This is a genomic window from Ruegeria sp. CDSA141 (assembly GCF_059612005.1).
The window spans coordinates 453,053-497,751 of sequence record NZ_JBXWPT010000002.1 but is presented as its reverse complement, the minus strand read 5'-3'; the positions used below and the strand labels follow the sequence as shown (position 1 = coordinate 497,751).

General features: G+C 55.6%; 47 protein-coding genes and 1 tRNA gene (1 of these 48 cut by a window edge). 31 read left to right on the top strand and 17 right to left on the bottom strand.

The window, feature by feature from the left end; all coding sequences use genetic code 11:
* Positions 1-284 precede the first annotated feature (284 nt).
* From AC2FLP_RS06425 to AC2FLP_RS06415, 3 genes are read right to left on the bottom strand one after another with little or no spacing between them, the layout of a single operon-like run.
* A complete protein-coding gene (locus tag AC2FLP_RS06425) occupies positions 285-1,448 on the bottom strand; it encodes an HD domain-containing protein (protein ID WP_496682291.1) in 1,164 nt (387 codons plus the stop codon).
* A complete protein-coding gene (locus tag AC2FLP_RS06420; RefSeq protein WP_117868922.1) occupies positions 1,445-1,690 on the bottom strand; it encodes a hypothetical protein in 246 nt (81 codons plus the stop codon). Before AC2FLP_RS06420 ends, AC2FLP_RS06425 begins: the two co-directional genes overlap by 4 nt.
* Positions 1,690-2,343 (bottom strand): alpha/beta hydrolase, encoded by a 654-nt coding sequence (locus tag AC2FLP_RS06415; protein WP_117872752.1) that lies wholly within the window; start codon positions 2,341-2,343, stop codon positions 1,690-1,692. Before AC2FLP_RS06415 ends, AC2FLP_RS06420 begins: the two co-directional genes overlap by 1 nt.
* 182 nt (positions 2,344-2,525) lie before the next feature.
* Here AC2FLP_RS06415 and iscR point away from each other — a divergent pair, with 182 nt between their 5' ends.
* The 10 genes from iscR to AC2FLP_RS06365 all read left to right on the top strand — a co-directional run bounded on the left by iscR (position 2,526) and on the right by AC2FLP_RS06365 (position 10,332).
* Positions 2,526-2,984: a Fe-S cluster assembly transcriptional regulator IscR gene (iscR, locus tag AC2FLP_RS06410; protein WP_117868923.1), complete on the top strand. Its 459-nt coding sequence runs from the start codon at positions 2,526-2,528 to the stop codon at positions 2,982-2,984.
* Between the two features lie 50 nt (positions 2,985-3,034).
* Positions 3,035-4,078, top strand: a complete 1,044-nt coding sequence (locus tag AC2FLP_RS06405) for a cysteine desulfurase family protein (protein WP_496682287.1) — start codon at positions 3,035-3,037, stop codon at positions 4,076-4,078.
* Positions 4,079-4,096: 18 nt separating this feature from the next.
* On the top strand, positions 4,097-5,617 hold the full coding sequence (sufB, locus tag AC2FLP_RS06400; protein WP_117868925.1) for a Fe-S cluster assembly protein SufB: 1,521 nt from the start codon (positions 4,097-4,099) through the stop codon (positions 5,615-5,617).
* Positions 5,617-5,820 carry a hypothetical protein gene (locus AC2FLP_RS06395; RefSeq protein ID WP_117868926.1) on the top strand — a complete coding sequence of 68 codons (204 nt, stop codon included), beginning with the start codon at positions 5,617-5,619 and terminating at the stop codon, positions 5,818-5,820. Before sufB ends, AC2FLP_RS06395 begins: the two co-directional genes overlap by 1 nt.
* Before the next feature lie 49 nt (positions 5,821-5,869).
* Complete coding sequence (sufC, locus tag AC2FLP_RS06390; protein WP_117868927.1) at positions 5,870-6,625, top strand: Fe-S cluster assembly ATPase SufC; 756 nt, start codon at positions 5,870-5,872, stop codon at positions 6,623-6,625.
* Entirely contained in the window at positions 6,625-7,905 is a 1,281-nt protein-coding gene (locus tag AC2FLP_RS06385; protein WP_299636813.1) for a SufB/SufD family protein, read from the top strand. The genes sufC and AC2FLP_RS06385 overlap by 1 nt, the downstream gene beginning before the upstream one ends.
* A complete protein-coding gene (locus AC2FLP_RS06380; RefSeq protein ID WP_117868929.1) occupies positions 7,905-8,390 on the top strand; it encodes a YIP1 family protein in 486 nt (161 codons plus the stop codon). Before AC2FLP_RS06385 ends, AC2FLP_RS06380 begins: the two co-directional genes overlap by 1 nt.
* Complete coding sequence (locus AC2FLP_RS06375; protein ID WP_299636812.1) at positions 8,387-8,944, top strand: Yip1 family protein; 558 nt, start codon at positions 8,387-8,389, stop codon at positions 8,942-8,944. The genes AC2FLP_RS06380 and AC2FLP_RS06375 overlap by 4 nt, the downstream gene beginning before the upstream one ends.
* A gap of 13 nt (positions 8,945-8,957) precedes the next feature.
* Complete coding sequence (locus AC2FLP_RS06370) at positions 8,958-10,178, top strand: cysteine desulfurase (RefSeq protein ID WP_496682281.1); 1,221 nt, start codon at positions 8,958-8,960, stop codon at positions 10,176-10,178.
* 77 nt (positions 10,179-10,255) lie between these two features.
* A tRNA-Arg gene (locus AC2FLP_RS06365) sits at positions 10,256-10,332 on the top strand.
* 326 nt (positions 10,333-10,658) lie between these two features.
* On the opposite strand, the gene AC2FLP_RS06360 is transcribed toward AC2FLP_RS06365, so the two are convergent.
* On the bottom strand, positions 10,659-11,558 hold the full coding sequence (locus tag AC2FLP_RS06360; protein ID WP_496682278.1) for a LysR family transcriptional regulator: 900 nt from the start codon (positions 11,556-11,558) through the stop codon (positions 10,659-10,661).
* A gap of 102 nt (positions 11,559-11,660) precedes the next feature.
* Between AC2FLP_RS06360 and AC2FLP_RS06355 the strand changes: the two genes are divergently transcribed.
* Together AC2FLP_RS06355 and AC2FLP_RS06350 are read left to right on the top strand one after the other, a co-directional pair.
* On the top strand, positions 11,661-12,857 hold the full coding sequence (locus AC2FLP_RS06355; protein WP_496682276.1) for an NADH:flavin oxidoreductase/NADH oxidase family protein: 1,197 nt from the start codon (positions 11,661-11,663) through the stop codon (positions 12,855-12,857).
* Between the two features lie 439 nt (positions 12,858-13,296).
* Positions 13,297-13,626 (top strand): hypothetical protein, encoded by a 330-nt coding sequence (locus tag AC2FLP_RS06350; protein WP_496682274.1) that lies wholly within the window; start codon positions 13,297-13,299, stop codon positions 13,624-13,626.
* Positions 13,627-13,689: 63 nt separating this feature from the next.
* Here AC2FLP_RS06350 and mepK read toward each other — a convergent pair whose 3' ends face one another.
* Complete coding sequence (gene mepK / locus AC2FLP_RS06345) at positions 13,690-14,259, bottom strand: peptidoglycan L,D-endopeptidase MepK (RefSeq protein ID WP_117868936.1); 570 nt, start codon at positions 14,257-14,259, stop codon at positions 13,690-13,692.
* 351 nt (positions 14,260-14,610) lie between these two features.
* On the opposite strand from mepK, the gene AC2FLP_RS06340 reads away from it, so the two are divergent.
* From AC2FLP_RS06340 to AC2FLP_RS06325, 4 genes are read left to right on the top strand one after another with little or no spacing between them, the layout of a single operon-like run.
* Positions 14,611-16,218 (top strand): L,D-transpeptidase family protein, encoded by a 1,608-nt coding sequence (locus tag AC2FLP_RS06340; protein ID WP_496682271.1) that lies wholly within the window; start codon positions 14,611-14,613, stop codon positions 16,216-16,218.
* Between the two features lie 34 nt (positions 16,219-16,252).
* A complete protein-coding gene (lpxD, locus tag AC2FLP_RS06335; protein ID WP_496682270.1) occupies positions 16,253-17,344 on the top strand; it encodes a UDP-3-O-(3-hydroxymyristoyl)glucosamine N-acyltransferase in 1,092 nt (363 codons plus the stop codon).
* 32 nt (positions 17,345-17,376) lie between these two features.
* Positions 17,377-17,634, top strand: a complete 258-nt coding sequence (locus AC2FLP_RS06330; RefSeq protein ID WP_152458003.1) for an acyl carrier protein — start codon at positions 17,377-17,379, stop codon at positions 17,632-17,634.
* Positions 17,635-17,643: 9 nt separating this feature from the next.
* Positions 17,644-18,852, top strand: coding sequence for a beta-ketoacyl-[acyl-carrier-protein] synthase family protein (locus AC2FLP_RS06325; protein WP_117868940.1), 1,209 nt, complete (start codon positions 17,644-17,646; stop codon positions 18,850-18,852).
* A gap of 50 nt (positions 18,853-18,902) precedes the next feature.
* On the opposite strand, the gene AC2FLP_RS06320 is transcribed toward AC2FLP_RS06325, so the two are convergent.
* Positions 18,903-19,481 (bottom strand): invasion associated locus B family protein, encoded by a 579-nt coding sequence (locus AC2FLP_RS06320; RefSeq protein ID WP_117868941.1) that lies wholly within the window; start codon positions 19,479-19,481, stop codon positions 18,903-18,905.
* Between the two features lie 448 nt (positions 19,482-19,929).
* On the opposite strand from AC2FLP_RS06320, the gene AC2FLP_RS06315 reads away from it, so the two are divergent.
* Positions 19,930-21,477 (top strand): helicase HerA-like domain-containing protein, encoded by a 1,548-nt coding sequence (locus AC2FLP_RS06315; protein WP_496682266.1) that lies wholly within the window; start codon positions 19,930-19,932, stop codon positions 21,475-21,477.
* Positions 21,478-21,509: 32 nt separating this feature from the next.
* Here AC2FLP_RS06315 and AC2FLP_RS06310 read toward each other — a convergent pair whose 3' ends face one another.
* From AC2FLP_RS06310 to AC2FLP_RS06275, 8 genes are all read right to left on the bottom strand, one after another.
* The gene (locus tag AC2FLP_RS06310) at positions 21,510-21,764 is read right to left on the bottom strand and encodes a hypothetical protein (RefSeq protein ID WP_117868943.1); all 255 of its coding nucleotides are present in this window, start codon (positions 21,762-21,764) and stop codon (positions 21,510-21,512) included.
* 182 nt (positions 21,765-21,946) lie between these two features.
* Positions 21,947-23,260: a branched-chain amino acid ABC transporter permease gene (locus tag AC2FLP_RS06305; RefSeq protein WP_496682263.1), complete on the bottom strand. Its 1,314-nt coding sequence runs from the start codon at positions 23,258-23,260 to the stop codon at positions 21,947-21,949.
* Positions 23,257-24,267 (bottom strand): branched-chain amino acid ABC transporter permease, encoded by a 1,011-nt coding sequence (locus AC2FLP_RS06300; RefSeq protein ID WP_117868945.1) that lies wholly within the window; start codon positions 24,265-24,267, stop codon positions 23,257-23,259. The genes AC2FLP_RS06305 and AC2FLP_RS06300 overlap by 4 nt, the downstream gene beginning before the upstream one ends.
* A 209-nt stretch (positions 24,268-24,476) precedes the next feature.
* A complete protein-coding gene (locus AC2FLP_RS06295) occupies positions 24,477-24,806 on the bottom strand; it encodes a hypothetical protein (protein WP_299636797.1) in 330 nt (109 codons plus the stop codon).
* A 260-nt stretch (positions 24,807-25,066) separates the two neighbouring features.
* Entirely contained in the window at positions 25,067-25,618 is a 552-nt protein-coding gene (locus tag AC2FLP_RS06290) for a hypothetical protein (protein ID WP_496682260.1), read from the bottom strand.
* Between the two features lie 2 nt (positions 25,619-25,620).
* Positions 25,621-26,451 (bottom strand): ABC transporter ATP-binding protein, encoded by an 831-nt coding sequence (locus tag AC2FLP_RS06285; RefSeq protein WP_117868948.1) that lies wholly within the window; start codon positions 26,449-26,451, stop codon positions 25,621-25,623.
* Positions 26,448-27,236, bottom strand: coding sequence for an ABC transporter ATP-binding protein (locus tag AC2FLP_RS06280; protein WP_496682258.1), 789 nt, complete (start codon positions 27,234-27,236; stop codon positions 26,448-26,450). The genes AC2FLP_RS06285 and AC2FLP_RS06280 overlap by 4 nt, the downstream gene beginning before the upstream one ends.
* A 125-nt stretch (positions 27,237-27,361) precedes the next feature.
* The gene (locus tag AC2FLP_RS06275; RefSeq protein ID WP_496682256.1) at positions 27,362-28,543 is read right to left on the bottom strand and encodes an ABC transporter substrate-binding protein; all 1,182 of its coding nucleotides are present in this window, start codon (positions 28,541-28,543) and stop codon (positions 27,362-27,364) included.
* A 153-nt stretch (positions 28,544-28,696) separates the two neighbouring features.
* Here AC2FLP_RS06275 and AC2FLP_RS06270 point away from each other — a divergent pair, with 153 nt between their 5' ends.
* Complete coding sequence (locus AC2FLP_RS06270; protein WP_496682253.1) at positions 28,697-29,797, top strand: PQQ-dependent sugar dehydrogenase; 1,101 nt, start codon at positions 28,697-28,699, stop codon at positions 29,795-29,797.
* Positions 29,798-29,893: 96 nt separating this feature from the next.
* Positions 29,894-30,421, top strand: a complete 528-nt coding sequence (locus AC2FLP_RS06265; protein WP_496682251.1) for a GNAT family N-acetyltransferase — start codon at positions 29,894-29,896, stop codon at positions 30,419-30,421.
* Positions 30,422-30,430: 9 nt separating this feature from the next.
* Here AC2FLP_RS06265 and AC2FLP_RS06260 read toward each other — a convergent pair whose 3' ends face one another.
* A complete protein-coding gene (locus AC2FLP_RS06260) occupies positions 30,431-31,435 on the bottom strand; it encodes a GlxA family transcriptional regulator (protein ID WP_117868952.1) in 1,005 nt (334 codons plus the stop codon).
* A gap of 169 nt (positions 31,436-31,604) precedes the next feature.
* Between AC2FLP_RS06260 and AC2FLP_RS06255 the strand changes: the two genes are divergently transcribed.
* On the top strand, positions 31,605-32,975 hold the full coding sequence (locus AC2FLP_RS06255) for a class II 3-deoxy-7-phosphoheptulonate synthase (RefSeq protein WP_496682247.1): 1,371 nt from the start codon (positions 31,605-31,607) through the stop codon (positions 32,973-32,975).
* Between the two features lie 70 nt (positions 32,976-33,045).
* Here the strand turns inward: AC2FLP_RS06255 and AC2FLP_RS06250 are convergent, their stop codons facing one another.
* Positions 33,046-33,720 carry a PAS domain-containing protein gene (locus tag AC2FLP_RS06250; protein WP_496682244.1) on the bottom strand — a complete coding sequence of 225 codons (675 nt, stop codon included), beginning with the start codon at positions 33,718-33,720 and terminating at the stop codon, positions 33,046-33,048.
* 245 nt (positions 33,721-33,965) lie between these two features.
* Between AC2FLP_RS06250 and AC2FLP_RS06245 the strand changes: the two genes are divergently transcribed.
* The 11 genes from AC2FLP_RS06245 to AC2FLP_RS06195 all read left to right on the top strand — a co-directional run bounded on the left by AC2FLP_RS06245 (position 33,966) and on the right by AC2FLP_RS06195 (position 44,414).
* Positions 33,966-34,856, top strand: a complete 891-nt coding sequence (locus AC2FLP_RS06245; RefSeq protein ID WP_496682241.1) for a YicC/YloC family endoribonuclease — start codon at positions 33,966-33,968, stop codon at positions 34,854-34,856.
* A gap of 17 nt (positions 34,857-34,873) precedes the next feature.
* Complete coding sequence (gmk, locus tag AC2FLP_RS06240) at positions 34,874-35,515, top strand: guanylate kinase (RefSeq protein ID WP_117872756.1); 642 nt, start codon at positions 34,874-34,876, stop codon at positions 35,513-35,515.
* Complete coding sequence (locus AC2FLP_RS06235) at positions 35,512-36,036, top strand: gamma carbonic anhydrase family protein (protein WP_496682237.1); 525 nt, start codon at positions 35,512-35,514, stop codon at positions 36,034-36,036. The genes gmk and AC2FLP_RS06235 overlap by 4 nt, the downstream gene beginning before the upstream one ends.
* Positions 36,037-36,064: 28 nt before the next feature.
* Entirely contained in the window at positions 36,065-37,111 is a 1,047-nt protein-coding gene (locus tag AC2FLP_RS06230) for a PAS domain-containing sensor histidine kinase (protein WP_496682234.1), read from the top strand.
* Positions 37,112-37,294: 183 nt separating this feature from the next.
* On the top strand, positions 37,295-38,335 hold the full coding sequence (locus tag AC2FLP_RS06225; RefSeq protein ID WP_299897126.1) for a substrate-binding domain-containing protein: 1,041 nt from the start codon (positions 37,295-37,297) through the stop codon (positions 38,333-38,335).
* Between the two features lie 91 nt (positions 38,336-38,426).
* Positions 38,427-39,899 carry a phosphate ABC transporter permease subunit PstC gene (gene pstC, locus AC2FLP_RS06220; protein WP_117868957.1) on the top strand — a complete coding sequence of 491 codons (1,473 nt, stop codon included), beginning with the start codon at positions 38,427-38,429 and terminating at the stop codon, positions 39,897-39,899.
* Entirely contained in the window at positions 39,896-41,227 is a 1,332-nt protein-coding gene (gene pstA / locus AC2FLP_RS06215; protein WP_299897123.1) for a phosphate ABC transporter permease PstA, read from the top strand. Before pstC ends, pstA begins: the two co-directional genes overlap by 4 nt.
* An 11-nt stretch (positions 41,228-41,238) precedes the next feature.
* Positions 41,239-42,036 carry a phosphate ABC transporter ATP-binding protein PstB gene (gene pstB, locus AC2FLP_RS06210; RefSeq protein ID WP_117868959.1) on the top strand — a complete coding sequence of 266 codons (798 nt, stop codon included), beginning with the start codon at positions 41,239-41,241 and terminating at the stop codon, positions 42,034-42,036.
* Positions 42,037-42,052: 16 nt separating this feature from the next.
* Entirely contained in the window at positions 42,053-42,754 is a 702-nt protein-coding gene (gene phoU / locus AC2FLP_RS06205) for a phosphate signaling complex protein PhoU (protein WP_496682229.1), read from the top strand.
* A gap of 12 nt (positions 42,755-42,766) precedes the next feature.
* Positions 42,767-43,456, top strand: a complete 690-nt coding sequence (phoB, locus tag AC2FLP_RS06200) for a phosphate regulon transcriptional regulator PhoB (RefSeq protein WP_496682225.1) — start codon at positions 42,767-42,769, stop codon at positions 43,454-43,456.
* Positions 43,457-43,646: 190 nt separating this feature from the next.
* The gene (locus AC2FLP_RS06195) at positions 43,647-44,414 is read left to right on the top strand and encodes an SDR family oxidoreductase (RefSeq protein WP_496682222.1); all 768 of its coding nucleotides are present in this window, start codon (positions 43,647-43,649) and stop codon (positions 44,412-44,414) included.
* Here AC2FLP_RS06195 and AC2FLP_RS06190 read toward each other — a convergent pair.
* Positions 44,411-44,699, bottom strand: the end of a protein-coding gene (locus tag AC2FLP_RS06190; RefSeq protein ID WP_496682219.1) for an acyl-CoA thioesterase. Its footprint extends 581 nt past the window's final position; only the last 289 of its 870 coding nucleotides appear in the window; the start codon falls outside the window, past its right edge; its stop codon occupies positions 44,411-44,413. The two genes, AC2FLP_RS06195 and AC2FLP_RS06190, sit on opposite strands and share 4 nt — an antisense overlap.

Genomic DNA, 44,699 nt, shown 5'->3' with positions numbered 1-44,699 from the left:
GATACACCCCTGAAACTCAGGGGCTTGAATCACGCAGCCAAGTCGACCGCAACCAAATTAATAGGTCCAGAACCTAATGAGTATTGAGTGATGACGACATTTTCGAAATCCGTCATATTTGCTTCGGGTCTGATTGTGGTGATTGGGTGGCTTGCTGACGGGGGGTCCGTCGAAGTTGAAGCAGCCAACATGGTTCAACAGTTTGATGGTAGTAGTGTTTTTTAGCACCGCGCAGAACTAAGCAGGGAAAAAGGAGCCTTTCGGCTCCTTTTTTCCTTTGTTGTCTAGTGGTGAAGAGCCTCGCCGCTTTGGAAATACGCAGCCAGTTGCGGTTGCAGCCAATCCCAAAGCCGAGGAGACCCCGCTGCAATTGCAGGCTGAACTCGCGCCTCAAGCTGAGCATATGTTACCTTGTAATCGACCCATGACCCGCCACCGGTTTCCAGATTGGCGATAGGTGTCTGAAAACGGTCGACGGCTTTGGCGAACTTGGCGTCTGGGCTGTCTGCAGCTTCAAACTCTTGCCACAGCGTGGTGAAGCCCTTGCATTGAGTGTCAGGCAACAGGCCAAACAACCGCTTGGCCGCCGCTTGTTCCTTGGCAGCTTGCGCCGCGTGATCGACCTGCCCGTGGATCGGATTATCGCCGGCGTCGATTTCGACGATATCGTGCAGCAACAGCATCTGAATCACCCGATCAACACTGATCTTCTGAGGCGCGCTTTCAAACAGGACCCATGCGTAGAGCATGATGTGCCACGAGTGTTCCGCCGAGTTTTCAAAACGATCACCCGCCATCAGCCGCGAGGCGCGGAGAACGGATTTCAGCTGATCGGCTTCAGTCAGAAACGGCAACCGGGTCGTAAACGCATTGGCGCGCGTATCTGTGCCGGCCAGAAGGTTGATGGCATGCTCGTAGGCCAACGGAAAAACCTGTGCCAGATAGGCTGCACGGCCGCCTTCGAGATTTGAACGCGCTATGTCCACGTGGTCCGGATTGGGGTTAGGGGCACACAGAACCTGAAACAGTGGCTGACACCGGTCCAGTATCTTGGCAAACCGGGCGTCGGGGGACTGATCCTCCTCAAATTCACGCCAGAAAGCGTGGAGCGCATCAGCCTGATCCTTTGGCAAAAGCCCAAACAACTCCAAAGCTGCGGCTTGCTCAGCCTTGGCAACCGAAGCCCAATCTGTTTCAAGATGAATTGGGTGGTCGCCAACAACGATCTCAACCAGATCATGTATCAAAAGCATACGGATGACCCGATCAATCGAGACATCCGACCCCGCCAACGGGGCCATGACCAAGGCCCACAAGGCCAGATGCCAGCTGTGCTCCGCGGAATTCTCGGGCCTCGACTGGTCAAGCAGGACATTTGCCCGCTCGACCATTTTCAGTTCGTCAGCCCGTTTCAGAAATGCGATTTGCGCCGACAAACGGTCGGTCATTGTTTTTCGATGGCCTTCAGTTTGGCGCGATGCGCAGACAGGCGTTTGATTACAAACTGCCTGGCCTTCCGTTCAGCCAAACGAACACGAATTTCCGTAAGAAACGCTTCTTCCAGAGACTGAGATGCTGCCCCGAGCACTTCACCAACTTCGACAAAAAATCTGTCTTCGCCTGTCTCATCCATAACCTTCATCGTATCTTCGGCCAGTTTGGCCGCAAGAGATGTGATGGTGTCGGACATTAGCGGGTGTTCTCGGTCAGGCGCCGTTTCACATAGTCACTGACCTCGGTGATCATCGTGTCCATGTGTCGATCCTGAAAAAAGTGATCGGCCCCTTCCACCTCGGTGTGGGTGATGGTGATTCCCTTTTGCTCGTGCAGCTTGTTCACCAGCGAGGTTGTGTCAGCCGGAGGCGCCACCCTGTCAGCCGTGCCGTTGATGATCAGGCCGGAAGACGGGCAGGGGGCAAGGAACGAAAAGTCGTACATGTTTGCAGGGGGCGATACACTGATGAATCCCGTGATTTCAGGGCGGCGCATCAGCAGTTGCATACCGATCCAGGCACCGAACGAGAAACCTGCAACCCAGCAGTGCTTCGAATTGTTGTTCATCGATTGCAGGTAATCTAGCGCCGAGGCTGCATCGCTCAGCTCACCCACGCCCTGATCATATTCGCCCTGACTGCGACCGACACCACGGAAGTTAAAGCGCAACACGGTGAAGCCCATGTTGTAAAAGGCGTAGTGCAGATTATAGACCACCTTGTTGTTCATGGTCCCGCCGAATTGAGGATGCGGGTGAAGCACGATGGCGATCGGTGCGTCTTTTTCCTTTTGCGGGTGGTAGCGGCCTTCCAGGCGGCCTTCGGGTCCGGGAAAAATCACCTCGGGCATGTGTGCTTTGGTCCTGTCTTTTTCGTACAGATGCCCGGATATACTTGACGATAATCGTCGGGCACCTTAGAACGGTTCTAATTACATTGCATGGCGTTTTTTTTGCGCTGCCAATCGGAGATACGCACTGGCAGCGTCGGCGTCAATGATTTCGCGCAAATCCTGCTGAGAGGAGACATGGAATGAAGCTGTCGACAAAGGGGCGTTACGCAATGGTCGCTCTGGCGGATATAGCGCTTCATCCGACAGAAAGCTTGGTGACGCTTGGGGAAATCTCCGAGAGGCAGGACATCTCGTTACCGTATCTCGAGCAGCTCTTTGTCAAACTGCGTCGGGCGGACTTGGTGTCTTCCGTTCGCGGACCCGGTGGCGGGTACCGACTGGCTCGCCCTGCGTCTGAAATTCGCGTTGTCGAGATACTGGCGGCCGTAGACGAAACCGTTGATGCCCTGCAAAAAGGGGCAGGAGCGTCCGGAGCTTCATCCGGCAGTCGCGCGCAATCGTTGACCAATCGGCTTTGGGAAAGTCTCAGCGCACATGTCTATGTGTTCCTGCATCAAACCCGCTTGTCGGATGTGATCAAGAACGACCTCGCCCCGTGCCCGGCCGTTCCGAGCCTGTTTTCTGTTGTAGATGAATGAACTGAACAGGCGAGGTAAGAAATGAAGTCTGCCGGCAAAAAGATGTATCTATGAAACGTGTTTATCTGGATCACAACGCAACAACGCCGCTGCGTCCAGAAGCGAGGGACGCGATGATTGCGGCCATGGATGTCTGTGGCAACCCCTCGTCGGTTCATGCGGAAGGTCGTGCCGCCAAAGCTCTGATCGAACGTGCTCGGGCTCAGGTTGCATCGGCCTTTGGGGCGGATGGAGCGGATATTGTTTTTACATCTGGTTCAACCGAAGGTGCGGCGCTGACATTGTCGAGGCGCCAATTGCACGGCGCAGGGATTGAGCATGACGCGGTAAGAGCTTGGATCAAAGAGGATCTTTCGGTTTCTGAGTTCGGAGACGTGCAGGTGGCCGCACCTGAAATGTCGACATTGCAACTGGCAAACTCAGAGACAGGGATTGTTCAAACACTGCCGTCCGGTCTGGCCGTGACAGACGCCACACAGGCTTTTGGCAAGCTACCCGTCGCGTTCAACTGGATGAGTGCGCATATGGCCTTGGTTTCCGCCCATAAGCTGGGCGGCCCAAAGGGTGTCGGTGCCGTTGTGATAAAGCGAGGAACAGATCTGGCGGCGCAGATCAAGGGGGGCGGCCAGGAAATGGGCCGCAGGTCTGGGACCGAAAATGTCATTGGTATCGTGGGGTTCGGCGCGGCAGCTGAAGCTGCAGCACGGGATCTGGCCAATGGCGTTTGGGAGCAGGTCGAAGAATTTAGAAATATTCTAGAAAACGCTCTTGAGGCCGCTGTAAAATCACCTATTTTTGTCGGGAAAGGGCGGCGACGCCTGCCCAACACCCTGTGTTTTGCTGCGCCCGATTGGAAGGGTGAAACCCAGGTCATGCAGATGGACCTGTCGGGTTTTGCCGTCAGTGCGGGCTCTGCCTGTTCCAGTGGCAAGGTTCGTGCCAGCGCGGTGCTTACCGCAATGGGCTTTGACGAGGAGACAGCCAGCAGCGCAATCCGCGTGTCGCTGGGACCTCGGACAACGGAAGAAGATGTGCTGCGTTTCGCCGAGACGTGGCTTGAGAAAGAGAAAAAGCATCGCGCGCGAGCTGCGTGATCTGACGGAGGGTAAGTCATGGCCGCTTTGGACCAGACCCAGGTTAAAGAAGGTGTCGATCAGGAAACCGTTGATGCGGTGCGCGAGGCCGGAACCTACAAATACGGCTGGGACACTGACATTGAGATGGAGTACGCGCCGAAAGGTGTGAACCCGGACATCGTGCGTCTGATCTCGGAAAAGAATGAAGAACCGGAATGGATGACCGAATGGCGTCTGGCCGCGTTTGAACGCTGGACCAAGATGGAAGAACCAAACTGGGCCATGGTCACCTATCCCAAAATCGATTTTCAGAACCAGTATTACTATGCCCGTCCGAAATCGATGGAAGAGAAGCCAAAATCCTTGGATGAGGTCGACCCCAAGCTGTTGGCCACTTACGAAAAGCTGGGTATCCCGCTGAAAGAACAGATGATTTTGGCCGGTGTCGAAGGTGCTGAAGACGCCCCGGCTGAGGGCCGCAAGGTTGCTGTCGACGCGGTGTTTGATTCCGTTTCGGTTGGCACGACCTTTCAGGCCGAACTGAAAAAGGCCGGCGTGATCTTCTGTTCGATTTCAGAAGCGATCAAGGAACATCCTGAACTGGTCAAGAAGTATCTGGGCACTGTAGTTCCGGTGTCGGACAATTTTTATGCGACACTGAACTCGGCCGTGTTTTCGGATGGGTCATTCGTATACATCCCGCCAGGTGTTCGTTGTCCGATGGAGCTGAGCACATATTTCCGTATCAACGCGGAAAACACAGGCCAGTTCGAACGCACGCTGATCATCGCTGACAAAGGCTCTTACGTATCCTATCTGGAAGGCTGTACCGCACCTCAGCGCGACACCGCTCAGTTGCATGCAGCCGTGGTTGAAATCATTCTGGAAGAAGACGCCGAGGTAAAATACTCGACCGTTCAGAACTGGTTCCCCGGGGATGAGAACGGCAAGGGCGGCATCTACAACTTCGTGACCAAACGTGCCGACTGCCGTGGCGATCGATCCAAGGTGATGTGGACGCAGGTCGAAACGGGTTCGGCCGTGACATGGAAATACCCGTCGTGCATTCTGCGGGGCGAAGAAAGCCAAGGAGAGTTTTACTCGATCGCAATTGCCAACAATTACCAGCAGGCAGATACCGGCACCAAGATGGTTCATCTGGGCAAGAACACCAAGTCGCGCATCGTGTCCAAGGGCATCAGCGCGGGCAAGGCACAGAACACGTATCGCGGTCTGGTTTCGATGCATCCGAAAGCCAAGGACAGCCGGAACTATACCCAATGCGACAGCTTGCTTATTGGCGACAAATGCGGGGCACATACGGTTCCGTATATCGAGGTCAAGAATAACTCATCGCGGGTTGAGCATGAGGCGACGACATCCAAGGTGGATGACGATCAGCTGTTCTACTGTCGTCAGCGCGGCATGGACGAAGAAGAGGCCGTGGCCTTGGTGGTCAACGGCTTCTGCAAAGACGTTTTGCAAGCACTGCCGATGGAGTTCGCCATGGAAGCGCAGCAACTTGTGGCAATCTCGCTGGAAGGGTCGGTCGGCTGATGACGCGGGCGTCACGAAACGGCATCCGGAAAGAAGACGTGCTGACCTGGCTGGGGTACGCATTGCCGGTTCTTGGCGGTCTGCTTGGCATGGCTTACGTCAACATCAACCACATGGAATTCATCAACCCGGTTTGGGCGGTTGGCGGAGGGGCGATCCTGGGCTGGATCGCCGCGAGGTTGATCCGCAAGTTTCTGGGATAAGAAGGTTTCGGGGCCAGAGTGCCCCTTGCGATACGCAAAAGGATAAAAAATGCTGGAAATCAAGAATCTGCACGTAAAACTTGAAGAAGAAGACAAGCAGATCTTAAAGGGTGTGGACCTGACGGTTGAGGCCGGCAAGGTACACGCAATCATGGGGCCGAACGGGTCAGGCAAGTCAACACTCAGCTACGTGCTGTCGGGTCGCGACGGGTACGAAGTGACCGAGGGTTCTGCCACGCTGGACGGTAATGACCTACTGGAGATGGAACCGGAAGAACGTGCTGCGGCCGGCGTTTTCCTTGCGTTCCAGTACCCAGTCGAAATTCCGGGCGTGGGAAACATGACGTTCCTGCGCACCGCTGTGAATGCGCAACGCAAGGCGCGCGGTGAGGACGAACTGTCCGCTGCGGATTTCCTCAAGGAAGTGCGTGCCAAAGCCAAGACGCTGAAGATCGACGCGGATATGCTCAAGCGTCCGGTCAATGTTGGTTTCTCGGGTGGTGAAAAAAAGCGCAATGAAATCCTGCAGATGGCAATGCTGGAACCCAAGATGTGCATCATGGACGAAACCGACTCGGGTCTGGATGTGGACGCGATGAAACTCGTCGCTGAAGGCGTGAATGCGTTGCGCGATGAAAGTCGTGGGTTCCTGGTCATTACGCATTATCAGCGCCTGCTGGATCACATCAAACCTGACGTTGTTCACATCATGGCCGATGGCCGCATTGTCAAAACCGGTGGCCCCGATCTGGCGCTTGAGGTTGAAAACAACGGTTATGCCGACATTCTTGCCGAGGTGAACTGATGGCCTTGCCCGAAGTCAAACAATCCGCAACCGAGGCACGGCTGTCTGCTCTGACCATGCCTGACGCGGGATGTACCCGCGCCGCGCGCGAAGACGCGCTGGCCCGTGTTCTGGAAACCGGTCTGCCTGGGCGGCGTGACGAATACTGGAAGTACACTCAACCGGATACGCTGGTCTCACCAGACGCAAACCCGGCTGCGGTGTTTGCTGATGACGAGCCGTTGATGTTCAGCGAACTAGACCGGCTGAACATCGTCTTTGTGGACGGTGAATTCAGCGCCGAAGAGTCGGACGACCTATCGCTGGAAGGCGTGACCATTGATCGACTTGAGGACATCTGCTGCAAGGACATTCATTGGGCGAAAGACCTGTATGGCGTACTTGAAACGCGCGGTCAGTCCCCGGTCCAGCGCCCCTTGGCGGCACTGAATACGGCTTTTGCATCAGATGGCGTGGCGATTCACGTTACTGGCAAACCGTCCAAACCGATCAACCTGATCTATCGTCATGCGTCGCCGACCTCTGATGCGATCCTGCACCATATCGTTCGCGTGGAAAGCGACGCCGAGGCGACCATTCTGGAAACCGGCCCGGCGGCGTCACGCTTCAACAAATGCATGGAGATCGACATTGCCGACAAGGGCACGCTGCACCATGTGCGCGCGCAGGGCAGGGATCATGAGCGTCGCGCTGCGACCCATTTATTTACCCGACTGGGCACGGAGTCGGTCTACAAGTCCTTCACACTGACTGTGAATGGCGTGCTGACCCGCAATGAGCAGATTGTCGAGCTGACCGGCGATGACGCCATTGCGCATGTCGCAGGGGCATGCGTTGGTGATGGCGACTTCCACCATGATGACACGGTTTTCATCACCCATGACGCGGTGAATTGCGAAAGCCGCCAGGTTTTCAAGAAAGTGCTGCGCAACGGGGCGACCGGTGTGTTTCAGGGCAAGATCCTTGTGAAGGAAGGTGCCCAGAAGACTGACGGTTATCAGATCAGCCAATCGCTGCTTCTGGACGGTGACAGCCAGTTCCTCGCCAAGCCTGAACTTGAGATCTACGCCGATGATGTGGCGTGTTCGCACGGTTCAACCTCGGGTGCGATCGACGAAACCGCGCTGTTTTATCTGCGGTCCCGTGGTGTTCCGACCAAAGACGCGACCAACATGCTGACATTGGCTTTCCTGGCCGAAGCGGTGGATGAGATCGAAGACAGCGCTCTGGCGGAAGAGATCGTAAGCCGTCTGGAAGGGTGGCTGGCGCGTCGTAGTTGATGGCCGTTTCGTCAGACATACTGGCCACATACCGGGGGCCGGGGCGCGTGGTGCGTCGGCTTCTTGAAATGGGTCAGCGGGAAGACAGGGCGCTGGTGTTTGTCATGGCCTTTTGCGTGGTGGCCTTTGTCGCGCAATTGCCCAGCCTTGCCCGAAAAGCGCACTTGGAAGGGCTTGAGCTAAATATGCTGTTGGGCGGGGCCTTGCTGGGCACTGTCATCATCCTGCCGCTGTTCTTCTACGCGCTGGCTTTTGCATCTTTTGGAGCCGCCCGTTTGGTCGGAGGGCGCGGAACAGCTTACGGAGCCCGTCTTGCGTTGTTCTGGGCACTGCTGTCATCAACCCCTCTGGTTCTGTTGAATGGTCTGGTTGCCGGGTTCATCGGACCGGGGCCGGCATTGACTCTGGTCGGTTTGATCTGGCTCGGGGTGTTTTTCTGGTTCTGGCTGGCCGGTCTCAGACAAGCGCAAAGGCAAGCAGAATGAACGTTGTTAACCTTGCCGTTCAAACTGTGATCAATCCGGCCGTGGTCGCCCGGCAGTTGTTGGATATCCGCCTCGGGCGCGAGGTTCTTTGGTTGGCGTTTTTCCTGGCGGTTGTTCTGAGTTGCCTGGTGCAGGTTGGGAGGCTTCAGTTTCTGCCGCTCCAGCAGGGGGAACTGGCGCCAGTATCAGAGTCAGTCGGTCTTTACCTGATACGTTCGGCTGCCTTGTTGCTTGTTAGCATTCTGGCGTTTTTGTTTGCAGGGCGCTTACTTGGCGGCGTCGCGACGTTTAATGGCATCATGACACTGATTGTCTGGCTGCAATACCTTCAGATCGTTGCGATGCTCATCACTCTTGTTTTGGCGATGGTCCTTCCGTTCTTGATGCTGATGTTTTCTCTCGCAACGTTTGTTCTGAGCCTTTACGTCACGCTCCATTTCCTGAATGAAGCCCATAAATTCGGATCGCTCTGGAAAGCATTTGGGGTCATTTTGTTGGCCGGCGTGGTTGCCGTGCCCTTTGTACTCGCATTGATGCCCAACGCTCCGGTATAGGGAAAAGAAAACCATGTATGACGTAGAAAAAATCCGTGCAGACTTTCCAATCCTGACGCGAGAAGTGAACGGCAAGCCGCTGACCTATCTGGACAATGGGGCCTCGGCGCAAAAGCCTCAAATTGTCATCGATGCGGTGACACGGGCCTATGCCGAGGAATACTCGAACGTTCACCGCGGACTGCATTTCCTGTCGAATCTGGCAACCGAGAAGTACGAAGCCGTCCGCGGCATCATCGCCCGGTTCCTTGGGGCATCGAACGAGGATGAGATTGTTCTGAATTCAGGAACGACCGAAGGGATCAACCTTGTTGCATATGGCTGGGCCATGCCGCGCCTGGAAGCCGGGGATGAGATCGTTCTGAGCGTCATGGAGCATCACGCCAACATCGTGCCCTGGCATTTTCTGCGCGAGCGGCAGGGCGTCGTTCTGAAGTGGGTGGATGTCGACGCTGACGGAGGACTGGATCCCCAGGCGGTGATCGATGCAATCGGCCCGAAAACCAAACTTGTGGCCGTGACGCAATGTTCCAATGTGCTGGGAACTGTCGTGGATGTCAAAGCCATCACCGAAGGTGCGCATGCCAAGGGCGTTCCGGTTCTGGTTGATGGCAGTCAGGGCGCGGTGCATATGCCGGTGAACGTTCAGGACATCGGTTGCGACTTTTACGCCATTACCGGCCACAAGCTGTATGGCCCGTCGGGGTCGGGTGCGATCTACATCAAGTCCGAACGCATGGCCGAGATGCGCCCCTTTGTCGGTGGCGGTGACATGATTAAAGAGGTCAGCAAGGATCAGGTGATCTACAACGATCCGCCTATGAAGTTCGAGGCCGGAACACCCGGCATTGTCCAAACCATCGGCCTGGGTGTTGCGCTGGAGTACATGATGGATTTGGGAATGGACAACATTGCTGCCCATGAATCCGGCCTGCGGGACTATGCCATGCAGCGCCTGAACGGTCTTAACTGGCTTCAGGTTCAGGGCACGCGGCTAGACAAGGCAGCCATCTTCAGCTTTACGCTGGATGGGGCCGGCCATGCGCATGATGTATCCACCATTCTGGACAAAAAAGGTGTTGCCGTCCGCGCCGGTCATCACTGCGCAGGCCCGCTTATGGATCATCTGGGCGTCACGGCGACCTGTCGTGCCAGCTTCGGTCTGTATAACACGACGGATGAGGTCGATACGCTGATCGAAGCGCTTGAATTGGCGCATGATCTCTTCGCCTGATTTTGGTTTCAAAGAGGGTGCAACAATCACGATTTTCAGTTGCACCCGGATTGGAACAAGGTTAGCTAACGGCCAAGGCACCTGTAGCTCAGCTGGATAGAGCGCTGCCCTCCGAAGGCAGAGGCCAGAGGTTCGAATCCTCTCAGGTGCGCCAAAAATCAATCACATTTTTAAATGATCTCGGCAGAATAACTGTGAGGGCGAAAAACTCATTTCAGCTCAGATACCTTTGACTTCATTTTGGTTTCGTTCAACTTCGGTACCATCAGTTCGCCCGCAACTACTTGAGTCCGGACGGTTTTCAGGAACAAACGGGTGTGATTTCGGGGCCTTGTGGAGTTCCACGGCGTTTCTCCTCCTTTGAGTTGCTGTCAAAAGGGAAGTTTCAGCGTCGACGAACCTTTAGGTTTCAGTGTTGTGCCTGTTTCCCATGTTTGAGAATGGTCGTGCACCCAACTCAGTGCACAATTCTTTCCCTGTTCAATCGCGTCTCATTTCGTTGAACCGGTCTGCAAAGAAGTCAATCAAGGTGCGAATGCGTTGCGGTAGAAATGTCGTTTCAGGGCGCAGAAGGAACACACCACCACCAGCACCCGGACATGCGTATTCCTTCAGCAATGGAAGAAGGCGTCCCTTGTTGATATCGCTCACGGTGAGGAACTCAGGCAGCCATGCAATGCCGCGCCCCGATATACACGCCGCATGGAGCGCTTCCAGGTTGTTGCATGAAAAGCCCGATCCAAGCCGCGCGTTTCCGCCCTGTGGCTGAGCAAATCCCCAATCTGAAAGCTGCCTTTCCTGCCCCAGACGCAGACATCTGTGGATCGTGAGATCCTCGGGCTTTCCGGGACTGCCGTGTTGTTCAATATAGGAAGGCGCCGCACACAGAATGCGTGGGTTGCTCATAAGTTTTCGTGAGACGAGCGACGAGTCCGGCAATATCCCTGTTCGGATTGAGAGATCAAAGCCTTCGCCGATCAGGTCGATAATCTTGTCCGTCAACAGCAGCTCAACCTCGACCTCCGGGTGGTGTTCCATGAATTCGATCACAAGGGGCACTACAAACCGTCGCCCAAGCGCGGCTGAACTTGTCAGGCGTACCGTACCGCGCAACGTGGAAGCATCATCTGAGATATCCTCTTCCAGTGCTGTCAGGCGGGCAATCAGGTCACGTGCTTCCTCTGCATATCTCCGACCTGCTTCAGTCAGAGTCATCCGTCGGGTCGAGCGGACCAGAAGCGGCACATTCAACCGCTGCTCCAGTTGGTGGACCCTCTTGCCAACGGCAGAAGGGGTGTATCCCAACGCTCTGGCTGCGGCAGAAAAGCTGCCATGATCAACAACAGCCAACAGGATTTCCAGCTCGGTCTTCTGTGACATCTATTCCAAAAACGATCAAGATTTGATCCAGATTACCCGATTATCAATACAAGTCATCCAAACTATCTCAGATAAGGACAGAAAAGCCCGAGGAGACCTGCCTTGCACGCCACTTCGCCTCCAACTCTCTTCACACCGTTGGCCCTGCCGAACGGCCAAGTGCTGAAGAACCGGATCATCAAATCTGCGATGTCGGATTCGCTGGGGGATGGCCAGGGCAACCCGACGCCCACGCAAATTCGACTTTATGAACGTTGGGCAGAAGGCGGACTGGCAGCGTCGATTGTCGGAGAGGTCCAGGGTGATCCGCGATACCCAGAAAAGCCCGGAAATCTGGTTCTGGATGACAACGCCAATATGGCGGCATTTCGTGAGCTAGCCCGACGAGGATCGGCAAACAACGCGCAGCTTTGGTTACAGCTTGGGCATGCCGGGGCACTGGCCCATCTGCCAATCAGTACCCCCAAGGGGCCAAGTGCGATGGAATTCCCTGACTTCCGCAGTGAAGCCATGTCACGTGCCGAAATCGCGACCGTTCCCGCGTGTTTTGCCAATACGGCGCGCCGTGCAGCGGATTTAGGATTTGGCGGTGTGCAAATTCATGCCGCACACGGGTTTCTTCTGAGCCAGTTCCTTTCCCCGCTCTTCAATCGACGAACAGATGCCTATGGTGGTTCGCTACATGCACGGATGAGATTGCTCATCGAAACGGTCGAGGCTGTTCGTGCGGCGGTTCCGCCTGATTTTGTGGTTGCGGTAAAGCTGAACGCGACGGATCAGCTTGCCGGTGGTCTGACAGAACAAGAGGCGCTCGTAGTCGTGGCCGCTCTTGAAGGGAAGGGGGTTGACCTTTTGGATATCAGCGGAGGCACCTATTTCCCCGGTGCTCCGCCGAGTTCGGAGCGCATGAGTCAGGGTCCTTACTTTGTCGAATTTACCCGCGCCGCACGTCAACTGACATCGGTCCCGCTTATGGCTACGGGAGGGTTCAAGCGCCGCGAAGAAGCTGAATCTGCGGTTCTTTCCGGGGACGTGGATGCAGTGGGTTTGGCCAGGGGTTTTGTCATAGATCCATCCCTGCCAACCACGTGGCGGGCGGGAAAGAACGCTCCCGCCTTTCCTCGCTTTGCCACCTTGCCGCCAGGTGGGATGACCGCGTGGTTCACTATGCGCATGACGGACCTTGGGTCAGAGCAAGAGAAAATGATGGATAGGGATATTGCCCAGGCCATTGCTGAGTATGAAGAACGTGATGAACGGCGCGTTGCGCTCTGGAAGCAAAGAACTCTGGGTCATTAGGTATTTCCTTTTGGTCTCGGGCTGCACCATTAAAGCCGTATGTCTGTGAGTGGAGGATAGTGCTCTGGGGATTTCGGGGGGCAAGGTCACAATCCCTTTCGCACCTCTCAGCAAAGCTCAAGGTGTCTGAGCGACTAAAGTTGTTTACACTGTTGTTCGGACACTTCGTTGAGGCACCTTCCACCAACAAGGTCATGTGGCGTGAGATTGCGATCCCAGTCCGCAAGCGTCACGATCAGGGCGATCGTTCTTTCTCCGCTCAGGTGCGCGATCTCCTTGGTCGCTTGAGCAACTCCAATTATCTTGCATGTCCTGTCTTGCACCATGCGCGGAACAATCATTGACGCTTATTCCTCGGCATAGACCTCTCTACCCGTGGTTTTTGATGTACACTTTCCGGACGAGGCTGGATCGCGTCCGCTTTAATGGAGGAAAGAGCGTGCAAGTGATCTTTTCAAATAAGACGTTCATAATCAAAGTGCTGGTTCTAGCGCTTTTGGGCTGTTACTTTATTTCGGTTTTTTCAATCCTAAGCGTCATAAGTTGGCTTGTACTTGGAGTAATAATTGCACTGATCCTCGGCAGACTTACTGACGAGGATTGGGATAGTGATGATGACTCAGAAAGCGAAAAAATATCAGACTCCAAAGCCAACTCTCATGTCGATGACGAGAAGACACACGAGAACAGCAGTTCGACTGCGGAAACAGCATCCAGCAGCGGATCCGGAGGCGGCGACGTTGGCGGAGGAGGTGACGCAGGTATGTAACTGGTATGACGGTCAACCAGTTACAAATGTTGTCGGGTGCATTGAAACCGTAAGGCTTGCGTCTTAACCACGCCAGGTGCGCACGACACCGCAGTCCATATGCACGAAATTGGATCCGTAGTATTGACCAACTCCGCCAGCCCTGCATGACATAGCGGCCTTTGCCATCTGCGAAACAGAACGAGACGCCAGGCGCAAGTCTGCTGCTTGTCCCTGCATATGAAGCGATTTCCGGGCAACACCGCGAGATCTGGAACGGAGCATGGCGTTGGTCTGTGGAGAACGATAGCCCGACAGCAACATGTAAGGTTCACTGACATCCAGCAGGTTGTGTGATGCCGCCATGATATCAATCGCGCGTAAATCGATGGATTTTACCTGATCTGTACGCCAATCACGCATGAAGTGATGCACTTCTTTGACAGCGTCCTTGATATACTTACCATCGACCCAATAAATCATGTCCAACCGTTCGCCCGTGCGACCGGAATACATACGTATGCGACGAATATCGCCGCCACCGCGCAAAAAGCCTGCTGCATTGGAGTATGTGGGTGCTGCTGCAACTGCGGTTGCTGCAAACGCACCCAATAGGGCACGTCGGGTCAAGCCCGAGGAACTGCTCTTGGTCATTTTGGTCGTCCCGTACTGTTCCTGCCTGCACACGATGTTACGTGCACTGTCTTAATTTTTTCCCATCCCAGATGCAGAATTTATGACACAATCGGATTCGGCGGCCAAGAAGTGTTTCTCAGTTACCTTTTCAAGGGGGAATTTTCGGCAGCTTTTTGCGCAAATGTCACAGCTAGGCACAGAAATTTTGCAGCTGTGGACCCCGTACCACCGGGCCGATGCAAACGCGCATCAGGCGAAAGCAGAAGCGATTTGGTAAGGAATTTGTGAATAGACAAGCCTTCGCAGTAAAATCCATAGTTGCTCGACGCACGTATCACCTACCCAAGCCATTGATTCCAAGGCCATCCAATGTTTTCTGTTTTCCGAACCAGTACCAGTATCCTGCTTGCCGCCTGTTTTGCGGCCACAGCCAGTGTGGCAAACACCACTTCTGAATCCGCGCCAAACATGGCGTTTCAAATGGCGATTGCAGAACACACACCGCAGGCATCACAGATCGCTGAGTTCTATCGTACAAACGGGTTTTCGCCGATATGGGTGGGGGAAACCAATGAGCATATGCAACGCCGGGCTGCATTGATCCAAGCACTGTCAAATGCTCACCTGCACGGGCTGCCGCAGGCCGACGCAACAGTATCATCCTTGCTGCAGAAAATGGAAGGTGCACGCTCGACGCGCGACCTTGGGGAAGTTGAAGCGGAACTGAGTCGGGTTTTCGTGGAATTCGCCGACGCATTGTACTCAGGTGCTGTTCGGCCCGGCAGCGTCGACGACGGGCTTGTTCGGTCGGTGGATCGACTCAGCGCAGCCGAACATCTGAACGGACTAAACACACATGGCACCGCGTATATTGCACAGCTGGCACCTCAGACGCGTCAATACCGGGCCCTGATGAAGCAAAAGCTCACGCTGCAAACCTTGATAGATCAGGGCGGTTGGGGGGCGACTGTACCCGTAAGCAAGTTGGAATACGGCGACACAGGACCCGATGTCGTGAAGCTTCGCAATCGGTTGGTGTCAATGGGCTATATGAAGCCCTCGGCCAGCCCGTCTTTCGACGCGGCGCTTCTGGAAGGCGTTAGAGCTTTTCAAACCGCGCATGGGTTGGAACCCGATGGCGTTGCAGGCAAAGGTACGATTGCCGAGGTGAACCGACCAGCTTCGGATCGGCTCAAGGCTGTATATGTTGCTCTGGAGCGGGAACGCTGGTTGCCTCGGGATCGCGGCGCACGTCATATTCTTGTAAACCAGACCGATTTTTCGGCAAAGATCGTAGACGACGGGCAAGTCACCTTTGAAACCCGTGCGGTGATCGGCAAAAACACACATGATCGCCGCAGCCCGGAGTTCTCGGATGTGATGGAGCATATGGTGATAAACCCCAGCTGGTATGTTCCACGCTCGATCATCACCAAGGAATATCTGCCCAAGCTGAAAGCGAATCCCAATGCGGTCGGTCATATTCAGATTACTGACAGCAGGGGGCGGCAGGTCAATCGCGGGGCTGTTGATTTCAATCAGTTCACTGCTCGGAGCTTTCCTTTTGCGATGCGTCAGCCACCCAGCAAAAGCAATGCTTTGGGGCTGGTCAAGTTCATGTTCCCCAATAAGCACAACATTTATCTGCATGATACGCCTCAGAAAAGTCTGTTTTCGCGTGAGGTGCGTGCGTTCTCGCACGGCTGCATCCGGCTGGCTCAGCCCTTCGAATTTGCCTATGCATTGCTGGCCAAACAGGAAGAGGATCCCAAGGCCTTCTTCCATCGCGTTCTGAACACTGGGAAGGAAACCAAGGTCGATTTGGAACAAAAAGTTCCGGTGCACTTGATTTATCGAACAGCCTATGTCGGACCAAAAGGCGACGTGCAGTATCGCCGTGATGTCTATGGCAGGGACAGCAAGACTTGGGAGGCCCTGCAAAAGGCAGGGGTGGCCCTGCCGGACATTCAGGGTTAAGCACAGGGCAAATCCTGCCAAAAGGAAGCCCGTGATGCAGTTTACCATTCAGCAAATCGCCGACGCTTTGGGTGCCGAGTGCCAAGGTGATGGTGGCCTGACGATCGTGCGGGCGGCCGAACCGGGCGATGCCGGACCAACCGATCTGGCGATGGCCATGTCCCCGAAATATGGCGAGGCGCTTTCGAACGGGGAAGCGCGCGCCGCCGTTCTCTGGGAAGGTGCGGACTGGCGGGCCATGGGTTTGCGAGCGGCCGTTTTCGTGAAACGTCCGCGCATGGCAATGGCCGGGATCACCGCGATGCTGGATCGCGGGCAAGGGGTTGAACCGGGCATTCACCCTTCCGCAGTGATCGATCCAACGGCTGAAATTGGATCAGATGTGGCGATTGGACCGCTGACTGTTGTTGGCGCGCGGGCGCGAATTGGTTCGGGCTCGATAATCGGGGCGCACTGTGTGGTGGGTATCGACGCCGTTCTGGGCGAACGGGCCTTTTTGCGCGAAATGGTCAGCATTGGCGCGCGCGCTCAAATCGGGGATCGGTTTATTGCGCAACCTGGAGCAAGGATTGGCGGTGACGGATTCAGTTTTGTGACACCCGAGGTCTCCGGCGCTGAGAACGCCCGCAAAACGTTGGGCGATCAGGGTGATGCAAAGGCCCAAAACTGGCTTCGCATCCACTCTTTGGGTGCGGTCGAGATCGGGGACGATGTGGAAGTTGGCTCCAATTGCACCGTCGACAATGGAACCATCCGCAACACGCGTATCGGCAACGGCTCCAAGCTGGATAATCTGGTCCATGTCGGGCACAACACCCGCATCGGGCAGGATTGTCTGTTGTGCGGTCAGACGGGCGTGTCCGGCTCGGTTGAGATCGGCAACAACGTCGTTCTGGGCGGGCAGACCGGAGTGGTCGACAATATTTTCATAGGGGATGGCGTCATCTCAGGTGGGGGCACAAAGATTCTGTCAAATGTTCCGGCCGGTCGCGTAATCATGGGGTATCCAGGCATCAAAATGGAGACTCATACAGATGTCTACAAGGCGCAGCGGCGACTGCCCCGCATGGCACGCGACGTTGAGGCATTGAAAAAGGCTGTTTTCAAACAGACCCCAAGCGATTAAATCATCGTCAAACTGAAAATCAGGGGATCGACATGAGCATCAGCGACCGCGTCATCGCAATCATTGCAGAGCAGGCCGTGCTGGAGCCATCGGACGTGACGCCCGAAAGCACGCTGGAGGATCTGGGTATCGACAGCCTTGGTCTGGTCGAAAGCATCTTCGCGATCGAGGAAGAGTTCGACATCTCTATTCCTTTCAATGCCAACGAACCCGAAGCCAACGATTTTGATATCTCGAATGTTGCTGCGATCATTGCCGGGATCGAAAAGCTCGTGTCGGAAAAGGTCTGACAAACGCTCATGAAACGTGTTGTCATTACCGGCGCAGGTACGATCAATTCACTGGGCCATTCGGTTCCTGACACGCTGGAAGCCATGCGGGAAGGTCGCTGTGGGATCTCGGAACTGGAATTCCGGGACGTTGACCGGTTGGCCATCAAGATCGGCGGGCAGGTTCGTGACTTTGAGGCCGAAGGGCGGTTCAACCGTCAACAGATGTCGCTGTATGACCGGTTCACTCAGTTCACACTGACCGCTGCCAAAGAGGCTATAGATCAGTCGGGCATCGAGTTTCACGGAGAGCTTGCTGCAAAGTCAGGTGTTGTCCTGGGGACTGCCGGTGGTGGTGTGTCGACCTGGGACGACAATTACCGATCGGTCTATGAGGATGGCAAGAACAGGGTACACCCTTTTGTTGTTCCCAAACTCATGAACAACGCGGCGGCCAGCCATGTTTCCATGGAACACAACCTCAAGGGTCCCAGCTTCACCGTGTCGACCGCCTGTGCATCTTCGAACCATGCCATGGCTCAGGCCTTTCAGATGGTCCGCAGCGGTATTGCACCGGTCATGGTCACAGGCGGGTCCGAATCCATGTTGTGTTTCGGTGGCGTCAAAGCCTGGGAAGGGCTGCGCGTGATGTCAAAGGATGCGTGCCGACCGTTCAGTGCCAACCGCAACGGGATGGTACAAGGGGAAGGGGCCGGTATCTTTGTTTTCGAGGAATACGAACACGCCCGTGCCCGGGGCGCCGAGATAATGTGCGAAGTCGTCGGTTTCGCTATGTCGTCAGACGCGGCCGATATCGTGATGCCCAGCAAACAAGGGGCTTCGCGGGCCATGTCAGGTGCCTTGGCCGATGCCAGCTTGAATGCCTGCGATGTCTGCTACATCAACGCGCATGGCACCGGAACGGCAGCGAATGACAAAACTGAGTGTGCCGCAGTGGCAGATGTATTTGGACCCCATGCCGACGATCTGATGATATCGTCGACCAAATCCATGCATGGCCATCTGATCGGAGGAACCGGTGCGGTGGAGCTGTTGGCCTGTATCATGGCGCTACGGGATGGTGTGATTGCACCCACCATCGGATACGAGGAACCCGATCCGGAATGCGCGCTTGATGTTGTGCCGAACGAAGCTCGGGAAGCCAAAGTTGACGTCGCACTCAGCAATGCGTTTGCCTTTGGCGGACTGAATGCGGTTTTAGCGCTGAAGCGGATTTAGTCCGCGCAGCGCCGCCGCATAGGATGCGGCGGCGTATTCGAAACGCGCTCTTAGTTCCCGTTGACGGTCAGGGAATCAAAGCCGGACGTAAAGCCGGACAACGACATTTCCATTTCCAGAACCTGGTCCGGGAATCGGGCCGGTACCAACGAGAAGACAGCCTTGGTGCCAGATTTCATTGCTTCGATGTCGCCCTGGCTCAGGCCCAGTTGCGCGACGCAGCCAACAGGCAAGCAATGGTGATAGTTATACAGCTTGCGGGGCGCGCCATCGATGGACAGGGCGAGCTGTGCTTGCAGCAGTGTTTCCAAAGGAACAATCACGTTGGCCCATGCAACTGCCGCGCCGCCTTCGGGCAGTTTCCCGATCGACACTTCTGCAATCGGATCACCTTGATTGCCCTTCAGTATCTGAACGATGGCGCACGGGTCTTCACCTTCCTGCGCCTTGATGCAGGACACGTCCCAATCTCCGAACTCTTCCTTGACGAACTGTTCTCCGGGGCGCGGTCCTTCCTGACCCAGATCGAGCCCGGCATCCGGTTCAGAAGTCGTTGTGTCCTGCGCATATACCGCACCACATAGCAGAACTGCCGCTACTGTACTAAGCGAGAGGATTTTCTTAGTCATGAATGCCTCGATTTGATGATTGAGCTTTTTGCCTCGTTTAACACTCTTCTGAACTGGTGTCAGGCACTAACAGAAAAGCTTGTCCGAACGTGAACGGATTGTTGCCAGATCATCGAAACCGAACTGTCCTGAACCAGAAAAAGAGAGCTGTATTTGCCAGCTCTCTTTCCCAAAAGGTTCTCCCCGTCGGACTGGCCGACTTATTTATGCGCAAACCCTACGAAAGGGGCGCTGACGGGTCAACAGCTATCCTCAAATTTTAATCTGTCCGTCAGAACTTTAAAACCTTTCCTGGACTGACAAAAAAGCCGTGCCCGAAGGCACGGCCAGTCGACAGGGAGGAAATCTGCCCCACGTGAAGGAAACAAACGCAGGGCAAATTGACTATCGCAGTCAAAGGTTAACTTTGTATGCTGGTGACGGATCGGTGAAATATAAGGCAGTGTTAATGGGCAATAATATTTTTTTGGGCGGCGGTGGCGAAGGCTATGGCCTGCCGCAGGAACTGGCGCTGAAATATGCGAACCGCCACGGGCTGGTTGCCGGTGCGACCGGGACCGGTAAGACTGTAACGTTGCAAATCCTGGCGGAAGGGTTTTCCCAAGCCGGGGTTCCGGTGTTTTTGTCCGATGTCAAAGGTGATTTGTCGGGTCTGGCTTTGCCCGGAAGCGATACGCAGAAATTGCATCAGGCGTTTATGGACCGTGCCGGCCGCATTGGATTTGACGATTTTTCCTATTCTGCCTGCCCGGTTACGTTCTGGGATCTCTTTGGTGAACAGGGCCATCCGGTGCGGACGACGGTTACCGAAATGGGGCCCTTGCTGCTGTCCCGTTTGATGGAATTGAGCGAAGCACAGGAAGGCATTTTGAATATCGCGTTCCGGGTGGCTGATGAAGAGGGAATGCCGCTTCTGGATCTCAAGGATCTTCAGGCATTGTTGGTCTGGATCGGAGAGAACAGGACCCAGCTTTCATTACGATACGGCAATGTTTCGACATCTTCGATCGGTGCCATCCAGCGGCGTTTGCTAGTATTGGAAAATCAGGGCGGAACAAAGCTGTTTGGCGAACCCGCGCTTGATCTGTCCGATTTGATGCGCACCGATGAAAGCGGGCAAGGGATGGTGAACATCCTTGCTTCGGACAAGCTGATGGCCTCGCCAAGGTTGTATGCGACGTTCCTGCTGTGGCTGCTGAGTGAATTGTTTGAGGAACTACCCGAAGTCGGTGATCCTGAAAAACCCAAGCTGGTGTTCTTTTTTGATGAGGCACATCTGCTGTTTGATGGCGCTCCGAAAGTGTTGGTGGACAAGGTCGAGCAGGTTGCCCGGCTGATCCGTTCCAAAGGGGTGGGGGTTTATTTCATCACTCAGAACCCCGCCGATATACCCGAGGATATTCTGGGGCAGTTGGGCAATCGCGTTCAGCACGCTTTGCGAGCGTTCACGGCGCGTGACCGAAAGAACCTGCGCCTGGCGGCCGAAACATATCGTGAGAATCCGGCCTTCGACACCGAAGTCGCAATCCGGGAGGTAGGCGTCGGTGAGGCGGTAACGTCGATGCTTCAGAAAAAAGGGGTTCCCGGAATCGTCGAACGCACACTGATTCGCCCACCGGGGTCTCAGTTGGGGCCGATCTCTGATGCCGAGCGTCGGACCATTCTCGGTACCTCCCCGATGGCGGCAAAATATGACAAGGGAATAGACCGAAAGTCGGCTTTTGAAATCCTGCAAGCCCGGGCAGAGGCAGCCGCCAGGGCCGCTGAACAGGCAGAGGCCGATGAGGTTCTGGAAACGCAGTCACCGATGGAGCGGGAGCATGCTTCGGCACGCAGATACTCGGGAAGCCGGGTTGGCAGGTCCTCTTCCAGGGGGCAACGCCGCAAAGATACCTTTGCATCGGCGATGACCGACGCGGTGATCAAGGAACTGAAGGGAACGACCGGACGTCGGATCGTGCGCGGTATTCTTGGCGGTTTGTTCCGAAATAAATGACGGAACGGCGCCCATCGCGGGCGCCGCAATGTTTATTTCAAGCGGCGCTGACCTTCCTGACGGCAATAGGCATCCGCTTCGGGAACAGACATTTTTGTGGCCGGGTAATCAATTGCACGATCCCAGGTCACCCGATCTTGGCGGTACAACTGACAGGTTACGACACCTTTGGGTGTCTGGACCTTGACAGGTGTCGTCTCCAGTTCTTCTGGAGTGGGAATACAGGCGGCTGTTGCAACGGCAATAACCGGAAACAGAACAAGTGTCTTGAGGCGTGGTGCTTTCATTTCTAACTCTTTTCAACAAGTGTGAATGATCGTTACAGATCGGCGTAGACGGGTGTGAGCGCCGGCAACATACCGCAAAAAAGAAAACACTGCGGTGGGTCCGTCTATTCAGAAAATTGTTAAGAATCAAGAAACCGTGCCGGATGAAAGGCACGGTTTCGCCTATTGAAGGTGGAAGTGGCCTATTTCTCGGGGATCAGCCCTCTTGGACTGAATCTGAGAACAATCAACAGGATCAGGCCCATCGTAAACAGACGCATATGTGCGGCGCTGTCCAACAGGTGGGTTTTCAATGCGCTTCCATCCGGCATGCCTGCGGTAATGACATTCATCAGCCACAACCCGATCGGTTCCACCTGAACCCACAGGAACCAGATCAGGAATGCGCCTAGAACAGCCCCGAAATTGTTGCCGGATCCACCAACGATCACCATCACCCAGACCAGAAAGGTAAAGCGCAGCGGTTGGTAGGCGCTTGGCGTCAACTGGCCGTCCAGCGTGGTCATCATTGCACCCGCAATACCGCAAACCGCTGACCCGAGCACGAAGATTTGCAGATGACGACGGGTAACATCCTTGCCCATGGCCTCGGCCGCCACTTCATTGTCACGGATTGCGCGCATCATGCGGCCCCACGGGCTTTTCAGCGCCATCTGAGCCATCCAGAGCAGCACCAGAAGTACAATCATGAACAGCAGAGAATAACCGAGTTTGACCGTTAGCGTTGACGCAGTAACGGGATCCAACCCGAACCATTCGGCCCGGGCAAGAAAGGCCGGGTCATTCTGCAAGTCCACTTCGTAGCCCACTACCGGGGACGGGCGTGGGATGCCATAGACATTCTTGACGCCCCGGGCCAGCCAGTCTTCGTTTTTCATGACTGCAATGATGATTTCCGCGATACCCAAAGTGGCAATCGCCAGATAATCCGAACGAAGGCCCAGCGCCGTTTTACCGATCAGCCACGCAGCGCCCGCCGCCAGCAAACCGCCCGCGGGCCAGGCCAGCAGAACAGGTAGGTTAAGACCGCCGATATTGCCGGAAATCGCCGGGTCGATTGCCTCGACCGCTGAAATGCTGGGGTCGAAAACCGCGCGATAGACGAAAAAGCCCACGACCAGAACTGCGATGATGGTGAGGGTTTGCACTCGACCTTTCGGTATTCTCGTTGCCACCAGAACAGCCGCCACCACTGTTGCGGCACCCAGCAGCAAAGCCAGAACGATTCCATAGCCGCCCGCAGCCCACGCACCGGGGGTGGGTGGTGTCGAGACCAGAACAACGGCCAGTCCGCCCAGCGCGACAAAGCCCATGACGCCCACGTTGAACAGACCAGCAAAACCCCATTGCAGGTTTACACCGATCGCCATGATTGCGGAAATCAGCCCCATATTCAGGATCAGGATCGCGGTGTTCCAGCTTTGCGTAAAGCCGGTCAACAGAATCAAGCCGCCGACAATTGCGAAGAGCAGCGTATTTTTGACAGCGTCGGTCATACTGCTTTCCCCTTGAAAAGGCCCGTGGGCTTGAACAGAAGCACTATCAGCAGGATGACAAAGCTGACGGCGAATTTGTAATCGGTCGAGAGAAGTTGCACCAAACCTGACGGTTCAAGGTTTTCAGGCGCAAGATAGGTCAGGACTTTCTTCCAGGCGTACGTGATTGTCACTTCTGAAAACGCGATGATAAACCCGCCTGCAATGGCGCCCAGTGGGTTCCCCAAACCACCCACGATGGCCGAGGCAAAAATCGGAAGCAGAAGTTGGAAATACACGAAGGGTTTGAAGCTCTTGTCCAGCCCATAGAGAACACCAGCAGTCGTCGCCAGCGCGGCCACGATAATCCATGTGATCATCACCACACGTTCCGGGTTGATGCCTGACAGCAGCGCCAGATCCTCGTTGTCCGAATAGGCCCGCATTGACTTGCCAGTGCGCGTTTTGTTGAGAAACCAGAACAGCAGCGCCACGGCAACAACGGCGACGATCACCGTGATACCTTGCGACGTCTTGATGGCCAGCCCCTCGCGCAGACCGGTCATCGCCTTGAAATCGCGCGCCGACACAATGAACCGAGCACCGTCCGAAAACCTTTGGTCGTCTGGCCCGATGATAAACCGGACAAGGCCGTTCATGATGAACATCACACCCATTGAAACGATCACCAGAATAACGGGCTTCGCCTTCTGTTCACGGTAGAATTTGTAGACCAGCCTGTCGGTGATCAGCACCAGCACGATACAGCCCAGGATGGCAAAGGGCAGGGCGAGCAGGGCGGTCGGCAACGGTCCAAAGCTGATCCCGGCGGCCTGCAACGCCCATGTGACAAGCACGGCGATCATCGCGCCAAAGGCCATGGTGTCGCCATGGGCAAAGTTCGAAAACCGCAGGATGCCGTAGATCAGGGTCACGCCAAGCGCGCCCAACGCCAGTTGGCTGCCATAAGCGACCGCAGGCACCAACACAAAATTCGCAAGCGCAACAAGCGCGTTGAGTAGATCCATTATTTCTTCTCACTGTCCGGGTGCGGTCTTATGGCATGACGGTCCGCGCAGGCACAATGTTTCCCGCGCGGTTTTGCGTCATATTTTTCTGCTGGTTGCGAAAAATATCCACGGGAAACACGGAAGCAGGCCAGACTTTTCAATTGTAGTCTGGCTCAGTCACGCACCGGCCAATTCCGGTGCGTGGTCGAGATGGTCCGAAGGGGGTTTCAGGCGTCCGTCTCGGTGCAGGTGCCGTGATCGGTTCCCGCGTGGGGACCCTTGACCGAGAGGTCAAAGGACATGTCGTCATAATGCACGACAAAGGTCATGACATCTTCGCCTTCAATATGGACAAACGTCATGTTGCCAACGCCTTTGAACACCATAGCGTCGCCAGAAACACTTGCAGTTTCGATGTTGCCTTTGTCTCCTTCCGGTGCCCGATTTAGGCGCACTTCACTGCCGTCGCGGTCCGACACGCAGACAAAGTGACGTTCTTCCGCAGTTGCGGCGGTCGCGCACAAGGTGGCAATGGCCACACACATCCATTTTTTCATTTTTGGGTCCTGAACAGAGTTTTTATTCAGAAGGTTCGCTTGATTTCACGGAACTTGATTTGTTTGACCGGGAAACCGTTTCCTTCACAGCGACCGGCGCTAAACGCACAATGTGACCGGATTGCAGCCGACGCGTGGAAATCTTGGGATGGTAGGGAAATTTCGGGTAACTTCGGATAAAGTACTTAATCGACTTCAGAAAACTCCGGGAACAAGGATGATGTTGGAAAGCGCCACAATGGCGTTGAGGAAGTCCATATCTAATACCAACCGGAGTCACAGTTTAGGTTTTGGATGGCGTATTTGCCGTTAAGTTTCCTGTAGACGGAAACTTCAAACGGCAGATCATCCCTCCTGTCTGAATTGGCTCTGCTATTACCAACCTCGTACAAGTCGCTTGTAACAACAAAGGCAAACCAACTTATGCCGTATGGGGAGGACTGCGCTCCAGCCAACCAATCTTGCAAACGAAAGGTAACTTCGGGCGCGTACTCCAAATCTGCGGCGTACCAAACGGGGAGAGGAAGTTTGCCCGCTTTCGGATTAATGAAGTCCACCCAAACCGTTTCTTCTTGCCAATCAAGAAACGATAGCGCTTGTCTATCGCTTGGGTCGATGTCTTCTAAATCATAAACCAGAAAAGTGTAGGTTATACTGGTTGATTCATTGGTCTTTTTGCACAGAAGTTGATGGTCGCATTTTTCAAAGATCGTGCATTCCAACTCCAAGTAGTGACTTTGCGGTCCCGAATATGCCAGAGCGGTGGTTGATGCGATTGCGAGAAAAATTGAAGCTGCGGCGAGTTTAACCATCCTCACCCCCCCAAGAAACTCTTCCGAACCTCCGGATCGGCCAGCAGTTCCTTGCCCGTGCCGGTATAGGCATTGCGCCCCTGAACCAGAACGTATCCCTTGTCGGCAATCTCCAAAGCCTGGCGGGCGTTCTGTTCGACCATCAGGATCGGCAGGCCGGTGCGGGACACCTCGATGATCCGGTCGAACAGTTCATCCATCACGATCGGCGAAACGCCCGCAGTCGGCTCGTCCAGCATCAGCACCTTGGGCTGGGTCATCAGCGCGCGGCCCACTGCGACCTGTTGGCGTTGTCCGCCTGACAGCTCTCCGGCGGCCTGATTGCGCTTGTCGCGGAGGATCGGGAAGAGGTCATAGACCTGCTCCATCGTCTGGCTGATGTCGTCGCGGCGGATGAAGGCACCCATTTCAAGGTTCTCTTCCACCGTCATCGAAGTGAATATGTTCTGTGTTTGCGGCACAAATCCCATGCCACGGATTACACGGTCCTGCGGGGAGAGGTTGGTGATGTCCTCTCCGTCCAGACGCACAGACCCTGAACGGACATCCAGCATCCCGAACACAGCTTTCATCGCCGTCGACTTGCCGGCACCGTTGGGGCCGACGATGACTGCAATTTCACCCTTGTCCACGGCGATAGTGCAATCATGCAGGATGTCCGGCCCTTTGCCGTAGCCACCCGTCATGGTGTCGCCGATCAGAAAAGGGCCGCCCTCGACCTTATGCGTCGCACCACTTTTGCGATGGGCCGGGGTCATGGTGCCGACACCGTGCGGATTGGTAATCGAGGCGTCCTTGTTGCCCTTGTCATCCTGATAGGGGTTGTCGCTCATGCCCCGGCCTCCAGCTTGTCTTTGTTCTTCAGGCCGGTGCCCAGATAGGCCTCGATCACGTGCTCATTGGCCTTGATCTCATCCAAAGTACCTTCGGCCAGAACCTTGCCTTCGGCCATACAGATGACCGGATCGCAGATCTTGCCGATGAAATCCATGTCGTGCTCGATGACGACGAAGGTATAGCCCCGCTCTTTGTTCAAGCGCAGAATGGTATCGGCAATGGTCATCAACAGGGTGCGGTTCACACCCGCGCCGACCTCGTCCAGAAACACGATCTTGGCGTCCACCATCATGGTGCGGCCCAGTTCAAGCAGTTTCTTCTGACCGCCGGAAACCTGACCTGCCTTGTGATCGGCCAGATGTTCGATCGTCAGAAACTCCAGCACCTCATCGGCCTTGGCCTTCAGCGCGCGTTCTTCGTCAGCGATGCGTTTGCGGCCGAACCACGTGTTCCAGAGCGACTCGCCTGATTGCGCGCCAGGCACCATCATCAGGTTTTCACGGCAGGACATCGACGGGAATTCATGTGCAATCTGAAACGTGCGCAACAGACCCTTATGGAACAGTTCATGAGGGGGCAGGCCAGTGATATTCTCGCCGTCCATCACCACCTTGCCGCTGGTCGGCGGCAGAACACCTGCGATCACATTGAACAGAGTGGTTTTTCCTGCCCCGTTTGGCCCGATCAGTCCGGTGATCGACCCTTTCTGGATTTCCAGCGATGCCCCGTCCACCGCATGAAATCCGCCGAAATGCTTGTGCACGTCCTCGACGACGATCATCTTTTCCCCTTGCCGCCTGTTCGGCGCTGTTGTTTCGACCCCGTTTATCGGGTGCGGTCTTTTTTCATTGAAACAGCCCGGACACAAGGCCCGGGCTGCTTTCATTCATAGCCTTTGACGATCAATCAACGGAAGTTGACGGTCTTGTTTTCACCGTCGGTCACTTCGATCTCACGATAGGAACCAGCGCTTTCGCCGGGGCCGATCAGTTCAACACCGGACGCACCGACATAGTCGATGTCCTGACCGTTTGCCAGCAATTCCAGACCCTTGGCCAGTTCGCCGGGATAGATCTTTTCGCCCGGGGTGTTGGCGACGTCCATGATCTTGCCACCATAGTCGGCCGGATTGGTCGATCCAGCAGCCTGCATGGCCAGCATGAACAGAGCCGCAGCGTCATAGGACTCGGGTGAATAGGGCGACGAACCGTCAAACCCTGCCGCTTCGGCCATGGCGAAATACTTCTCGGCGCCTTCTCCGCCCGAACCGGCGATCTGGCCGAACGAACCATTCAGGTCGGGGCCGACATTGGCCGGCAGCGAGTCACCGATCATGCCGCCGGGCAGACCGAAGGTGTCAAATGCACCGCTGTCGAGCGCCGACTGGATGATGCCCAGGCCGCCCTGATCCAGATAGCCCGCAACAACGAGAATGTCGCCACCGGCCGAGGCCAGAGCACCGACTTCGGCCGAGTAGTCGGCTTTGCCGTCCTCGTGCGCTGCAACGATGGTAACTTCACCGCCCGCCGCCTCGTAAGAGGACTGGATCGCGTCCGCCAGACCCTTGCCGTAGTCGTTGTTCGTGTAGGTCAGAGCGATCGAGTTGATGCCGCGATCTTTCAGGATATCCGCCATCACCTGGCCTTCGCGCGCATCTGACGGCGCGGTGCGGAAGAACAGGCCGTTGTCTTCCATGGTCGACAGGCCCGGCGAGGTCGCCGAGGGCGAGATCATGACCATGCCATTCGGAATCGCGACATTCTGAAGGATCGCACCGGTCACGCCCGAGCAATCGCCGCCGATGATGCCGGCAACACCGTCCGCAATCATGCGTTCGCCGTTCGAAGTGGCCAGACCGTTATCAATGCAGCCGGTGTCAGCGCGCGATGCGGACACTTTGGATCCATCCAGCAGTTTTCCGGATTCGGTGACTTCCGAAATTGCCAACTCGGCGCCAGAACCCATTGCAGGTGCCAGCGATTCAATTGGGCCGGTGAACCCGAACAAAACGCCCAGCGTGATGTCTTCGGCCAGCGCAGGTCCGGCCAGCAAGGCGGATGCTGCAGTTGCTGTAAGCAGCTTTTTCATATGGTTACTCCCTATTGTGAACGTGTTCGTTCTGGCCACGAACCTAGGCAAGCTACCCGGAAAAGAAAAGTCCTAACGCAATCGTGTTTTTATCGATTGGAAATCTATCTGTTTTATTAGGGTTTGCCTTAGATTGTCCGGGGAAGGTTCAACATGCTCAGAGCCGCTGCGATTCTGTTTGTCACATTTTGCACCGAAAGTGCCTTGGCAAAGGCATTGTCGACCTCGGTCGGGAATCTTGAACTCACCGAAATGGCAGGCGGGCTGGATACACCCTGGGCCGTCGGTATCCTGCCTGACGGCAGTTTTCTTGTGACCGAACGGGACGGAAACCTGTTTTATGTTCTGGACGGAGAGGCGAACGCCGTATCCGGCGCTCCCAAGGTCGCAGCTTCGGGGCAGGGCGGATTGCTGGACGTCACGATCCCGCGCGATTTCAATAAAAGCCGCGAGATTTTTCTGACCTTTTCAAAACCGCAAAATGGTGGCGCGGGCACAGCTGTCGCCGTTGCGCGCCTGTCCGAGAACGGCACGCGCCTGACAAATCTACGTGTCATTTTCGAGGCTTCCCCCGGCGGATCAGGCGGGCGGCATTTCGGCTCACGCGTAGTAGAAGCGAAGGACGGCACGCTTTTTGTAACCATTGGAGATCGAGGGGATGGGCCGCAGGCGCAGGATCGTTCGAACCCCATCGGGTCCGTGATCCGTATCAACCGTGACGGCTCGGTGCCATCAGACAATCCTTTCGTCGGACAGGCAGATATCCGACCTGAAATCTGGACCTATGGGCATCGCAACCCACAGGGGGCCGATCTGGACGCGCGCGGTAGGTTGTGGGTGTCGGAACACGGTGCGCGCGGCGGCGACGAGGTGAACCTTGTCAAACCCGGCGCCAATTACGGCTGGCCGGTCATCTCGTACGGCACACATTATTATTCCGGAAAAAAGATCGGCGAGGGCACCAGCAAGCCCGGCATGGAACAGCCGCGCCTGTACTGGGACCCGTCGATCGCGCCGTCAGGCTTGATGGTCTATTCGGGCGAAATGTTTCCTGAATGGCGGGGCGACATTTTCGTGGGTTCGCTGAAATTCGACTATATCGCTCGGCTGTCCGGAGACCCGCTGCGCGAGGTCGAGCAGATCAAGGGCCCCGAGACCGAGCGGGTCCGCGACATCGTGCAGGTCCGGGATGGGGCGATCTGGTTCATCTCAGTCGGGCAGGGCGCGGTTTACAGGATGTCTGTCAAACAGTGACATACGAAGCATGCCAGCAGACTTTACAATTCCGTTTGCGCGTTTCCATCACCGCAGTCAGTCTGTCCAACAGGTTACACGGTTAAGAGGATATCAATGAGTGATTTCGACATTGAATTGTGCACAAGTATCCCGCCAAGAACCGAGCTGAATGTGATTTTGGAGCAATATTATGCTCTTATTGCTCAAAGAATGCAGGTTATGGGGTTCGAATTGGATCCTTCCGCACCGCAAAGCGCACTTGAGGAATTCTGGGCGAACACGGATGACTATATGCCTCCGAACGGATGCCTGATCGTCGCAAGAAACCGCGGTGGCAAAATAGTGGGGTGTGGAATGATGAAACGGTTTGATCAGTATACCGGCGAGTTGAAACGTGTATTTGTAACTGAAGATGCTCGGGGCACTGGAGTGGGGCGCGCATTGATTCAAGCACGAGAACAAGCCGCCAGAGCTATGGGGCTGAAGCGGTTAATCGCAGATACACTCACCCCAAATGTGGAAATGCGGTCTTTGTATCCCAAACTCGGGTTTGTTGAACTGGACTCTCCGATCAAGACAACAACCTACAAAGATCAGCCCATGCTCCGACCGTACTTGCACTATTTCGTCAAAGAGCTTTGACGCTGAACCTTAGACTGACAATCTTCCACTTTGCGCACCACGCTCGCGATAGGGCGTGGTGTTGTAATGCGCCCGGTAGCATTTCGAAAAATGGCTAGGTGAGGCGAACCCACAGGCCAGCGCCACGTTGATGACACTCATGTCGGTCTGCATCAGCAGGTTTCGCGCCTTGTGCAGCCGCAATTCCATGTAATAGCGCTTGGGGGAACGGCTGAGATACCGGCGGAACAGACGCTCCAGCTGGCGGGTCGACATACCTACGTCCTTGGCCAGAATCGAGGGCGAGATCGGCTCTTCGATGTTCTTTTCCATCATCAGGATAACCTGGCTCAACTTCGGATGCCGGACACCGATTCGGGTCGGAGTTGACAGGCGCTGCGTGTCCTGATCGGTTCGGATCGAGGAATAGATCATCTGATCCGCCACCGCGTTGGCCAGATCCTCGCCATAGTCATCCGCAATCAGCTTGAGCATAAGGTCAATCGAAGAGGTGCCGCCCGCAGTCGTCATACGATTGCCATCGATCTGAAAGACGGCTTTGGTCAGTTCTACTTCATCAAATTCCTCTATGAAACTGTCAGAATTCTCCCAATGGATCGTCGCCTTCTTGCTATCCAGCAGCCCGGCCTTTGCCAGAGTATAGGCCGCAGTGCAGAGGCCACCGATCCGCAAGCCCCTTCGGGCTTCGCGCCGCAGCCAGTTCAGCACGCGTCTGCTGGTGGCCGCCTGAACGTCTACGCCACCGCAGATCAGAACAACGTCGTCGCGCTGCAGCTCTACCAGATCACTGTCCAGACTGAACTCGGTCCCGGCCGAGCAGGTTACCGTTTCACCGCCTTCTCCCAGCAACCTCCAAGTATATAGCTGCCTGTTCGCCATGCGGTTGGCGATGCGCAGACTGTCAAGCGCCGAAGCAAAGGACAGAAGAGAGAATTTGTCCAAGAGGACAAAAACGAAATTCCGAGGTGGAGCCGCAGTGTCTTCCACCGTGACAACTTGGCGTTGCTCTTGCATGGCGAGATGTCCTTACTTCGCGGCCGGACGGACGATCATCCAGCTGCTGATTTGACAGCCACCATGATCAAAGCTTGTTTACGTCGTCAAGAGGCGCAAATGGGATATGGTCACTCTTCCTTGCATTTTGTATAGAGACCACCTGAAAACTTCAGCGGAGATCAAAGCTATGACCGAATGGCAAAAATCGAACTGGCGCAGCAAGCCCCGGGTTCAGATGCCAGAGTATACCGACGCGGCCGCGCTGGCCAAGGTCGAGGCTCAGCTTTCACAGTATCCCCCGCTGGTCTTTGCCGGTGAGGCGCGGCGTCTCAAGCAACATCTGGGTGCCGCCGGACGCGGCGAAGCCTTCCTTTTGCAAGGCGGGGATTGCGCTGAAAGCTTTGAACAATTCAGCGCAGATGCAATTCGCGATACCTTTAAGGTGATGCTGCAGATGGCAATGGTTCTGACTTATGGTGCCAAGGTGCCAGTGGTCAAAGTTGGTCGTATGGCCGGACAATTTGCCAAGCCGCGCAGCGCCCCGACCGAGGTTGTGGATGGCGTTGAACTGCCTAGCTACCGCGGGGACATCATCAACGAATTGGCCTTCACGCCGGAAGCCAGGATTCCGAATCCCAACAGGATGTTGCAGGCCTACACGCAAGCGGCGGCGACGCTGAACTTGCTGCGCGCTTTCTCAACCGGTGGATTCGCGGATATGAGCCGCGTGCACGCCTGGACGCTGGGTTTTGCGGATGAACAGGACGTTCAGAAGTATTCCGAGGTGGCGGACCGTATTCAAGACACCATCGACTTCATGGAAGCGGCTGGTATTACTGCGGAAACAACGCATGAATTCTCGACTGTTGAATTCTACACCAGCCACGAAGGTCTGTTGCTGGAGTATGAAGAGGCACTGACGCGCCTGGATTCGACCTCGGGCAACTGGTTGGCGGGTTCAGGTCACATGATCTGGATCGGCGACCGTACGCGCCAGCCTGATGGCGCGCATGTCGAATTCTGCCGCGGAGTTCTGAACCCGATCGGTCTGAAATGCGGCCCGACCACCACGGCCGAGGACCTCAAGGTTCTGATGTCCAAGCTGAACCCCGACAACGAAGAGGGGCGTCTGACCCTGATTGCTCGGTTCGGAGCGGGCAAAGCTGGTGAGCATCTGCCACGTCTGGTCAAGGCCGTGAAGGAAGAAGGGGCAAAGGTCACCTGGGTCTGCGATCCGATGCACGGCAACACGATCAAATCGGCCACGGGTTACAAAACCCGCCCGTTTGATTCAGTTCTGCACGAGGTGCGTGACTTCTTTGGTGTGCATCAGGCCGAGGGCACCATCCCAGGCGGTGTGCATTTCGAGATGACCGGTCTTGATGTGACCGAATGCACCGGTGGTGTACGCGCTGTGACCGAAGAAGACCTGTCTGATCGCTACCACACCGCCTGCGATCCGCGTTTGAACGCATCGCAGTCGCTGGAACTTGCATTCCTGGTGGCGGAAGAACTGACCAACCTGCGCCGCAACGGCTCCAAACGCGCGGTAAGCTAAGCGCAACTGTAACACTGACAACAGCGGGCCATCGGTCCGCTGTTTTTTGTTCACCGCAGTCTTACGGGTTTCAATCGTCGCGTGATACCACCAGGTGAAGGTGGCCGGCAGAGCGTTTGAATTCGCGTTGTTCCTCGGCAAAGCCTTCCACAGGACGGCGCGGAGTGGGCGCGGGTACCTGAATTTCGGAAACCGGTTTGATCCGTGTATCAGATAGTAAAAACCGGCGCGGTGTCTTGCCGATTGCGCCATCGGCGATCATGACCCCCAAAAGACGACTGACATCCCCCAGGTCACTTTTCAGCGGCAGAAGGATCATCCGGGCCTGCATCCTCGTACGCCCCAACACGCCACCCGAGATCAGACCCAGTTCGGCAACAGCTGGGGACGCAAAAACCTGTTCCAGAATATCCTTGGTTTGCGCTCGGGCATCGGGTTGAAAGAATGCGGTCAAAGGCATCCCCCGGACTTCCATGCCCGCAAGTGTGTTCAGATGGCTGCCTGCCAGACGAAATCGGGCCAGCCCGGGTGCTATACGTTCAAGGATAAAAGTAAACTCAAGAACATTCTCTAGCCCGCGCGGGTCGATTTGAGACCGCATCGGTACGCTGTCGCCGCTCAACAATGCGGTCCAATACGCCTCGGCCTGGCGGATCGGCGATAGGCTGCGCCCACTGTCAAAGCGATCCATTGCGACGATCTTTCCAAATTCTGACCCGGAACCTGTCCCGAAAAAGGTTTTCATTTTCAGTACCCTAACGTCAATTGGCCGCTATTTTCGTAAAATGCAACACAATGGAAGCACCTGCGGCCCGTAAGCCATTGCTAGGGGCAGTTTGACTCGGGTTAATTCAATTTTGGAGCAATTCTTTAACGAATGGTTAACTTGCGCCAAACAAATGCATCTTCAGCAAACTCTTGCTCTGCACTAGTCAATAGCATTAGGTGCGGCACATGCTCGAAACAGCAGGGGAACAGGAAAGGGCCATCATGATCAGATCCATGACCGGGTTTGCCTCGGGGAAGGGAACTTACGGCCCGCACAGCTGGTCGTGGGAGCTTCGCAGCGTAAACGGTAAGGGACTGGACATGCGTCTGCGCGTGCCCGACTGGTTGACCGGCCTCGAAGTTTCATTGCGGGCGACCCTGTCCAAGTCTCTGAGCCGTGGAAACGTGACCCTGTCTATGCGCGTGAACCGAGAGGATTCCGCACTGGAGCTGGCCTTGAACGAAGCCGCGATGGTTGCGGCCCTGACCGCTCTTGAGCAAACAGAGGCGCTGGCAGCTGCGCGCGGCATCACGCTCGCGCCGGCACGTGCGTCAGATCTCCTCGCACTCAAGGGGATGATGGATGCAGAAACCGAGGCCGACGATCCGACTCCGCTTGTTGCGCATCTGACGTCCGAATTCAAAGATCTTCTGGCCGCGTTCATAGACATGCGCAAGACCGAAGGGGAAGCTTTGGCGGCGGTCTTGAACACGCAACTGGATCAGGTCGCGGAACTGACGGCGCAAGCAGCGACGATTGCAGAGCAACGCAAGGGCAAAATGGCCGAGGCGCTGCGTGAAAACCTCGCGCGGGTGCTGGAGAATACGCAAGGCGCAGATCCTGATCGTGTCGCGCAAGAGCTGGCGATGATCGCGGTCAAGGCCGACATCACCGAGGAAATCGACCGCCTGACCGCGCATGTAGGTGCCGCACGTGAGTTGTTGGCGCAGGACGGGGCCGTGGGCCGCAAGCTGGACTTCCTGATGCAGGAGTTCAACCGCGAGGCCAACACGCTGTGTTCCAAGGCGCAAAGCTCGGATCTGACGTCCGTCGGGCTGGAATTGAAAGCGTTGATCGATCAGATGCGAGAGCAAGTGCAGAACGTAGAATAAGAATGGGAACAACTGACATGGCGGACCGCCGAGGCCTATTAATCATCCTGTCTTCTCCGTCCGGTGCGGGCAAATCGACCCTGGCCAAACGGCTGATGGCCTGGGATACGGATCTGGAATTCTCGATCTCGGCGACAACTCGTGCTCCGCGTCCCGGGGAAGAGCATGGGCGCGAGTATTTCTTCTTGTCTGAGGACGAATTCAAACAGCAGGTCGCTGATGGGCAGATGCTGGAACATGCCCATGTATTTGGTAATTTCTATGGCTCTCCCGCTGAGCCGGTTCGAAACTCGATCAATGCTGGCAGGGACGTATTGTTCGACGTCGACTGGCAGGGTGAAGTGCAGATCAGAAATTCGGATCTGGGCAAGCACGCCCTGTCGATCTTCATTCTGCCGCCGTCTATCTCCGAGCTGCGTCGCCGTCTGGAAGCCCGTGGGCAGGACAGTGATGACGTTATCGGCCGACGGATGCTCAAAAGTTGGGACGAGATCAGTCACTGGGGCTATTACGACTATGTCCTGATCAACGACGATCTCGAGGCAACCGAGGACAAGCTGAAGACTATCGTAAGCGCTGAACGGATGCGCCGCATTCAGCAACCCACGTTGCAACAACACGTACGCAAGTTGCAGAATGAGTTCGAGGGATTGTCATGACCATTTACGCCTTGGGCGAGCACGCCCCGCAAATTCATGAGGATACATGGGTCGCGCCTGATGCCAATCTTATTGGAAAGGTTGTACTGGAGCAGGGGGCCTCGGTCTGGTTCGGCTGTACGATTCGCGCGGATCACGAAGAAATCCGGATCGGTGAGGGCAGCAACGTTCAGGAAAACTGCGCGATGCACATAGATGCCGGGTTTCCTTTGTCGATTGGTCGGAACTGCACCATCGGGCACAAGGTGATGCTGCATGGCTGCACCATAGGTGAAAACACGTTGGTTGGAATGGGCGCGATCGTTCTGAACGGGGCAAAGATCGGTAGGAACTGCCTGATCGGAGCAGGAGCCCTGATCACCGAGGGCAAGGAAATCCCCGACAATTCGCTTGTCATGGGATCGCCGGGCAAGGTTGTGCGCCAGCTGGACGAGGCTGCGGCACAAAGGATCACGTTCAGTGCGCTGCACTACCAGGAAAATATGCGCAAGTTTCGTGAAACCTTAAAACCTGCGCAGTAAGGCGATTGGGTTGATTGGGTTTTGAAGCATGACCGAAGACGTTCTTCAGGAAATTGTCCTTGCGATCCCGTTGCCGGCGCTGGTGGTCGATCAGACCGAACGGATCATTGCGGCGAACACGGATGCAACGTCTCTTCTGGGACAGAAAATTGTCGGGCGCCATTTCGCGACCATTTTGAGACAGCCGCAGGTTCTGGATGCCATCGAGCAAGCCCTGACAAGCAAAAGCGCAAAAAAAACTCGTCATCTGTCCAATGATGGCGCGCAGGACACAGCGTACGAAGTTGAATGCAGATATTTGAACGGGGTAGGTGCCGCGTCCGCAGGGGCCGTCATGGTGACCTTTCAGGATACCACTCATCTGGAACATGCCAGCCAGATGCGACGGGATTTCGTAGCCAATGTCAGCCATGAGTTGCGTACCCCGCTGACCGCTTTGATGGGTTTTATTGAAACCTTGCGTGGTCCGGCACGTGAAGACCCTGCGGCACGGGATCGGTTTCTCAAGATCATGGCCGATGAAGCCAACCGGATGAACCGTCTGGTCGGAGATCTTTTGTCGTTGAATCGGGTCGAAAGCGAAGAACGTGTTCGACCCAAGCAACAGCTGGAGCTTACCGGCCTTCTGCAATCCACGATAAATTCGCTGCGGCCCCTTGCGGAAGACGCTGGCGTGGTACTGTCGCTGGACGTGACAAACGGTCCGCTTTCAATCACTGGTGACGGCGACCAATTACGGCAGGTTTTCACCAATCTCATCGAGAACGGGATCAAGTATGGCGCCAGTGGCGGCAGCGTCACCGTACGTGTCTTGCCCAAGGACAGGGATCCGGCGATGCGCGGCCCGGCTGTCAGAATTCAGGTCATAGACAAAGGGCCCGGCATAGATGCCGTTCACTTGCCGCGCCTGACAGAGCGATTCTATCGCGCGGACAGTCACAGGTCGCGCCAACTGGGCGGAACGGGACTGGGCCTTGCGATCGTGAAGCACATCGTAAATCGTCATCGTGGAAGACTTCGTGTGGAAAGCGAGTTGGGAAAAGGTTCTGTTTTTACGGTGATTTTGCCCAGATAGACACCTAAGTCGGCCTTGTTCCGGCTTTCTTGGTCGTCAGCGTTTTAGCGGTTAACTCGCAAAAAAGTCCTGGTTGTCATGAAAGTGTTACACACCTGTCACAAAAGACTTACGCACGCCCCATAGGGGTGCCCGCAGGATCATCATGGGGGTGATCAAGCATACCTTTTCAGGGAGACTGAAATGTCCTTTGTAAAACTGTCGGCATCTGCGCTGGCTATCGCTGCCGTCTCGGCAACCACTGCTGCGGCGCGTGACAACGTTCAGGTTGCCGGCTCGTCGACCGTTCTGCCTTATGCCTCGATCGTAGCCGAACTGTTCGGTGAAAACACAGATTTTCCAACCCCGGTCGTTGAATCCGGCGGTTCGTCGGCTGGTCTGAAGCGTTTCTGCGAAGGCGTTGGCGAAAACACCATCGACGTTGCGAACGCATCGCGCGCGATCCGCGAAAAAGAGATCAAAGCCTGTGCCGAAAACGGTGTGACAGACATCATGGAAGTCCGTATCGGCTATGACGGCATCGTATTTGCAAGCCAGCAAACCGGGCCTGACTTCACTACTTTCGAACCTGCGGATATCTTCAATGCCCTGGGCGCAAAAGTGCTGAAAGACGGCGAGATCGCTGATAACCCTTACAACAGCTGGGCTGAGTTCAATTCGGAACTGCCCGATGTTGAAATCGCTGGCTTCATCCCGGGCACCAAGCACGGCACACGTGAAGTGTTTGAAGAAAAAGTTCTGCTGATCGGATGTGAAGAAACCGGCGCAATGGAAGCCATGATTGCTGGCGGCATGAGCGAAGACGACGCTGAAGATGCTTGTCTGGCGGTTCGCACCGATGGCAAATCGGTCGATATCGACGGTGATTACACCGAAACTCTGGCGCGTATCGACACCAACCCCAACGGCATCGGCGTGTTTGGTCTGGCGTTTTACGAAAACAACGCCGACAAGCTGAAGGTTGCGACCATGTCGGGTGTTGCCCCGTCGACCGAGACCATTTCCACCGGTGAATATCCGGTTTCGCGCCCGCTGTTCTTCTATGTAAAGAAAGCTCATATCGGCGTGGTCCCGGGCCTGAAGGAATACGCTCAGTTCTTCACTGCTGACGAAATCGCCGGTCCGTCAGGCCCGCTTGCCAACTACGGACTGGTTGCTGATCCTGAGCTTGCAAAAACTCAGGACGCCATCGCCAACGAAGTCACCATGGGTTCGGGCAGCTAAGTCTGACACTGGTTTAACGCATCTTGGGGCGACGGATCAGTCGCCCCTTCATTGTCTTTTCTCATCGCAATCGAGAGTAACTGGGGGTGTCATGCCGATACTTTGGCTTATTCTGATCGTGTCTGCGATCGCAGCTGTCGGCTATATACTTGGACGCATACGCGCATTGCAGAACGCAGGTGGTGACAGTCGGAACCTACATTCCCTGCCCACCTTTTATGGCGCGAACGTTGCGCTGAAGACACTTGTCCCTGCTGTCGGTCTCATGATTGTTTGGCTGTTGGCACAGCCTTTCTTTGTTAACTCGCAGGTGTCAGGCATGATACCGGAAACAGTGATCAAGGAAGGCTCTTCCCGCAGTCTGGTCATGGCGGAAGTACGCCGCACAGCCGCCGGGCTGGACAGCGCGGTCGCACAAGGCAACCTGACCGAGACTGTCGCCAGCGATGCCCATGCAGATGTCACGGAGATTACCCGGAAACTGAAGGAAGCAGGCCAGGTGGTGACGTCGGACATCACCCAGCCCGTATTGCGCGCAGCTCAGGGCTATCGGGCCATGAGCTCGACCGGCTATGTAATCATGTCCGTCGCTGTTCTCACGGTTGCTTTGATCGGCGCCGTAATGGGCTGGTTGCAAACCAACGCTGACTATCGTGCGCGCAACGTTGTTGAACAGGGCGTTAAAGCCCTTCTTCTGGCCGCCGCGTCGGTAGCCATTCTGACAACAGTGGGCATTGTCCTGTCCCTAGTTTTCAACACCTGGGAATTCTTCAAGCTCTACCCCGCATCAGATTTCTTTTTCGGCATGACCTGGGCACCCAGCTTTTCGGGCCGCGGAGGGTTGTCCGAACTCGGCATAATACCGTTGCTTTGGGGGACGCTTTACATCTCTGTCGTGGCGCTGCTGGTTGCGGTGCCGATAGGATTGTTCGCCGCGATCTACCTCAGCGAATACGCCTCGTCCCGTTTGCGGTCTTTTGCCAAACCATTGCTTGAGGTTTTGGCCGGTATTCCGACCATTGTTTACGGTCTCTTCGCGCTGTTGACCGTCGGTCCACTTCTGCTGGACGTTTTCGGTGACAATGGCCTGGGGTGGATGAAAGCCGGCACCGCCGTGATGACAGCCGGTCTGGTGATGGGGATCATGTTGATCCCGTTTGTCTCTTCGCTGTCTGACGACATTATCAATGCGGTCCCGCAGGCGATGCGCGACGGCTCATACGGTCTTGGTGCCACGCAATCGGAAACCATCCGTCAGGTCGTTCTGCCCGCCGCGTTGCCGGGTATCGTCGGCGCGATCCTTCTGGCTGCATCGCGCGCCATCGGCGAGACCATGATCGTGGTTCTCGGGGCAGGGGCCGCGGCCCGCCTCAGCCTGAACCCGTTCGAAGCCATGACAACCGTGACAGCCAAGATCGTCAGTCAGTTGACCGGCGACGCTGACTTTGCCTCCCCCGAGGCGCTGGTCGCCTTCGCGCTTGGCATGACACTATTCATTCTCACTTTGGGGCTTAACGTTTTTGCCCTGTATATCGTGCGTAAGTACCGGGAGCAGTACGAATGACCGACACCAACATGCAAAGCCCGCAATCCGGTCGACATACGATCTCGCTCACGGCTACTGACGCGCACACGAAGAAACGGGCCAGAGCCGAAAAACGTTTTCGCGCATATGGCATCGCTGCAATTGCAACTGGCCTGTTCTTTCTGGTTGTCTTGTTTGCTTCAATCCTGTCGCAGGGGATCCCGGCCTTCCAACGCACGGTCGTCAGTGTGGATTTCACGCTGACTGAGCCGCAGAGGGACGAGGTCGAAGAGACCTTGTTCAAGACAAAGGCCTATTCCAACCTGTTCATCGCTCAGTTGAACAGTGAACTTGCTGAACGCGGAATCAGCGTTGATTTTGATGAGGCCGCGATCGAGCGTCTTTTGGGTAAAGTCGGCGGGACAATCCGGACCTTCTATTCCGAAAACCCAGATAAGCTCGGCGAGCCGGTCAGTTTCGATCTGGCGGCATCCAGCCGGGTGGACGGGTATTTCAAAGGTCGCGTGTCCCGTGACACCATGCAGGACAGCCGGTTTCTGCAAAAAAGCGACCTGGATCTGGTCGATGCGCTGGAAGAGGCAGGCATCATCAAGCAGGCATTCAACTGGCCATTCATTACTGGTGCCGACGCAGGCGTGGACAACCCCGGCGGTGCAGGCATTGGTGTCTCGGTTGTTGGATCGTTCTTCATGATGCTGGTGGTACTTTGTCTGTCACTGCCGATTGGCGTTGCTGCTTCGATCTACCTCGAAGAGTTTGCGCCGCAGAACAAGTTCACTGACCTGATCGAGGTGAATATCTCGAACCTGGCAGCGGTTCCGTCCATTGTCTTCGGTATTCTGGGCCTGGCCGTGTTCATCCAATTCATGCACCTGCCACAATCGGCACCGCTTGTCGGCGGTCTGGTTCTGACCCTGATGACACTGCCGACAATCATCATCTCGACCCGTGCGTCTTTGAAAGCGGTTCCTCCTTCGATCCGCGATGCGGCATTGGGGGTAGGGGCCTCAAAAATGCAGGCGGTGTTCCATCACGTGCTGCCATTGGCTGCCCCGGGCATTTTGACAGGTACAATTATCGGTCTTGCACAAGCCTTGGGAGAGACAGCGCCGCTCCTGCTGATCGGCATGGTTGGATTTGTTGCGCGAGGTTATCCTGACGGCTTCCTCGCGGGCTTTACCGAGCCGAACTCAGCTATGCCCGCCCAGATCTATACATGGGCCGCACGCGCTGACGCCGGCTTTTACGAGAAGGCGTGGGGTGGGATCATCATCCTTTTGATGTTCCTGCTGACCATGAATATCATCGCAATCATCTTGCGCCGCCGCTTTGAACGCCGCTGGTAATAGGGGCTGAAATGAACGACATGACACGAGTGGAGAGATCCGTGGACTCCAAAGACATCAAGATAGACGCCAAGAATGTTCAGGTCTTCTACGGTGAGACCCATGCCATTAAGGACGTGAGCGTTGAAATCGAAGACAAAACCGTCACGGCCTTCATCGGTCCTTCCGGCTGCGGCAAGTCCACCTTCCTGCGCTGCCTGAACCGGATGAACGACACCATAGATATCTGCCGGGTTGAGGGCGATATCCTGCTGGATGGCGAGGACATCTATGACAAGCGTGTCGACCCAGTACAGTTGCGCGCCAAGGTCGGAATGGTGTTCCAAAAGCCCAACCCGTTCCCCAAGTCGATCTATGATAACGTCGCTTATGGCCCGCGCATTCACGGCATGGCCAGAAATAAGGCGGAACTGGATGAAATCGTGGAAAAATCCTTGCGCCGTGGTGCAATTTGGGATGAGGTCAAGGATCGTCTGGATGCACCTGGAACGGGCCTGTCCGGCGGCCAGCAGCAGCGCTTGTGCATTGCCCGTGCGGTTGCCACCGAACCCGAAGTTCTGTTGATGGACGAGCCGTGCTCGGCCCTTGACCCGATTGCAACCGCACAGGTCGAGGAACTGATCGACGAATTGCGCTCGCGGTATTCGGTGGTGATCGTCACCCACTCGATGCAGCAGGCTGCGCGTGTCAGTCAGAAAACGGCCTTCTTCCACTTGGGAAATCTGGTTGAATTCGGCGAAACCGGACAGATCTTTACCAATCCGGTCGATCCGCGCACGGAAAGCTACATTACCGGCCGTATTGGCTAAGCACAGGTATCTGACAATGAGCGAACAACATATTGCATCTGCATTTGACCGCGATCTTGAAGCGATCCAGGCGCATATCATGAAGATGGGCGGGCTAGTCGAGACCGCCATCATAAACGCGGCGCGCTCGCTTGAAACACGCGACGAAGAATTGGCGCAAGAAGTGCGCAAGGGCGACAAAGCCATCGACGCGCTTGAAGAGCTTATTAACGAAGAAACCGCCAGGTTGATTGCGTTGCGTGCACCCACGGCCGGTGACTTGCGACTGATCCTGTCGGTTCTGAAGGTGTCCGGCAACCTTGAGCGCATTGGCGACTATGCCAAGAATATCGCCAAACGAACCACCGTTCTGGTCAATGCGGGCGAGATCACTGGAAGCGCCGCCGCTCTGCGCCGTATGGCCCGCGAGGTCGAACGGATGCTGCGTGATGCGCTTGATGCCTATATTCAGCGCGATGCAGAACTGGCCACAGATGTCATCAACCGCGATGAAGAGGTCGACCAGATGTATAACGGCCTGTTTCGCGAATTTCTGACTTTCATGGCCGAGGACCCGCGCAATATCTCGGCCTGCATGCATCTGCATTTCATCGCCAAGAACATTGAACGTATGGGCGATCATGTAACCTCGATTGCCGAACAGGTTGTGTATCTGGTCACTGGCGACCGCCCGACCGAGGCTCGGCCCAAGGCCGACAACACGTCGCAAACCGTTTAGGAGGCGAGTGAGATGTCCGCAGATCAACCTACCGTTCTGGTTGTAGAGGATGAAATGGCTCAGCGTGAAGTTCTGGCCTACAATCTTGAAGCTGAAGGATTTCGGGTCTCCAAGGCCGCCAACGGTGATGAGGCCATGCTGTTGGTTGACGAAGACAGTCCGGACATCATCGTTCTGGACTGGATGATGCCCAATCTGAGTGGCATAGAGGTCTGTCGTCGTCTGAAAAGCCGCCCGGATACACGTTCAATCCCGATTATCATGCTGTCGGCCCGGTCCGAGGAAGTGGACAAGGTTCGCGGTCTTGAAACCGGGGCGGATGATTACGTGGTCAAGCCGTACTCAGTGGTCGAGTTGATGGCACGCGTTCGCACGCAATTGCGCCGCGTCCGTCCGACGACTGTTGGTTTGCGCCTCGAGTTCGATGACATCGTTCTTGATTCCGAAACACACAAAGTCAGCCGGGACAACAAACCCCTGAAGCTCGGGCCGACCGAATTCCGGCTTCTCAGCACATTTATGGAAAAGCCGGGCAGGGTCTGGAGCCGCGAGCAATTGCTGGACCGGGTTTGGGGCCGCGACATCTATGTCGATACCCGAACCGTCGATGTGCATATCGGGCGTTTGCGTAAAGCTCTGACGCAATATGGTGGGAATGACCCAATGCGAACCGTTCGTGGCACAGGATACGCGTTGGGGTAGCTACTTGGTGTGGGCTTATAACGTGCAAACCATTTGAATTTTAACAGGAGTCGTATTTAATTTGTGAATCCACCATGCTTCAGCAGAAAGACGTATAATTGGTATTATGGTTAAAGTTGTCGACTTGTAACTTGTCCGCAAAGTGAACACTCTGGCCAGACCACGCAAGTTATTTGTTTTGGAACGTGCTATGCAGATCAGAAATAAAACTGTCGTTGTTACCGGCGCCGCTGATGGTATTGGCAAGGGTTTGGCGGAACGCTTTGCACAAGAAGGTGCGCGTGTCATCTGCTCGGATATAGACAAAGCCGGAGCGCATGCGGTCGCAAACAAAATTGATGGCGTTGCATTCACTTGTGACGTTTCCAGCGAAGATCAGATCAGGACGTTGATCGATTTCACCGAAAACACTGTTGGCCCAATTGATCTGTTCTGCGCAAATGCCGGTATCCTGACTCTTGGCGGTCTGGATGTTCCGGACGATCAATGGGAAAAGATTTGGAAAATCAATGTGATGTCGCACGTGTGGACCGCGCGACATCTGGTGCCTCGCATGATCGGTCGCGGCGGCGGTTATGTTTTGACAACGGCGTCTGCAGCGGGATTGCTGAACCAACCAGGTGCAGCGCCATACGGTGTCACGAAACATGCAGCGGTCGGATTTGCTGAGTGGCTGTCGCTGACATTTGGCGCCAAAGGTCTGCGGGTTTCGGTTCTTTGTCCTCAGGCGGTTCGGTCGAAGATGACTGAGGGACACGAGGTTTCAGTAGCATCGATCGACGGAATGCTGGAGCCCGAAGACGTCGCGGAAGCCTGCGTTCAAGCCATCCGATCCGAACGGTTTCTGGTTCTTCCACATCCGCAGGTTCTGGATTATTTGCGACTCAAAGCGGCTGATTACGACCGCTGGCTGGGCGGAATGTGTAAATTGAATCAAAAATTTACGCCGGATATTTAACGTTTTTCCTGAGCCTTCCGCATAAGACCTTCCTGAGCCACCGACGCGACAAGGGTTCCGTCTTCCGAGTAGATCGACCCACGATTGAAGCTGCGTCCCTGCCCCGTCCATGGGGAATCCATCACATACAGATGCCAGTTCTGAAATTTCACGGGTGCATGAAACCACAGAGCGTGATCCAGGCTGGCGCCGTTGAACTCTCCGGAAAACCAGCTCAGCCCGTGAGGTCGCAAACCCGACGACATGAGGTTCATATCTGACGCATAGGCCAAAAGAAGATGTTGA

What these genes read in the sequence shown, in the direction of transcription:
- AC2FLP_RS06425 (WP_496682291.1), bottom strand. Translation starts at nt 1,448, where the DNA reads ATGACCGACCGTTTGTCGGCGCAAATCGCATTTCTGAAACGGGCTGAC.
- AC2FLP_RS06420 (WP_117868922.1), bottom strand. Translation starts at nt 1,690, where the DNA reads ATGTCCGACACCATCACATCTCTTGCGGCCAAACTGGCCGAAGATACG.
- AC2FLP_RS06415 (WP_117872752.1), bottom strand. Translation starts at nt 2,343, where the DNA reads ATGCCCGAGGTGATTTTTCCCGGACCCGAAGGCCGCCTGGAAGGCCGC.
- iscR (WP_117868923.1), top strand. Translation starts at nt 2,526, where the DNA reads ATGAAGCTGTCGACAAAGGGGCGTTACGCAATGGTCGCTCTGGCGGAT.
- AC2FLP_RS06405 (WP_496682287.1), top strand. Translation starts at nt 3,035, where the DNA reads ATGAAACGTGTTTATCTGGATCACAACGCAACAACGCCGCTGCGTCCA.
- sufB (WP_117868925.1), top strand. Translation starts at nt 4,097, where the DNA reads ATGGCCGCTTTGGACCAGACCCAGGTTAAAGAAGGTGTCGATCAGGAA.
- AC2FLP_RS06395 (WP_117868926.1), top strand. Translation starts at nt 5,617, where the DNA reads ATGACGCGGGCGTCACGAAACGGCATCCGGAAAGAAGACGTGCTGACC.
- sufC (WP_117868927.1), top strand. Translation starts at nt 5,870, where the DNA reads ATGCTGGAAATCAAGAATCTGCACGTAAAACTTGAAGAAGAAGACAAG.
- AC2FLP_RS06385 (WP_299636813.1), top strand. Translation starts at nt 6,625, where the DNA reads ATGGCCTTGCCCGAAGTCAAACAATCCGCAACCGAGGCACGGCTGTCT.
- AC2FLP_RS06380 (WP_117868929.1), top strand. Translation starts at nt 7,905, where the DNA reads ATGGCCGTTTCGTCAGACATACTGGCCACATACCGGGGGCCGGGGCGC.
- AC2FLP_RS06375 (WP_299636812.1), top strand. Translation starts at nt 8,387, where the DNA reads ATGAACGTTGTTAACCTTGCCGTTCAAACTGTGATCAATCCGGCCGTG.
- AC2FLP_RS06370 (WP_496682281.1), top strand. Translation starts at nt 8,958, where the DNA reads ATGTATGACGTAGAAAAAATCCGTGCAGACTTTCCAATCCTGACGCGA.
- AC2FLP_RS06360 (WP_496682278.1), bottom strand. Translation starts at nt 11,558, where the DNA reads ATGTCACAGAAGACCGAGCTGGAAATCCTGTTGGCTGTTGTTGATCAT.
- mepK (WP_117868936.1), bottom strand. Translation starts at nt 14,259, where the DNA reads ATGACCAAGAGCAGTTCCTCGGGCTTGACCCGACGTGCCCTATTGGGT.
- AC2FLP_RS06340 (WP_496682271.1), top strand. Translation starts at nt 14,611, where the DNA reads ATGTTTTCTGTTTTCCGAACCAGTACCAGTATCCTGCTTGCCGCCTGT.
- lpxD (WP_496682270.1), top strand. Translation starts at nt 16,253, where the DNA reads ATGCAGTTTACCATTCAGCAAATCGCCGACGCTTTGGGTGCCGAGTGC.
- AC2FLP_RS06330 (WP_152458003.1), top strand. Translation starts at nt 17,377, where the DNA reads ATGAGCATCAGCGACCGCGTCATCGCAATCATTGCAGAGCAGGCCGTG.
- AC2FLP_RS06325 (WP_117868940.1), top strand. Translation starts at nt 17,644, where the DNA reads ATGAAACGTGTTGTCATTACCGGCGCAGGTACGATCAATTCACTGGGC.
- AC2FLP_RS06320 (WP_117868941.1), bottom strand. Translation starts at nt 19,481, where the DNA reads ATGACTAAGAAAATCCTCTCGCTTAGTACAGTAGCGGCAGTTCTGCTA.
- AC2FLP_RS06315 (WP_496682266.1), top strand. Translation starts at nt 19,930, where the DNA reads ATGGGCAATAATATTTTTTTGGGCGGCGGTGGCGAAGGCTATGGCCTG.
- AC2FLP_RS06310 (WP_117868943.1), bottom strand. Translation starts at nt 21,764, where the DNA reads ATGAAAGCACCACGCCTCAAGACACTTGTTCTGTTTCCGGTTATTGCC.
- AC2FLP_RS06305 (WP_496682263.1), bottom strand. Translation starts at nt 23,260, where the DNA reads ATGACCGACGCTGTCAAAAATACGCTGCTCTTCGCAATTGTCGGCGGC.
- AC2FLP_RS06300 (WP_117868945.1), bottom strand. Translation starts at nt 24,267, where the DNA reads ATGGATCTACTCAACGCGCTTGTTGCGCTTGCGAATTTTGTGTTGGTG.
- AC2FLP_RS06295 (WP_299636797.1), bottom strand. Translation starts at nt 24,806, where the DNA reads ATGAAAAAATGGATGTGTGTGGCCATTGCCACCTTGTGCGCGACCGCC.
- AC2FLP_RS06290 (WP_496682260.1), bottom strand. Translation starts at nt 25,618, where the DNA reads ATGGTTAAACTCGCCGCAGCTTCAATTTTTCTCGCAATCGCATCAACC.
- AC2FLP_RS06285 (WP_117868948.1), bottom strand. Translation starts at nt 26,451, where the DNA reads ATGAGCGACAACCCCTATCAGGATGACAAGGGCAACAAGGACGCCTCG.
- AC2FLP_RS06280 (WP_496682258.1), bottom strand. Translation starts at nt 27,236, where the DNA reads ATGATCGTCGTCGAGGACGTGCACAAGCATTTCGGCGGATTTCATGCG.
- AC2FLP_RS06275 (WP_496682256.1), bottom strand. Translation starts at nt 28,543, where the DNA reads ATGAAAAAGCTGCTTACAGCAACTGCAGCATCCGCCTTGCTGGCCGGA.
- AC2FLP_RS06270 (WP_496682253.1), top strand. Translation starts at nt 28,697, where the DNA reads ATGCTCAGAGCCGCTGCGATTCTGTTTGTCACATTTTGCACCGAAAGT.
- AC2FLP_RS06265 (WP_496682251.1), top strand. Translation starts at nt 29,894, where the DNA reads ATGAGTGATTTCGACATTGAATTGTGCACAAGTATCCCGCCAAGAACC.
- AC2FLP_RS06260 (WP_117868952.1), bottom strand. Translation starts at nt 31,435, where the DNA reads ATGCAAGAGCAACGCCAAGTTGTCACGGTGGAAGACACTGCGGCTCCA.
- AC2FLP_RS06255 (WP_496682247.1), top strand. Translation starts at nt 31,605, where the DNA reads ATGACCGAATGGCAAAAATCGAACTGGCGCAGCAAGCCCCGGGTTCAG.
- AC2FLP_RS06250 (WP_496682244.1), bottom strand. Translation starts at nt 33,720, where the DNA reads ATGAAAACCTTTTTCGGGACAGGTTCCGGGTCAGAATTTGGAAAGATC.
- AC2FLP_RS06245 (WP_496682241.1), top strand. Translation starts at nt 33,966, where the DNA reads ATGATCAGATCCATGACCGGGTTTGCCTCGGGGAAGGGAACTTACGGC.
- gmk (WP_117872756.1), top strand. Translation starts at nt 34,874, where the DNA reads ATGGCGGACCGCCGAGGCCTATTAATCATCCTGTCTTCTCCGTCCGGT.
- AC2FLP_RS06235 (WP_496682237.1), top strand. Translation starts at nt 35,512, where the DNA reads ATGACCATTTACGCCTTGGGCGAGCACGCCCCGCAAATTCATGAGGAT.
- AC2FLP_RS06230 (WP_496682234.1), top strand. Translation starts at nt 36,065, where the DNA reads ATGACCGAAGACGTTCTTCAGGAAATTGTCCTTGCGATCCCGTTGCCG.
- AC2FLP_RS06225 (WP_299897126.1), top strand. Translation starts at nt 37,295, where the DNA reads ATGTCCTTTGTAAAACTGTCGGCATCTGCGCTGGCTATCGCTGCCGTC.
- pstC (WP_117868957.1), top strand. Translation starts at nt 38,427, where the DNA reads ATGCCGATACTTTGGCTTATTCTGATCGTGTCTGCGATCGCAGCTGTC.
- pstA (WP_299897123.1), top strand. Translation starts at nt 39,896, where the DNA reads ATGACCGACACCAACATGCAAAGCCCGCAATCCGGTCGACATACGATC.
- pstB (WP_117868959.1), top strand. Translation starts at nt 41,239, where the DNA reads ATGAACGACATGACACGAGTGGAGAGATCCGTGGACTCCAAAGACATC.
- phoU (WP_496682229.1), top strand. Translation starts at nt 42,053, where the DNA reads ATGAGCGAACAACATATTGCATCTGCATTTGACCGCGATCTTGAAGCG.
- phoB (WP_496682225.1), top strand. Translation starts at nt 42,767, where the DNA reads ATGTCCGCAGATCAACCTACCGTTCTGGTTGTAGAGGATGAAATGGCT.
- AC2FLP_RS06195 (WP_496682222.1), top strand. Translation starts at nt 43,647, where the DNA reads ATGCAGATCAGAAATAAAACTGTCGTTGTTACCGGCGCCGCTGATGGT.